This is a genomic window from Qipengyuania sp. RANM35 (assembly GCF_041021145.2).
Classification (GTDB): Bacteria; Pseudomonadota; Alphaproteobacteria; order Sphingomonadales; family Sphingomonadaceae; genus Qipengyuania; species Qipengyuania soli.
In genome coordinates, this window is record NZ_CM196433.1 from 1753063 (window position 1) to 1810733 (window position 57671).

General features: G+C 63.9%; 49 protein-coding genes and 1 tRNA gene (2 of these 50 only partly in view). 26 read left to right on the plus strand and 24 right to left on the minus strand.

The features are described from left to right. On the plus strand, positions 1-341 hold the 3' portion of the coding sequence (locus tag RAM60_RS08815; protein WP_369027080.1) for an extensin family protein. Its footprint begins 223 nt before the window's first position; only the last 341 of its 564 coding nucleotides appear in the window; its start codon lies beyond the left edge, outside the window; it ends in the stop codon at positions 339-341. A gap of 24 nt (positions 342-365) precedes the next feature. On the opposite strand, the gene RAM60_RS08820 is transcribed toward RAM60_RS08815, so the two are convergent. From RAM60_RS08820 to RAM60_RS08850, 7 genes are all read right to left on the minus strand, one after another. Then, the gene (locus RAM60_RS08820; protein WP_369027079.1) at positions 366-995 is read right to left on the minus strand and encodes a response regulator transcription factor; all 630 of its coding nucleotides are present in this window, start codon (positions 993-995) and stop codon (positions 366-368) included. 126 nt (positions 996-1121) lie between these two features. Continuing rightward, complete coding sequence (locus tag RAM60_RS08825) at positions 1122-1874, minus strand: proteasome-type protease (protein WP_369027078.1); 753 nt, start codon at positions 1872-1874, stop codon at positions 1122-1124. Positions 1875-1893: 19 nt separating this feature from the next. Beyond that, positions 1894-2709 carry a transglutaminase family protein gene (locus RAM60_RS08830; protein WP_369027077.1) on the minus strand — a complete coding sequence of 272 codons (816 nt, stop codon included), beginning with the start codon at positions 2707-2709 and terminating at the stop codon, positions 1894-1896. After that, positions 2709-3653 carry an alpha-E domain-containing protein gene (locus tag RAM60_RS08835; protein WP_369027076.1) on the minus strand — a complete coding sequence of 315 codons (945 nt, stop codon included), beginning with the start codon at positions 3651-3653 and terminating at the stop codon, positions 2709-2711. The genes RAM60_RS08830 and RAM60_RS08835 overlap by 1 nt, the downstream gene beginning before the upstream one ends. A gap of 1 nt (position 3654) precedes the next feature. After that, the gene (locus tag RAM60_RS08840) at positions 3655-5082 is read right to left on the minus strand and encodes a circularly permuted type 2 ATP-grasp protein (RefSeq protein WP_369027075.1); all 1428 of its coding nucleotides are present in this window, start codon (positions 5080-5082) and stop codon (positions 3655-3657) included. 59 nt (positions 5083-5141) lie between these two features. Then, complete coding sequence (locus tag RAM60_RS08845; protein ID WP_369027074.1) at positions 5142-5909, minus strand: esterase/lipase family protein; 768 nt, start codon at positions 5907-5909, stop codon at positions 5142-5144. Positions 5910-5964: 55 nt separating this feature from the next. After that, positions 5965-6501 (minus strand): DUF3617 domain-containing protein, encoded by a 537-nt coding sequence (locus tag RAM60_RS08850; protein WP_369027073.1) that lies wholly within the window; start codon positions 6499-6501, stop codon positions 5965-5967. Positions 6502-6597: 96 nt separating this feature from the next. Here RAM60_RS08850 and uvrB point away from each other — a divergent pair, with 96 nt between their 5' ends. The 4 genes from uvrB to RAM60_RS08870 all read left to right on the plus strand — a co-directional run bounded on the left by uvrB (position 6598) and on the right by RAM60_RS08870 (position 11818). Continuing rightward, entirely contained in the window at positions 6598-8793 is a 2196-nt protein-coding gene (uvrB, locus tag RAM60_RS08855) for an excinuclease ABC subunit UvrB (protein WP_369027072.1), read from the plus strand. A gap of 90 nt (positions 8794-8883) precedes the next feature. Continuing rightward, complete coding sequence (locus tag RAM60_RS08860) at positions 8884-9666, plus strand: class I SAM-dependent methyltransferase (protein WP_369027071.1); 783 nt, start codon at positions 8884-8886, stop codon at positions 9664-9666. Positions 9667-9712: 46 nt separating this feature from the next. Further along, complete coding sequence (locus RAM60_RS08865; protein WP_369027070.1) at positions 9713-11209, plus strand: S10 family peptidase; 1497 nt, start codon at positions 9713-9715, stop codon at positions 11207-11209. Positions 11210-11263: 54 nt separating this feature from the next. After that, positions 11264-11818 (plus strand): hypothetical protein, encoded by a 555-nt coding sequence (locus tag RAM60_RS08870; protein WP_369027069.1) that lies wholly within the window; start codon positions 11264-11266, stop codon positions 11816-11818. Here RAM60_RS08870 and RAM60_RS08875 read toward each other — a convergent pair. Continuing rightward, complete coding sequence (locus RAM60_RS08875) at positions 11775-13811, minus strand: protein-disulfide reductase DsbD family protein (protein WP_510640404.1); 2037 nt, start codon at positions 13809-13811, stop codon at positions 11775-11777. The genes RAM60_RS08870 and RAM60_RS08875 overlap by 44 nt on opposite strands. Positions 13812-13878: 67 nt before the next feature. On the opposite strand from RAM60_RS08875, the gene RAM60_RS08880 reads away from it, so the two are divergent. After that, positions 13879-15093 (plus strand): FAD-dependent monooxygenase, encoded by a 1215-nt coding sequence (locus RAM60_RS08880; protein ID WP_369027067.1) that lies wholly within the window; start codon positions 13879-13881, stop codon positions 15091-15093. Here the strand turns inward: RAM60_RS08880 and RAM60_RS08885 are convergent. From RAM60_RS08885 to hemC, 3 genes are read right to left on the minus strand one after another with little or no spacing between them, the layout of a single operon-like run. Next, positions 15090-15977, minus strand: coding sequence for a hypothetical protein (locus tag RAM60_RS08885; RefSeq protein WP_510639616.1), 888 nt, complete (start codon positions 15975-15977; stop codon positions 15090-15092). The two genes, RAM60_RS08880 and RAM60_RS08885, sit on opposite strands and share 4 nt — an antisense overlap. Before the next feature lie 55 nt (positions 15978-16032). Continuing rightward, positions 16033-16713: a uroporphyrinogen-III synthase gene (locus RAM60_RS08890; RefSeq protein WP_369027064.1), complete on the minus strand. Its 681-nt coding sequence runs from the start codon at positions 16711-16713 to the stop codon at positions 16033-16035. Beyond that, a complete protein-coding gene (gene hemC, locus RAM60_RS08895) occupies positions 16710-17639 on the minus strand; it encodes a hydroxymethylbilane synthase (RefSeq protein ID WP_369027063.1) in 930 nt (309 codons plus the stop codon). The genes RAM60_RS08890 and hemC overlap by 4 nt, the downstream gene beginning before the upstream one ends. Positions 17640-17686: 47 nt before the next feature. Between hemC and tsaD the strand changes: the two genes are divergently transcribed. The 12 genes from tsaD to RAM60_RS08955 all read left to right on the plus strand — a co-directional run bounded on the left by tsaD (position 17687) and on the right by RAM60_RS08955 (position 28163). Then, a complete protein-coding gene (gene tsaD, locus RAM60_RS08900) occupies positions 17687-18727 on the plus strand; it encodes a tRNA (adenosine(37)-N6)-threonylcarbamoyltransferase complex transferase subunit TsaD (RefSeq protein ID WP_369027062.1) in 1041 nt (346 codons plus the stop codon). Then, positions 18724-19713, plus strand: coding sequence for an NAD(P)H-dependent glycerol-3-phosphate dehydrogenase (locus RAM60_RS08905; protein ID WP_369027061.1), 990 nt, complete (start codon positions 18724-18726; stop codon positions 19711-19713). Before tsaD ends, RAM60_RS08905 begins: the two co-directional genes overlap by 4 nt. After that, the gene (locus RAM60_RS08910) at positions 19710-21212 is read left to right on the plus strand and encodes a lipopolysaccharide biosynthesis protein (RefSeq protein WP_369027060.1); all 1503 of its coding nucleotides are present in this window, start codon (positions 19710-19712) and stop codon (positions 21210-21212) included. The genes RAM60_RS08905 and RAM60_RS08910 overlap by 4 nt, the downstream gene beginning before the upstream one ends. A gap of 48 nt (positions 21213-21260) precedes the next feature. Continuing rightward, a complete protein-coding gene (locus RAM60_RS08915) occupies positions 21261-22001 on the plus strand; it encodes an OmpA family protein (RefSeq protein WP_369027059.1) in 741 nt (246 codons plus the stop codon). A 108-nt stretch (positions 22002-22109) separates the two neighbouring features. Further along, a complete protein-coding gene (locus RAM60_RS08920) occupies positions 22110-22583 on the plus strand; it encodes a helix-hairpin-helix domain-containing protein (protein ID WP_200981030.1) in 474 nt (157 codons plus the stop codon). A gap of 77 nt (positions 22584-22660) precedes the next feature. Then, positions 22661-23011, plus strand: a complete 351-nt coding sequence (locus tag RAM60_RS08925) for a response regulator (RefSeq protein WP_510639620.1) — start codon at positions 22661-22663, stop codon at positions 23009-23011. Positions 23012-23083: 72 nt separating this feature from the next. Continuing rightward, on the plus strand, positions 23084-23470 hold the full coding sequence (locus RAM60_RS08930; RefSeq protein ID WP_200981032.1) for a four-helix bundle copper-binding protein: 387 nt from the start codon (positions 23084-23086) through the stop codon (positions 23468-23470). A 34-nt stretch (positions 23471-23504) separates the two neighbouring features. Beyond that, positions 23505-23954, plus strand: a complete 450-nt coding sequence (locus RAM60_RS08935) for a lasso peptide biosynthesis B2 protein (RefSeq protein ID WP_369027058.1) — start codon at positions 23505-23507, stop codon at positions 23952-23954. A gap of 69 nt (positions 23955-24023) precedes the next feature. Further along, positions 24024-25199, plus strand: coding sequence for an acyl-CoA dehydrogenase (locus RAM60_RS08940; protein WP_369027356.1), 1176 nt, complete (start codon positions 24024-24026; stop codon positions 25197-25199). A 153-nt stretch (positions 25200-25352) separates the two neighbouring features. Continuing rightward, positions 25353-26009 (plus strand): maleylacetoacetate isomerase, encoded by a 657-nt coding sequence (gene maiA / locus RAM60_RS08945; protein WP_369027355.1) that lies wholly within the window; start codon positions 25353-25355, stop codon positions 26007-26009. A gap of 4 nt (positions 26010-26013) precedes the next feature. Then, the gene (locus RAM60_RS08950) at positions 26014-27024 is read left to right on the plus strand and encodes a fumarylacetoacetate hydrolase family protein (protein ID WP_369027057.1); all 1011 of its coding nucleotides are present in this window, start codon (positions 26014-26016) and stop codon (positions 27022-27024) included. Between the two features lie 26 nt (positions 27025-27050). Next, complete coding sequence (locus RAM60_RS08955; RefSeq protein ID WP_369027056.1) at positions 27051-28163, plus strand: glycosyltransferase; 1113 nt, start codon at positions 27051-27053, stop codon at positions 28161-28163. On the opposite strand, the gene RAM60_RS08960 is transcribed toward RAM60_RS08955, so the two are convergent. The 6 genes from RAM60_RS08960 to RAM60_RS08985 form a co-directional block, all read right to left on the minus strand. After that, positions 28153-29292: a hypothetical protein gene (locus RAM60_RS08960; protein WP_369027055.1), complete on the minus strand. Its 1140-nt coding sequence runs from the start codon at positions 29290-29292 to the stop codon at positions 28153-28155. The genes RAM60_RS08955 and RAM60_RS08960 overlap by 11 nt on opposite strands. Before the next feature lie 2 nt (positions 29293-29294). After that, a complete protein-coding gene (locus tag RAM60_RS08965; protein ID WP_369027054.1) occupies positions 29295-31493 on the minus strand; it encodes a GumC family protein in 2199 nt (732 codons plus the stop codon). Then, entirely contained in the window at positions 31490-32176 is a 687-nt protein-coding gene (locus tag RAM60_RS08970; protein ID WP_369027053.1) for a polysaccharide biosynthesis/export family protein, read from the minus strand. The genes RAM60_RS08965 and RAM60_RS08970 overlap by 4 nt, the downstream gene beginning before the upstream one ends. Then, the gene (locus tag RAM60_RS08975) at positions 32169-33566 is read right to left on the minus strand and encodes an O-antigen ligase family protein (RefSeq protein WP_369027052.1); all 1398 of its coding nucleotides are present in this window, start codon (positions 33564-33566) and stop codon (positions 32169-32171) included. Before RAM60_RS08975 ends, RAM60_RS08970 begins: the two co-directional genes overlap by 8 nt. 86 nt (positions 33567-33652) lie before the next feature. Then, positions 33653-34816, minus strand: a complete 1164-nt coding sequence (locus RAM60_RS08980) for an acyl-CoA dehydrogenase family protein (protein WP_200981040.1) — start codon at positions 34814-34816, stop codon at positions 33653-33655. A gap of 31 nt (positions 34817-34847) precedes the next feature. Next, positions 34848-35609, minus strand: a complete 762-nt coding sequence (locus RAM60_RS08985) for a crotonase/enoyl-CoA hydratase family protein (RefSeq protein ID WP_425504489.1) — start codon at positions 35607-35609, stop codon at positions 34848-34850. Positions 35610-35706: 97 nt separating this feature from the next. On the opposite strand from RAM60_RS08985, the gene RAM60_RS08990 reads away from it, so the two are divergent. Then, entirely contained in the window at positions 35707-36969 is a 1263-nt protein-coding gene (locus RAM60_RS08990; RefSeq protein WP_369027051.1) for an acetyl-CoA C-acetyltransferase, read from the plus strand. Positions 36970-36972: 3 nt separating this feature from the next. Here RAM60_RS08990 and RAM60_RS08995 read toward each other — a convergent pair whose 3' ends face one another. The 4 genes from RAM60_RS08995 to RAM60_RS09010 form a co-directional block, all read right to left on the minus strand. After that, positions 36973-38382: an alpha-amylase family glycosyl hydrolase gene (locus RAM60_RS08995; protein WP_369027050.1), complete on the minus strand. Its 1410-nt coding sequence runs from the start codon at positions 38380-38382 to the stop codon at positions 36973-36975. Continuing rightward, positions 38379-39716 (minus strand): sugar porter family MFS transporter, encoded by a 1338-nt coding sequence (locus RAM60_RS09000; RefSeq protein WP_369027049.1) that lies wholly within the window; start codon positions 39714-39716, stop codon positions 38379-38381. Before RAM60_RS09000 ends, RAM60_RS08995 begins: the two co-directional genes overlap by 4 nt. After that, on the minus strand, positions 39716-41230 hold the full coding sequence (locus RAM60_RS09005) for an MFS transporter (protein WP_369027048.1): 1515 nt from the start codon (positions 41228-41230) through the stop codon (positions 39716-39718). Before RAM60_RS09005 ends, RAM60_RS09000 begins: the two co-directional genes overlap by 1 nt. A 105-nt stretch (positions 41231-41335) precedes the next feature. Beyond that, positions 41336-42373, minus strand: a complete 1038-nt coding sequence (locus tag RAM60_RS09010) for a LacI family DNA-binding transcriptional regulator (protein ID WP_369027047.1) — start codon at positions 42371-42373, stop codon at positions 41336-41338. A 285-nt stretch (positions 42374-42658) separates the two neighbouring features. On the opposite strand from RAM60_RS09010, the gene RAM60_RS09015 reads away from it, so the two are divergent. The 5 genes from RAM60_RS09015 (at position 42659) to RAM60_RS09035 (ending at position 52458) form a co-directional block, all read left to right on the plus strand. Further along, complete coding sequence (locus RAM60_RS09015) at positions 42659-45385, plus strand: TonB-dependent receptor (RefSeq protein ID WP_369027046.1); 2727 nt, start codon at positions 42659-42661, stop codon at positions 45383-45385. An 87-nt stretch (positions 45386-45472) separates the two neighbouring features. Continuing rightward, positions 45473-46990 (plus strand): tryptophan halogenase family protein, encoded by a 1518-nt coding sequence (locus RAM60_RS09020; protein WP_369027045.1) that lies wholly within the window; start codon positions 45473-45475, stop codon positions 46988-46990. Then, on the plus strand, positions 46987-48816 hold the full coding sequence (locus RAM60_RS09025; protein ID WP_369027044.1) for an alpha-amylase family glycosyl hydrolase: 1830 nt from the start codon (positions 46987-46989) through the stop codon (positions 48814-48816). The genes RAM60_RS09020 and RAM60_RS09025 overlap by 4 nt, the downstream gene beginning before the upstream one ends. Before the next feature lie 20 nt (positions 48817-48836). Further along, positions 48837-50426 carry an alpha-amylase family glycosyl hydrolase gene (locus RAM60_RS09030; RefSeq protein ID WP_369027354.1) on the plus strand — a complete coding sequence of 530 codons (1590 nt, stop codon included), beginning with the start codon at positions 48837-48839 and terminating at the stop codon, positions 50424-50426. A 1-nt stretch (position 50427) separates the two neighbouring features. Further along, positions 50428-52458, plus strand: a complete 2031-nt coding sequence (locus RAM60_RS09035) for a glycoside hydrolase family 97 protein (protein ID WP_369027043.1) — start codon at positions 50428-50430, stop codon at positions 52456-52458. A gap of 36 nt (positions 52459-52494) precedes the next feature. On the opposite strand, the gene RAM60_RS09040 is transcribed toward RAM60_RS09035, so the two are convergent. Beyond that, positions 52495-54144 (minus strand): acyl-CoA dehydrogenase family protein, encoded by a 1650-nt coding sequence (locus RAM60_RS09040; RefSeq protein WP_369027042.1) that lies wholly within the window; start codon positions 54142-54144, stop codon positions 52495-52497. A gap of 268 nt (positions 54145-54412) precedes the next feature. On the opposite strand from RAM60_RS09040, the gene RAM60_RS09045 reads away from it, so the two are divergent. Together RAM60_RS09045 and RAM60_RS09050 are read left to right on the plus strand one after the other, a co-directional pair. Beyond that, entirely contained in the window at positions 54413-56419 is a 2007-nt protein-coding gene (locus RAM60_RS09045; RefSeq protein WP_369027041.1) for a TonB-dependent receptor, read from the plus strand. A 105-nt stretch (positions 56420-56524) separates the two neighbouring features. After that, complete coding sequence (locus tag RAM60_RS09050) at positions 56525-56818, plus strand: EthD family reductase (protein WP_200981064.1); 294 nt, start codon at positions 56525-56527, stop codon at positions 56816-56818. Positions 56819-56872: 54 nt separating this feature from the next. Here the strand turns inward: RAM60_RS09050 and RAM60_RS09055 are convergent, their stop codons facing one another. Beyond that, on the minus strand, positions 56873-57457 hold the full coding sequence (locus tag RAM60_RS09055) for a c-type cytochrome (protein WP_369027040.1): 585 nt from the start codon (positions 57455-57457) through the stop codon (positions 56873-56875). A gap of 204 nt (positions 57458-57661) precedes the next feature. Next, positions 57662-57671, minus strand: a tRNA-Ser gene (locus RAM60_RS09060) (it continues 80 nt past the right edge of the window).

Consider the following 57671-nt stretch of genomic DNA (forward strand, 5'->3'; position numbering starts at 1 on the left):
CGCGCTTCGGGGTCGATCGCGCCGCTCGCCAGATCATGGGCAGCCCCCTCAGGCGCCTTGAGACCATGGGCAGCTATTCCTGCCGCAATGTTGCCGGCACCGGGCGCCTGTCGGCCCACGCGCGTGCAGAGGCTGTCGATGTCTCGGCTTTCGTGCTGGCCGACGGTCGGCGCATTTCAGTCAAGGACGGCTGGTCGGCCTCGCCAAAGGAACGCGAATTCCTGCGTACCGTCCACCAGAGCGCCTGCAAGCGCTTCGGCACCGTGCTCGGCCCCGATTACAACGCGGCGCACCACGATCACCTGCACCTCGAATTCGGTGGCAGCTCTTACTGCCGTTGAGCGAACCGAAGGGCTGTTGCCGCCCTATCCCGCGACGATCCTGGCGCCGCCTTCCAGATGGGCTTCCATCCGCAGGCGGACAGCCTGGCTGGGATGTTCGGCCCCCAATTTCGTCATCATGTTGGCGCGGTGGATTTCCACCGTGCGCGGGCTGATCGAAAGCTCGCGCGCAATCATCTTGTTGCTGCACCCTTCGGCCAGCCAGTCGAGGACTTCGCGTTCGCGCGGGGAGAGGGCGGCAATGCGGTTGCGCGCCTCGACCATCTTCCGCCGCGCCTCGGCATAAGCGTCGGCCTCGCAGCCGATGCGGGCAATGGCATCGCCCAGTCGTTCTTCACGCAAGGGCAGGCTGAGATAGTCGAGTGCACCTGCCTTTATGGCCTCAACCACCCGGCCAGGCCGGGGTTCGAACGAGGTTCCGACCACCGGCAGCCATTTTCCATCGACCGCCAGTGCCCGCAGCACACGCGCAACGCCCCCACGATCCGGATCGTCGTAGGCAAGCACGACTCCGCGAACCGGATTGTAGGAGAGAAGCTCCGAAGTGTCGGCGTAGACTTCGCAATGGTAACCAAGGTCGAAACCGAGATAGGCCTGTTCGGCCCGGGAACGACTTGATCCACCGACGATATGAAGGTTTTGTCGTGTTTCCATGGACATAGGCATGACGCAATACGCAAATTTGCGAAATCCGGATCACTACCTATTCGGATGTATACGTCGTTCTACTGCCCGTAGACTTGGGCATTCGCGCCGGTTTTCAAGTCATCCAATTTGGACCTATTTATCGTCCCCGCGATAGAAACTGTAATCCGGCAGGGAATGGAAGGCGTTCTTGAGTGCATCGCCCCAGCTTGAAGAGATGGCCTGGAAATAGGGATCGTCATGATTCACGCGATGCTGGTGTGATGGTTCGTAGCTGTCGCGCTCGATCACCTGCAGGTCCAGCGGCAGTCCGACCGAAAGGTTCGCCTTGAGCGTCGAATCGAAACTCACCATCAGCAGCTTCACCCCATCTTCGAGGCTCATCTGCCGGTCGTAGCCACGTATGATGATCGGGCGCCCGTATTTGGTTTCGCCAATCTGGAAAAACGGCGTGTCGTGGCTGGCCTCGATGAAGTTGCCCTCGGGGTAGACCATGAACAGGCGCGGCTCCATGCCAGCGATCTGGCCGGCGACGATGATGGAAGCGGTGAACTTGCCCTGTCCGCGCGCGCCGTTGGCATCCTGCCGGTCGCCGATGACCCTGCGCAGGAGCCGCCCGATCTCGGTCGCGACCTGGAACATGGTCGGACTGCCGAGAATGACGTTGTCGCGCTCCCCGGGCTCCTTGCTGCGTTCTTCCAGCAGGCTGATCACCGCCTGGGTCGAAGCGAGGTTTCCGGCGGTCATCACGGTAATGATCCGCTCGCCCGGAACGGTCCAGGTGAACATCTTGCGGAACACTGAAATGTTGTCGACGCCCGAATTGGTGCGCGTGTCGCTCATCAGGACGAGGCCCTTGTCGAGCACCATTCCAACACAATAGGTCATTGATCCGAATCTCCGGCAGCTATTGCTGCACTTGCTGCTGTTCGACCGCGACGTCCACCTCCAGCACGGCAGAAGCCCCGCCGAAGCTGATGCCGGTCACCGGCGCGGCATCGCGATAATCGCGTCCGGTCGCGACGCGCACGTATCGGGCATCAGGACTGATGCCATTCGAAATGTCGAAGCCGACCCAGCCGAGACCTCCGACATAGGCTTCCGCCCAGGCGTGGCCGGCCTCCTGCTCGATGCGGTCGTTCATCATCAAATATCCGCTGACGTAGCGCGCCGGCACATCGAGCGCGCGGGCGATGCCGATGAAGATATGCGCATGGTCCTGGCAGACCCCGCTGCCCTGCGCGAAAGCCTCTTCAGCCGTCGTGCGTGAATGGGTTGTCCCGGTCTTGTATTCTACCTGTTCGAGGATGCGCGAGGACAGGCGATGGAGCATGTCCAGCCGGTCGGTCCCCCCGTCGGTAAGCTGTTTCATGAGCTTGCGCATCCCGCCACCCGGCTTCGTGCGCGCGGTCTGCGACTGGAAGCTCCACAGGGGGAGGTGGCCCGCATGGCGACCGATAACCCCGGCCTGGTCGCTGGTTTCAACCACGCCGCGGCACGTCACGGTTACTTCCTGCGCGCCGCTCTCCACCCCGATCAGGGTGACGGTGTTGTGATGCTGGTCCTCGAATGTCAGTTCGGGATGGGCATTCAGATACTCCATGTCCCATTCGATGATCCTCTGCCCCTGCGTCTCCTTCGGCGTCAGCCGCAGCCGCTGCAGGGCATGTACGACAGGAGCGTGGAAGCGGTAGCGGGTGGTATGGCGGATCGAGAGGCGCATCAGGAGAGGAACCGGTAATCGTCGGCGATCGCATTCGCGATGGCGGAGTTGGTCGATACGAATTCGACGAGGAATTCGTGGAGCCCCTGGTCGAACACCTCTTCGATGGTCAGACCGGTCAGGTGCGTGTCGGAATCGCGCATCAGGGCGTTGCTCTGCCCTTCATGCCCGTGCAGCCGTGCGAGCGCCGTCAAGGTCTCGCGCAGGGCCGAGTGACAGAAGGCAAGGCTGCGCGGAAAACGGTCGTCAAGGATCAGGAACTCGCAGATCCCGCGCGCATCGATCTGGCCGGCATTGAGCCAGCGAAACGCGCGGTCGCCCGAAACCGAGCGCAGCACCTGGTCCCACTGGCCGGTGTCGAGGCTCGACCCGACATAGGATAGCGACGGCAGCAGCAGGTAGTACTTGATGTCGAGGATGCGGGCGATGCTGTCCGCCCTTTCGAGGAAGGTCCCGGCGCGGGCAAAGTGATAGCCTTCGTCGCGCAGCATCGAACCGGCCATGGCGCCATGGGCCAGGGTACCCGCGCGGCGGATCGTCGCGACGATGTCGAGCACGCGATTCTCGCCAACCGGGCGGGCAAGCTGGTCCTTCATCACCAGCCAGTTCTCGTTGATCGCCTCCCACAATTCGCCGCTGATCGCATTGCGAGCAAGCCGCGCATTCTGGCGGACCAGCCCGAACATGGCGAGGATCGAGGACGGATTGTCCTTGTCGCGCAGGATGTGGTTCCAGGCCTGCATGCCCGTATAGGTACCGTGCTTCGCCTCGTAGCCAGCGCGCTGGCCGGATGTGGCGATGACCGACCGCCACTCCTCCTCCGCCGTCACGAGATCGCGGGTCAATGCCATGCGCAGGCCCGCATCGAGCAGGCGCGCAGTGTTCTCCGCCCGCTCGAGGTAGCGGAACATCCAGAACAGTCCGTTTGCTGTCCTCCCGAGCATATCAGTCCTTCAGCACCCAGGTGTCCTTGGTGCCGCCTCCCTGGCTCGAGTTGACGACGAGCGAACCCTCTCTCAGCGCTACCCGGGTCAGGCCGCCGGGCGTGATGTCGATCTTGTCGGGCGAAACAAGGACGAACGGCCGCAAGTCAACATGCCGCGGGGCGAGCCCCTTCTTGGTGAAGATCGGGCAGGTGGAAAGTGAAAGCGTCGGCTGCGCGATGTAGTTCTCCGGATGCGCCACGATCTTGCGGCGAAACTCCTCGATCTCCTTCTTGCTCGAGGTAGGGCCGATCAGCATGCCGTATCCGCCCGATCCGTGGACTTCCTTCACCACCAGTTCGGCGAGGTTGTCCAGGACGTACTTGAGTTCGTCCGGGTCGGCGCAACGGTGTGTCTCGACATTGGGCAGGAGGGGCTTCTCGCCGGTATAGAACTCGACGATTTCAGGCATGAAGGAATAGATCGCCTTGTCGTCGGCGACACCCGTACCGGGGGCATTGGCAATGGTGATCCCGCTAGCGCGATAGACGTCCATGATGCCCGGTACGCCCAGCACGCTGTCCTCGTTGAAAGTCAGCGGGTCGAGGAAGTCGTCGTCGACACGGCGATAGAGCACATCGACCGGCTGGTATCCCGCGGTTGTCCGCATTGCGACGCGGCCATCGACCACGCGCAGGTCGCTCCCCTCGACCAGCTCTGCGCCCATCTGGTCGGCAAGGAAGGCATGCTCGAAATAGGCGGAATTGTAGATGCCCGGCGTCAGCACGGCGACAACTGGCTTGTCCTGCGCACATTTGGGAGCGCAGGCGGCGAGGCTCTTCGCAAGGCGCCGCGGATAATCCGAAACCGCCTCCACCGGCATGCGCATGAACAGCTCGGGGAACATCGCCATCATCGTTTCGCGGTTCTCGAGCATGTAGCTGACGCCCGATGGCGTGCGGGCATTGTCCTCCAGCACGAAAAATTCGTCCGGACCGGTACGGACAAGGTCGATGCCGACGATATGGGTATAGACCCCTCCGGGAGGGGTGAAGCCGACCATGTTTGGCAGCCATGCGGCATTGTCGCGGAACAGCCGTTCCGGAATGCGACCCGCGCGGATGATCTCCTGCCGGTGGTAGAGATCGTGCATAAAGGCGTTGAGAGCAGAAACACGCTGCTCGATCCCGCGGGTGAGCTTGCGCCATTCGGCGGCCGTGATCACCCGGGGCACCATGTCGAAGGGGATCAGCCGTTCCTCGGCCTCGTCCTCGCCATAGACATTGAAAGTGATGCCGGTCTTGCGGAAATTGGTCTCTGCCTCGCCGTGCTTGCGCTTCAGCAGGGCGGTCTTCTGCTCATCGAACCAGCTGCAATAGGAGGCATAGGCTTCGCGCACGGTGCCGTCGGCATTGTGCATCTCGTCGAAATTTCCCGCGCTTGCGCTCATTGTCCCCCGGGGATTCGACCGGAGGAGAACCCGCCGGTGACTTACAGGAACACAAGCATTCAGGCGCGGTCAAGTTCCGAAAGCACCACCGCTATGGCTTCATTCGTCATGACGAGGCCCATATGCGAGCAGCGAACCGCTATCGCGCGGTCGCGTTCGCCGGGTTTGCCGCAAGCGCAACGCGGGTGCACCACCCCGTCGCGCGGGCTCCAGATGGCCACCGTCTCGACAGGCGGCTTCTCCGACAGGACGGTATCGATCTCCGGTTCGTCCACGCGGTGGCCGGCAATGGCCTGGTAGGCACGCCAGCCGTTGTTGGCGCGCGGGCTACCCGAGAAGGGCGAGCCCATGGTGATGACCTTGGCAACTTTCTCCGGGTGCTTCTTGGCCAGCTCGCGGGCCATGATGCCTCCGAGCGACCAGCCGACGAGGATGATGGGTTCACGGTCCCGGCCGAACAGGTCCAGAAGCCGTTCTTCCACGCGCGCAAAACGGTCTGCTGTGGCGCCCAGATTGTAACCCAGACCCCATTTCTTGGCGACATGCCCGGCCTGCTCCAGCTTCCGCGCCATCCAGCGCATCCGGATCGGGTGGGCCCCGAAGCCCGGCAGGAGCATGACAGTCTTCGGCGTTCTGGCGGGTGTGATTTCAAGCGGCTTGCCCAGCTTGCGACGCAGTGGCTCCAGCGGCCACAGGAATTCGCGCAGCAGCAATTGCCAACGGGGGCCGCGCGCATCGTCGGGGCAAGGCTCGGCTGCCAGCGACAAGCGCCGGGCCAGTTCCTCGCGGTCGATGAAAGTCGTGTCTCGGAACGGTAATGTTGCCATCACCGCGTAATAATGCACGGAGCCGGTCAAAGGCTCCCGAAAATCATCTGGTCATTCAACCGTCGCAGTTACCGATCCGCTCCTGGTTCGATTTCATGGTCATCTTCATGGTTTTGCCGTCGGGAGTCTTGGCATCCATCGTCATTGTCATGTTCGACGAGGTCGAGGTGCCCGTACCCTGCATCGTCATGCGCGCCATTCCATGTTCGGGTCGCGAGCAAGTCATGACCGCGTCGATCGTACCGCCATCCGCATCGAACTTCTCGAAGCTGCAGTCCTCGTTTTTCTGCGCCTGGCGGGCCATCTCCTCGAAGCCCTTCTCCGCCTCCTCCTTGGTGAGGCAGTATTCGTGCGTTTGCGGACCGACCGAGATCATCTGCTTCATCATGTCCTGAAACTGCTTCGGCGCTCCCGGCACCTCGACATTCACCATCTCGACCGTGGCGCGGTACTTGCCCGGTTCCGGCTTCACCATGTCCTTGGACTTGGCCGCCGCCTCTTCCATCGTGATAGTGCCATCGCCGTCGGCATCGGGACTCCCGCAGGCAGCAACCGTGGCAGTGGCAAAGGCAAGCAGGACAAAGCGACGCATCAGATATCTCCCCTAAGGTCAGTTCCAAGCTAACAGTGCGATGGCGCGGCGCAAGCGAAGTTGCAGCAGCGACTTTTGTTCCCCATATGTGCGCGCATGGCAGAACTCGTTATCCGGCGCGGACTAGAAGAACCCGATACCACGGGGGAATTCGTCCCGCACAAGCCGGTTCGCCCCGACAAGTCGATGGGCGGGCGCAAGTTCAAGCTCGTCTCCGATTACGAACCCGCCGGCGACCAGCCGACCGCCATCGCCGAACTCGTGGCGGCAGCGAAGGAAGGGGAGCAAACCCAGACCCTGCTCGGCGTCACCGGGTCGGGCAAGACCTTCACCATGGCCAAGGTCATTGAGGAATTGCAGCGACCGGCGCTGATCCTCGCGCCGAACAAGATTCTCGCCGCGCAGTTGTATGGCGAATTCAAGAGCTTCTTTCCCGAGAACGCGGTCGAGTATTTCGTCAGCTACTACGACTACTACCAACCCGAAGCCTATGTGCCCCGGTCCGACACCTACATCGAGAAGGAAAGCTCGGTGAACGAGGCGATCGACCGGATGCGGCACTCGGCCACTCGCGCGCTGCTCGAACGCGATGACGTGATCATCGTTGCCTCGGTATCTTGCCTGTATGGCATCGGCTCGGTCGAGACCTATTCGGCGATGATCTTCGACCTGAAGAAGGGCGACACGCAGGACCAGCGCGAGATCATCCGCAAGCTCGTCGCGCTGCAGTACAAGCGCAACGATGCCGCCTTCCAGCGCGGCAATTTCCGCGTCCGCGGCGACAGCCTGGAAATCTTCCCTTCGCACTACGAGGACATGGCCTGGCGTGTGTCTTTCTTCGGCGACGAGATAGAGGAAATAAGCGAGTTCGACCCGCTGACCGGCAAGAAGGGTGCAAGCCTCGACAAGGTGCGCATCTACGCCAATTCGCACTATGTCACGCCCGGCCCGACGATGAAGCAGGCCATGGCGGCGATCAAGTTCGAGCTCGAAGAGCGGCTCAAGGAACTGCACGAGGAAGGCCGCCTGCTCGAAGCGCAGCGGCTGGAACAGCGCACCAATTTCGACCTCGAGATGATCGCCGCCACCGGCTCATGCGCGGGGATCGAGAATTACAGCCGCTTTCTCACCGGCCGCCTGCCCGGCGAGCCGCCGCCGACGCTGTTCGAATACCTGCCCGAGAACGCGCTGCTGTTCGTCGACGAGAGCCACCAGACCGTGCCCCAGGTCGGCGCGATGGCGCGCGGCGACCACCGGCGCAAGATCACGCTCGCCGAATACGGGTTCCGCCTGCCGAGCTGCATCGACAACCGCCCCCTGCGCTTCAACGAATGGGACGCGATGCGCCCGCAGACGATCGCGGTATCCGCCACGCCCGGCCCATGGGAGCTCGACCAGTCGGGAGGCGTCTTCGCCGAGCAGGTCATCCGCCCCACCGGCCTCATCGACCCGCCGGTCGAGATCAAGCCGGTCGAGGACCAGGTCCAAGACTGCATCGAGGAATGCAAGAAGACCGCCAAGATGGGCTACCGCACGCTCGTCACCACGCTGACCAAGCGGATGGCCGAAGACCTCACCGAGTTCATGCACGAAGCGGGCGTGCGCGTGCGCTACATGCATTCCGACGTCGAGACGCTGGAGCGCATCGAACTGATCCGCGACCTGCGCCTCGGCGTCTATGACGTGCTGGTCGGCATCAACCTGTTGCGCGAAGGCCTGGACATTCCCGAATGCGGGCTGGTCTGCATCCTCGATGCCGACAAGGAAGGCTTCTTGCGTTCCGAAACCTCGCTCATCCAGACCATCGGCCGCGCCGCGCGCAATATCGACGGGCGGGTGATCCTCTACGCCGACCGCATCACCGGCAGCATGGAACGCGCGATGGCGGAGACCGAGCGCCGCCGCGAAAAGCAGCGCGAGTACAACGAGGAACACGGCATCACGCCGCAGACGATCAAGCGCCAGATCGCGGACATCGTCGCGCATACCGCGTCGCAGGACGGCGTCACCGTCGACACCGGGGATGACGAGCGCAACAACCTCGTGGGCCACAATCTGCGCGCCTATATCGAGGATCTCGAAAAGCGCATGCGCGCTGCCGCAGCCGATCTCGAATTCGAGGAAGCCGGACGCCTGCGCGACGAGATCCGCCGGCTCGAGAACGACGAACTGGGCCTCGGCGATGGCGAAAAGCGCGCGCCGATGGTCGGACGCTCCAACGAAGGCAAACCAGGGACGCACAAGACCCGTTACGGCAAGACAAGATACAAACGCATGGGCGGCAAGCCCTAGAGCAGTTTGTCGCCCCGCAACGGCGTTCGTCCGATAGTCCTTGCCTCATCGGGCACGTCACGCGATGCCCTGCGCCAGGGGAGAACTGTCATGACACCTAGGTTCCTGTTCGCGATGGCACCCGTCGCGCTCGTCCTGTCCGCCTGCGCCACGACCGCCGTCGATCCGACGCCTGCAGTCGATACTGCCGCCATAGCCAGCGCCGTCGCGGCTTCCGACCGGCCCGAAAACGCGCGCAAGATGGACGAAGGCCGCAAGCCCGCCGAAGTCCTCGCATTCCTCGGTCTCGAGCCCGGCATGGTCGCCGCAGACCTGTTCACCGCAACCGGCTATTGGGCAGAGATCATGGGCCATGTCGTTGGCGAGAACGGCAAGGTGATCGCCTACCAGCCCGACCAGTTCTACAACGACGACAAGAGCAAGGCGGCCTGGGCCGAACTAATCGCCCGCACTCCTGCAGTGGAGATGGCGCGTCACCCGTTCGATGCCTTTGCCCCGCCCGCCAGTTCGCTCGATTTCGCGATCGTCAACGACTCCTACCACGACCTTTACTGGACGAGCGAACAGTACAAGATCCCGTTCACCGACCCCAAGGCCTATGTCCGCGCGCTCTATGCCGGGATGAAGCCGGGCGGGATCGTCGGTGTGATCGACCATGTCGGCCTACCCGGCGATACCCGGGCGGTCGTCGATGCAGTCCACCGTATCGATCCGGCGGTGGTTCGCGCAGATTTCGAGGCCGCCGGCTTCGTGTTGGAGGCTCAAAGCGACGTTCTGGCCAACCCGGAAGACGACCATACCAAGCTGGTTTTCGATCCGTCCGTTCGCGGAAAGACCGACCGCTTCGTCTATCGCTTCCGCAAGCCGCGCTGATCCTCGCGATCTTGCCTGCATTGCCGACCCTGCCATAGGAGAGCGCATGACTGCCCGGATCCTCGCCCTGCTTGCCGCAAGCTCGGCCCTCGCCCTCAGCCCCGCCCATGCCGCCGACAAGGACGCGAGCGAGAAACCTGCCGCTGCCCCCTACGAAGCAAACAGTGCGTCCAAGCGCTTCAGCGGGACTTTCGGCGGGCGTTCCGTGAGTTACACCGCGACGGTTTCGGAGCAGGTGCTCAAGGACGACAAGGGCACAGCCAAGGCTGCGATCGTCACTACCGCATATGTCGCCGAGCCGCGCGACCCGAACCGCCCGGTCACCTTCCTGTTCAACGGGGGGCCGGGCTCAGGTTCGCTCTGGCTGCAGATGGGAGCTTTCGGGCCGAAACGCGTCGCCATCCCGTCAAATGCCAGGGACGACGGCGGGCCGCCCTATCCGATCCTCGACAATCCCGATTCACTGCTCGACGTGACCGACCTCGTGTTCATCGACCCGGTGGGCACCGGATGGAGCCACACGATCGGCGACACCGACCCCAAGGATTACTGGGGCGTAACGCAGGATGCGAAATCGGTCGCACAGGTCATCCGCCAATGGCTCAGCGAGAACGGACGCTGGAACAGTCCCAAATACCTTGGCGGCGAGAGTTATGGCACGACCCGCAGTGCGGCGGTCGTCAACGAGCTGGAGGGAGGATACAACGACGTCTCGCTCAATGGGGTGATCCTGATTTCGACCGTGCTCGATTTCGCCGCCGGGGCGGAAACCGAAGGGGCCGAGCTGGGCTATATCACCACCCTTCCCTCCTTCGCCGCGACCGCACTCTATCACGGCAAGGCGAGCGCCCCCTCGGTCGAGCAATTCGTTGAGGAAGCACGCCAGTTCGCCATCGGACCTTACGCCGCCTTCCTGCTCAAGGGGCAGAAGGCCAGCGCGAACGAACGCGCTGCAATTCGCGGCGAACTCGCCCGCTTCACGGGTCTCAGCGAAACCTATCTCGAAAGCGCAGACCTGCGAGTGACATCGGGCAGGTTCTACAAGGAATTGCTGCGTGACCGTGGCCAGACCGTGGGACGGCTCGATTCGCGCTACACCGGCAAGGACTACGACAATGCCGGAGAATACCCTGACAACGATCCGAGCTTCTACGGCATCGACGGCGGCTATACTGCCGCGGCCAACGCCTACATGCGGGACACCATCGGCTACAAGACCGAGCGACAGTATGTGACGATTGGTGGGGTAAGCGAATGGGACTGGCGCCTCAATGGCGGGCGCGACAGCGATGCCTATCTCAGCGTCGCCCCCTATCTCGGCCGCGCGCTGCGCGAGAATTCGGGCCTGCGCATCTATGTCGGGCAGGGCTGGTACGATTTCGCCACGCCGTTTTTCGCTGCCGAGTATGCACTCAGCCGCACGGGATTTCCGCAGGACCGGATCGAGTTCCATTACTACGACGCGGGACATATGATGTACGTCCGCGACGAGGATCGGGCCAAGCTTTCGCGCGATATCAGGGCATTCATCCGATCGCGCTGAGGACAGTCGTCGCAGGGCAGTTGAATGCGCGCGCGCCTGTGCCATAGCGCGGGAATGCGTCGCTCTCTCGCTCTTCTGCCGCTGCTTCTGGCCGCCGCCTGCAAACCGCCCGCGTCGGACGAGTATGTCGAACGCTCGCGCATTGCCGGCGATGCGAGCGGGCCTTCGGAACCTGCGCCCTCTCCCGATAGCGAAGGTGCCATCTGGGCACCCTCGGGCAAGCCGCAACGGTTATTGTATGGCAAGCCGGGCGGACGGCCGCTGATGGCGCTCGAATGCGAGACGACACAAGGCATCCCGCTGCTCGCCTACACGCGGTTCGCCGCGGCCGACGCCCATGCCAAGGCCATCCTCGCACTTATCGGCAATGGCCATGTTTCGCGCCTCAAGATCGACGCGGTGGAACATAAGGGCGCATGGTTGTGGAAGGGTGCCGTCGCAGCGGAAGACCCCCTGCTCGATGTCCTGACGGGTGCGCGCGAGGTCGAGGCGACGGTGCCCGGCGCCGGAAGCCTCATCCTCAATCCCAGCAACTTACCGGGCGAGCTGGTCGAAGCCTGCCGCGCTATCGCGAAGCCCGCGCCTTCTCTGCCAGCAGATCCGGCGTAAGCACCTGCGGCAGCTGCTCCGCATCCTGGCCGGGCGCATACCACAGGTAGAGCGGGACGCCTGCGACGCCCTGCTGGGTCAGCATGCGCGAAATCTCCTCGTCCGGCCGCGTCCAGTCGGCGCGGATCGCAATGACCCCGGCCTTGTCGAAAGACTCCTTCGTGTCCTCGCGTTCGATCGCGACGCTCTCGTTGACCTTGCAGGTCACGCACCAGTCGGCGGTGAACCACAGGAACACCGGCCGCCCCGTTGCGCGCGCCTGCGCGAGCGCCTCATCGCTGAAGGCGACCGGCTTGAGCAGGCCCTCGGCGGCTCGTACCTGAGCTTGCGGCTGCGGGAGGAATGCCAGGGCTGCGCCCATGAAGAGGGCCAGCACTGCAAAGACCGGGCCCGACCTGCCTTGTGCTTGCAATCGCCCGGCCAATGTGAGCCAGAGTAGCAGGACCATCCCCAGCAACAGGGTCATGAACAGGAAACCAGCCCCGCCGATGCGCCAGATGAGCCAACCCAGCGCCAGCACCGTCAACCCCATCGGCAGCGCCATCCAGCGCCGGAATTTCTCCATCCATGGTCCGGGCCTGGGCAAGCGCGCGCGGATGGCAGGCACGAAACCGACAAGGAGGAACGGCAGCGCAAGCCCGATGCCGAGCGCGACGAAGACGAGCAGGCCGTCGAGTGGCGGGATCACCAGCGCGGCACCCAGTGCGAGCGCCATGAAGGGTCCGGTGCACGGTGTCGCGACGAATGCCGCCAGGAGGCCCGTCGCAAACGAACTGCCGCGCGATGGTTTGCCGCCCGAAATGGCGAAACCCGGCACCTCGAAGACGCCAAGAAAATTCGCGGTCAGTGCCAGTGCCAGGAGGAAAAGGCCCACCACCACGACCGGGTTCTGCAACTGGAACGCCCAACCGACCTGCTCGCCCGCAGAGCGCAGTGCTAGGATCGCCAGCCCCAATCCCGCGCATGCCAGCACAACCCCTGCTGCATAAGCGAGCGCATCGTGCCGCGCCGCATGCTCATCGCCCCCGGCCTTTGCCAGGGTCAGCGCCTTCAGGCTGAGGATCGGGAAGACACACGGCATGACGTTGAGCAGCATCCCGCCGACGAGTGCTGCCAGTAGCAATTGCCACAGCACCGGCTGCGGCCCGCCGCGGACCGGCTTTACGCCTTCGAGTGGCACATCGGTAGGCATGGCCGAGAACCGGACGCCGGTACCGTTGCCGAGGTCGAGAATGCCTTCGATCCTTGGCGGGCGCGGTGTCGCTTCGAACTCGACGGTGTCAGGAATGGCGATTGACGCCAGCGGCACCTCGACGACCAGAAGGTCCCCCTCGCGGATGAAGGTCTGGGTCCCCGTGTAGATGACCTGCTGGCCCTGCCCGATATCACCGGTGGCGATGAAGAGGTGCGGTTCGCCCGCCAGATCGCTCACTGCGGGGAGCGGAATGCCGATCCTGAGGCGATCGCCCTTGAACTCGAAGCCTGCTTCCGATCCCAGCGGCGGAACGATCGCGGCCCGCCATTTGCCGAAGCGCGGGTCCCTCGCCAGTTTGGCGGGATCGAGGGTCAACTGCGCTTCCTGGGGTACGCAGATCTTGTCGGTGCAGGCGAGGTAGCTCGCGACGACCGATATCGGCGCGGTGTTGCCCAGCGCTGCCTGTCGCGGAACCGTGATGGGAACGAGGACCGTAAACGGCCCTTCGTAGATATGGTTCATCAGGTCACCGACCACCAGCCGCTGCGGCAGGGGATACTGCGGTTCCCCGGCCTTCCAGCCATCGGGCAGTTGCCACTTGAGATCCATGCCCAGCCCCGCATCGCCGGGGTTGGACCAGTATCCATGCCATTCGGGGGATGACGGCGTGAAATGCAGCGCCAGCGTCCATTCCTGCCCCGGTCGGGGCTGACCATCAGCCACGAGTTCGACCGATATCCTGTCGCTGCCGATACCCTGGGCATTGACGGGCGCGGCGAAGGCCAGCGCCAGCAGCATGAACAGTGCGGCGACGCGCTCCAATATCCTTGCTTCGATCACGCCGCTCGCTCTAGGGATGCCGCCGATGACAGACAAGCGTGACCTGCTGATCCTGGGCGGTGGCCTGGTGGGAATGACCCTGGCGCTCGCCGCCGCGAAGAAGGGATTGTCGAGCCACGTCGTCGACCGTGCCGACCCGTCCGAACTGACCGCGGAAGGCTTCGACGGACGGGCCTCGGCCATATCGACGGCAAGCTGGCGCCTGTTCCGCAATATCGGTCTCGAAGACGCGCTCGAACCGCACGGCTGCGATATCGCCGCCATCGCGGTCATGGACCAGATGAAGCCGGGCCGGATCGATTTCCGGCCCGAGCCGCACGAAGGCACGCTCGGACGCATGTTCGCCAACCGCCAGCTGCGACTCGCATTGCACGAGGCGGCGGCCAAGGAACCGCTCATCGCCTGGCACGCGCCGGTGACCGTGGTCGATCGCCAGCGCGGCGAATTCGGAGTCTCGGCAAGGCTGGCAGACGGCACGGTGCTCGACGCGACGCTGATGGTGGGTGCGGAAGGACGCGGCTCGCCTTCGCGTGAAGAGGCGGGCTTCAAGATGGCCACCTGGGACTACAGCCACCGCGCGCTTATCGTCGGCCTCGACCATTCCAAGTCGCACGAGAATGTCGCGTGGGAAATCTTCTATCCCGACGGTCCTTTCGCCCTGCTGCCCATGCTCGACGGACCGAACGGCCAGCATCGCAGTGCGTTGGTGTGGACGGTGGACGAGAAGGATGCAGCGGGCGTGCTCAAGCTGTCCGACCGTGCCTTCCTTGCCGAAGTGCGGAAGCGAATGGGCGATATCCTCGGTGATCTGACGCTCAACAGCCAGCGATCGTCCTGGCCGCTCAGCTTCCAGCACACAGCGCGCATCGTCGAACACCGCCTCGCCCTGATCGGCGACAGCGCGCACGGGATGCACCCGATTGCCGGTCAGGGGTTAAACCTTGGCCTGCGCGATGTGGGCGCGCTGGTGGAGGTGCTCGAGGAGGCGCTCCGGCTCGGCCTCGACCTCGGCGATGCGCAGGTGCTCAAGAAATACGAGGAATGGCGCGCGCTCGATTCCCTGATGGTCATGGGCGCAACCGACGGCCTGACGCGCCTGTTCGGCGTCCCCGGCAAGGCGGCCAGTGCCGTGCGCCGGTTCGGCATGGCCGGAGTGCAGCGTTCGGGCTGGCTCAAGCGCTTCTTCATGGACGAGGCGCGCGGTGTATCGGGGCGCCTGCCGGAAATGCTGAAAGCCTAGTTTTCGGCGAGGCTCGGCTGCGAGATACGGTTGCCTGCCCCATCGCGCAGGCGGCGCGGTTCGAGCACGGCGGCGGTCTCGATCAGGTCGAGCGCCTGCTGGGCCGCAGCGTAACGCTCGGCATCGCGAATCCAGCCATCGGCACTCTCGGCACCCGGCAGATTGCGCACTTCGGCAATCGCCGCTTCGGTCCGCCCGCTTTCGAGGAACATCCGCGCCCGTTCGAGCCGGCGTTGCGGCTGCGGCGACGGGGCGCTCTCACGACGCACCACGAAGAGGCTGCCGAGCTCCTCGCGAAATCGCGCGAAACCGCCCTTGTTCGTCGGTTCCGCGAGACGCGGCGCAAGGCCTTCGAGGCGTGCAGTGAGCTGGTCCAGCGTCACCGGATTGCGGCTCGATCGGATCAGCGTGTCGACCGCGTTGGGCATGGCATCGCCGAAGCGCAGGCGCAGCTGGTCGGCGAGGTAACCGAGTTCGGCGCCCTTCTCGATCGCGCGACGGGTGGCAAAGGCGATGAGCAGTCCCTCGGCGCGCGCGGCATTGCCGGCGGCGGCCTGAGCCTGCAGATCGAGCCTCGCGAGGCGCTGTTCGGCAGCGGCAAGGCGCTGGTCGATCCCGCCCTGCTGCTCGGCCACTCTCTCGACTGCCTTCTGGGCAGCGGCCTGACTGGCCGTCGCACTGGGCGTAGGTGACGGGTCGGTGGTTGGACTCGCCGCGACCTGCTCTGGAGCATCAGCCGTGATTTCCACGGACGAACCGCTGCCGTTGAGCTTGTAGACTGCGTAACCGACGAGTGTCCCGCCGAGCACGAATGAGGCAAGCACAGCCATCAGTACGGGCCGCCCCGAAGGCCCCGTGCGCCTGCTGCTGGAAAAATCGTTCATAGTATCCGTTCTGCGACCCCGACATCCGCCATCAGGATGCGACCCTCTCCAAGGCTCAGTTCTGGCATAAAGATTCCGCCAATGCCAGCATGTCGGCATCGGTCGGGGCGGCTGCGATGTGGATGGATCGCCAGCCTTCGCCACAGGCCGCGGCCACGCGCGGGCCGATGGCGATGAGGTCGACCTGCGAGCGGTCGAGCGAATTCCTATCGAACTCCTCGCACAGCCGCTGTGCAGCGCTGGCGGAATGGAGCATCGCCACACCGCCCCCGCGCAAGGCCGTCATTGCTTCTGGAGGAAGAGGTTCGGGCACGGTGCGGTAGACCACCTGCGTCTCCACCCTGATCCCTTCGGGTAGGTCCAGCGGTACGCGGTCTTCCCCGGCGAGCCTGAGTAGCCGGAGCTCGCGTCCGCCAAGCTGGTCGACCAGCTGCTGGAGTCCGCCCCACCCCGTGCTCGCGACAAGGAAGCCTGCGGCGCGCGCCGTCTCGGCTGTGGTCTCGCCGACGGCATGCACCGGAAGGCGATCGAGCCTTTCCAGTTCCGCACCCGCATGGCGCCACACGTTCGCGCTGCCCACGAGCAGTCCGTCGAATTCGTCCGGATCGGTGATGTGCCACTCGACAGGTTCGACGACCGAGAGCGGTGCGCCCTGTACGTCGAGGCCCATTGCCCGCGCCGTTTCGGCGGTAATCGACCAGCCCGGCTCCGGCCTGAAGACGAACAGCGGCTTCACGCCAATCCGTCGAACAGGCGGACAACCTCGGGAGGCGCAGACCCGAGCAGCTTCCGGGCGAGTTCGAGTGGCGCATTATTGTCGCCATCATCGAAGGTCGCGGCTTCCTCGACCCTGACGCTTCCGTCTGCGCTGTAGATCGCCGCACGCAGGTGCAGCCGGTTGCCATCGCGCTGCGTCAGGGCCGCGATCGGGCTGCTGCAGCCGCCACCCAAGCCTTCGAGCAAGCGCCGTTCGGCGCGGATTTCGGCATGGCTGTCGGCATGATCGATGGCGGCCAGGAGGTCGCGCACCTTCGCATCGTCGCTCCTGCACTCGATCCCGATGGCTGCCTGTGCCGGGGCCGGCAGCCAGTCTTCGGGGTCGAGCCTGACGCCGACTTCGTCCTCCCCCAGCCGGTCGAGCCCAGCTGCTGCCAGGAATGTGGCATGGGCCTCGCCCGCTTCGAGCTTCGCAATCCGCGTGGCGACATTGCCACGAATGGGCACGACCTCCAGATCGGGGCGCACATGAAGCAATTGCGCCGCCCGGCGCGGTGCGCTGGTGCCGACGCGCGCGCCCTGCGGAATCCCGGCAATCGAGGGCGCGCCGAGCAGGCGGTCCGCCTTGTCCGCGCGTGGCAGGATGGCAGCGATCGCGATCTCTGCTGGCCTGATGGTCTCGACGTCCTTCATCGAATGGACGGCGATGTCTATCCGGCCATCCACCAGCCACTGATCGAGTTCGCGGGTCCACAGGGCCTTGCCGCCGATTTCGGCGAGCGGGCGGTCTTGTATCCTATCGCCGCTTGCTACGACCGGGACCAGTTCGACGGCGGATTCGTCCCAGTCGTGGGCCGCGCACAGGCGCGCACGGGCCTCGTGCGCCTGCGCCAGGGCAAGCGGCGAACGCCTGGTTCCAAGACGAATGATCGGTGAGACTGGCATCGGGTTTGCTTGCCCTAGCGAGCAGGGGCGCTAAGGGGAAGCCACTGATGACACTGGTTCTCGGCATAGAAAGTTCCTGCGACGAAACCGCAGCCGCGCTGGTCGACGGTGATCGCCGCATCGTGGCACAGCGCATCGCTTCGCAGGACGCGGAACACGCGCCCTATGGCGGTGTCGTCCCGGAAATCGCCGCGCGCGCTCATGCAGAGCGCCTCGCTCCGATGATCGAAGGCGTTCTTGCAGATGCGGGTATTACCCTCGCCGATTGCGACGCGATTGCCGCGACCGCCGGCCCGGGTCTCATCGGCGGAGTCATGGTCGGTCTCGTCAGCGCCAAGGCGCTCGCCATGGCGAGCGACACGCCACTGATTGCGATCAACCATCTCGAAGGCCATGCCCTGAGCCCGCGCCTGGCCGACGCCAGCATCGGCTTCCCATATGTCCTGCTGCTGGCGTCGGGCGGCCACTGCCAGATCCTGCGGGTCGACGGCGTCGGACGCTACAAGCGCCTTGCCACCACGATCGACGATGCGCTGGGCGAAGCGTTCGACAAGACCGCCAAAATCCTCGGCCTCGGTTTTCCGGGCGGCCCCGCAGTCGAGCGCAAGGCAATGGAGGGCGATCCCTCGGCGGTTCCCCTGCCGCGCCCGATGGTCGGCAGCGGCGAGCCCCATTTTTCTTTCGCAGGATTGAAGAGCGCCGTCCTCCGCGCGCACGAAAGCGGCCAATTCGAAATCGCCGACATCGCTGCCAGCTTCCAGCAGGCAGCGGTCGATTGCGTCATCGACCGGTTGAGGGTCGCACTAGCGGAAACCGACGATATCGACACGCTGGTCGTCGCGGGCGGCGTGGCCGCGAATGCGACGGTTCGCGCAGCACTGGAGCAGGTGGCGGCAGACCACGGCATGCGTTTCGCCGCGCCGCCGCCCAAGCTGTGCACCGACAACGCCGCGATGATTGCCTGGGCCGGGGTCGAGCGCCTTGCGCTGCCGGAATTCTCCCCCGCCCCGCTCGATATCTCGGCCCGCCCGCGCTGGCCGCTCGATCCCGACGCCGCACCCGTTCGCGGTGCCGGAGTGAAGGCATGAGCGTCGGCGTCCTCGGTGCGGGCGCATGGGGGACGGCGCTCGCGCAGATGCTGGCGAGCGACGGGCGCGAGGTGCTGCTGTGGGCGCGCGAGGAAGAACTCGTCACCGAAATCAACGCGCAGCACACCAACTCGATCTTCCTGCCCTCCGCAGACCTGTCACCCGGGGTGAAGGCGACCAACGACCTCGCGGAAATGGCAGCGCTGGACACGCTCCTGGTGGTCACTCCGGCGCAGCACATGGGCAGCGTGCTGGGCGCAATGCCCCGACACCCGCGCGACCTCGTGCTGTGCTCCAAGGGGATCGAGGCGGGCACCGGACGACTGATGAACCACGTTGCAGCCGACGCTGCGCCCGGAAGCGCGATCGCAGTCCTGTCGGGCCCGACATTCGCGCATGAGGTCGCTGCCGGATTGCCAACCGCGGTTACGCTGGCCTGTGGCGGGGGCGAGGATCAATGGGAGCGTCTGTCGCCGGTCATCGCGCGCCCGACCTTCAGACCATACTTCTCCGACGACGTCACCGGGGCGGAAATTGGCGGGTCGGTCAAGAACGTCCTCGCCATCGCCTGCGGAGTGGTCGATGGCCTCGGCCTTGGCCAGAATGCCCGCGCTGCCCTGATCGCACGCGGATATGCCGAGATGCTGCGTTTTGGTGAGGCACTTGGGGCCCGGGTCGAGACCTTAGCGGGCCTCTGCGGCCTCGGCGATCTCGTCCTTACCTGTTCCTCGACCTCGAGCCGCAATTTCTCGCTCGGCAAGGCACTGGGAGAGGGTCACAGCGCAGAAGAGCTGATGGCCGATCGCAGGACGGTGGCCGAAGGCGCGCATACCGCACCCGTGCTCGTCGAACTCGCCGCACGCCATGGTGTCGCCATGCCGATCGTCACCGCCGTTTACGGCCTCATCAAGGGCAACGACCCGCGCGCTACGGTCTCGGCCCTGCTTTCGCGGCCCTTGCGCGCCGAGCAGGAAAACGCCGGATGAGCGCCGACCATTCCGACGAGGACCTGACCGCACTCGCAAAGGGCGGACGCCAGAACTTCATCGGTTTCCTCCTGCGCCTGCTTGCGCGCCTGCCGTTCCTGTTCATCGCCGGGCGCCTTTATGGCCCCGACGCGCTCGGTCGCTTTGCTTCTGCCCTGGTCGTGGTCGAACTCGCAGCGATGATCTGCGCGATGGGCGAGAAGCGCGGGCTGGCCCAACGACTGACCGAAGGAGAGGACGCCCACCCTGCCAACCTCGTCTATGACGGCATGCTGCTGGCGGTCATGTTCTCGGCGGTCGCGGCTGCCTTCTTCTGGCTGGTCCCTGCCCCCTTGTTTCCCTCGGGCCAGTTTACCGAACTCGACCGCCTGGTCGTGCTGGCCATCCCGGGATACGCGCTGACGGAAATCGTGCTCGCGGCGCAGGCCTATCGCTACGACATCGCGACAACCGTGCGCGCACGCGCGGTGGTCGAGCCGTGGACGATCTCTATCATGGCCGGGGTGTTCTATTTCATTCCGGCGACGAGCGAATCCGGTCTCGCGCTGGCATACCTCGTGTCGATTTACGCAGGCCTGCTGACAGGACTGTGGTCCTTCTTCCGCAGCTACGGCCCACCGCGCGCATGGCGACCTCATCCGTCGTACATGGCGCGGATGACAGCGAGGGCGCTTCCGCTGGCCACTGCCGATGCAATCGAGTGGGGGACGCGCAGGCTCGACATCTTCATCCTCGGCCTCTTCGCGGCGCCTGCCGCCGTCGGTGTCTACTACATCGCCCAGCAAGTCGCGAGCCTGCCGCAAAAGCTCAAGACCAGCTTCGAGCCGATCCTCGGGCCAGTCATCACCAAGAACCTCAAAACCAAGAACTACGAAGCCATCGCCAAGCAGGTCTGCCAGGTCGGTTTCTGGATCGTCGCGATGCAGGCCGGCATTGCCCTCGCGCTGGGCGTGCCGGGCGAGGCTGTCATGGGGCTCGTCGGTCCCGAATTCGTCGGCGGAACGGGTGCGCTGGCCTTCTTGCTCGCAGCCGAAGTCGTGGCCGCTACGGCCGTGGTTTCCGAAGCGGTCCTCATCTATGTCGCGCGGGTCAAGAACCTGTGGATCTCGATCGGCACCATCGTGCTGCAGGGCGTGCTCACCGTCGTTCTGATCGAGGCAATGGTGGCAGGCGGCTATGGCGAGCCTTTCAAGGCGGCCGCTGCCGCAATTGCGCTCGCCCTTGCGCTTGGCACGGCGAGCCTCGTCAAAGCGATCCTCCTGTCGAAAATCCTCGGCCAGTCGATCAACAATTTCCGCTGGGCACTGGTCTGGGCTGCGGCACCCGCCGTGGTCGTCGGCTTCATCGCCACCAAGCTGCCCGAATGGGCCGAGCTGGCCTTCGGCATTCCCGCGATCCTCGGCGTCTACGGCTGGGTCATCTGGCGGCGCGGCTTCGGACCTGAGGACCGCGTCCTGTTCAAGCGCAGCCGCAGCAAGGAAGCGGTCGAGGAAAGCTGAGCCGCGCCCGGTTGGCACGGCAGGTCAGGCTCGGCTAGGAACCCCGCCATGCGCATCCGCCCTCCCCTTGCGATCTTTTCCGGCGCCGTCCTGATCGCCGCCATAGGCTATGCCGTTGCATTGCCGACGGCAGACGATTTCGTCGCTCCGCTCCAGGCGAAAGCCAAGGCAGCCATCGACGAAGCCGGCGGCCGCGGCGTCGAGGCGGATTTCGTCGACCGGAATGGCTCGCCGACACGCCATCCGTGGCTCAAGGGCGGTCGCAGGCTCGATGACGACACCCGTGCCCGCGTCGCCCATGCCGTTGCCGCTGTCCCGGGAGTTGGCGGCGTGGCATGGGCCGATGGGACGGCGCGTGCCGAGAGCGCGAAGCTGAAATACGAACCGCTCCATTGCCAGGATGACGTCGCCGGTCTGTTGCGCACGCGATCCATCAGGTTCGAGGAAGCGTCGAGTTCGCTCGACCCTTCGAGCCGCAAGCTTCTGGACGAGGTCGCCGATGCCCTGCGTCCGTGCCTCGGTTCGATAATCTCCATCACGGGGCATACAGACAGGATCGGGAACGAGGCGGGCAATATCGCTCTCAGCATGGAGCGTGCCCGCGCCGTGCGCGAGGCGCTCGTCGGCCGGGGCATTCCCCGCGACGGGCTCAGGGCGCGCGGGGTCGGTTCCTCGGAACCGGTTGACGGCCTGACGCCCGAAGATCCTGCCAATCGGCGCATCGAATTTGCCGTGATACGGACCGAGCCGTTGACCCCCACGCCTGTCGATACCCCGGGAGCGCGTTGAGATGCCTGTCTGGTTCGAACTGGTCGCCCTGATGCTTGCAGGATATGGGGCCGGAATAGGAATTGGCTGGGTCCTGTGGGGCCGTAGCGACACCGAAAGGGATGGCGAATGACCGAACTGCTGCAAACCTACTGGCCCGCGATCGTGCTCGCGCTGGTCGTCGGGCTTGTCATCGCCTGGTACGTCTTCCGCGCCAATCGCAAGACACGCGTGACCGGCACTTTGCATGACGTGCTCGACGAGGGCGCAGCACCTGCCGAACGAAACCGTGCGCTGATCGACAGCGCCCCCGCGGCAACCGTCGACCCGGCACCGAAAGCCGCGACTCCGGCACCGTCGACGGGCGACGACCTCACCCGGATCAAGGGCCTGGGTCCCAAGCTGGCCACCACGCTGGGCGAGATGGGGATCACCGGATTTGCGCAAATCGCCGCCTGGGACGACGCCGAGATCGAGCGGGTCGATGCCCAGCTCGGTCGCTTCCAGGGGCGTATCCGCCGTGACGACTGGGTGGGCCAGGCGAAACTGCTCGCAGAGGGCGACGAAGCCGGTTTTGCAGGAAAGTACGGCAAGCTCGATTAAGGCGGGAACAATCCTTCGGAAGCGATGTTGTTCCCTCAGGGTCGTCGCCTGTTTGGAGAGCAAGGATGGGACAGCAATTGCGTGTTCTCGTCGCCGAAGACGAGCTCATTGTGGGTTACGATCTTTGCGACACGGTGGCCGAAGCCGGCTACGAAGTCGAAGGCCCCTACGACGACATTTCGTCCGCCATGCTCGCCTTTCAGAAGAACAAGCCCGACGTCGCGATCCTCGACGTCCAGCTCGGCGACGGCATCGTCTATCCGCTGGCAGAGCAGATGATGGCCGAGAACGTGCCCGTCATCTTCCACTCGGGCCAGCTGACCCCCGGCGAGGTTGCCCAGCGCTATCCCTCGGCCCAAGCACTTGCCAAGCCTTGCCCCCCGGCCGATGTCATCGCCAGCGTACAGCAGGCCCTCCACCAGCACTGACGGAGAATTTCGGAACCGGCGCCGTTCGGGATCGGTTGGGCAGGTAACCCACCAATCCCGAAAGGAATTTTCATGTCGCTCCCGAAAATGATCGCCGCCCATCCGCAGGTGCAGGATGAGACCGAGGAACTCGTCCTTGCTGCCCGCCACGCAATGCTGTGCTCGCTCTTCTGCACCTCCTGCGCCGACGCCTGCGTGGCCGAGGACATGGACATGGCGCAGTGCATCCGCAACTGCCTCGACTGCGCCGACGTCTGTGCTGCAACCGCCCGTCTCGCAGTACGCCGTACGGCCCAGAATATCGATGTCCTGCGCGCCCAGGTGGAAGCCTGCATCAAGGCTTGCGAGACCTGCGCCGCCGAGTGCGAAGGGCATGACAATCCGCATTGCCAGCTTTGTGCGCAGATGTGCCGCGAATGCGCAGAGGACTGCCGCAAGGCGCTGCCCCTCATCAACTGATTGGATTTGCGACGGCGCATGGTAATCTCGCCATGTGCCGAAGCTGCAGACCCTGATTGCGCTCGACGCGGCTGACCGCGTCGCCACGATTGAGGCGATGGGACGGATCGCCTGGGCCCAATGGCTCGTGCGCGCCGTCCCTCCGCGGCACTGGCGCTCGCATTTCGGCACCGGAGCGCCGTCCGATCCGGCAAAGCCTCCCAAGGGCACCGACATCGCCACAGTGCGCCGTATCCGGCTCGCCGTGTCGCGGGCTCTGCGAAATATGCCGGGGTCCCCGCAGTGCCTGCCCCAGGCGCTGGCTGCGCGGCGTATGCTGGAGCGGCGCGGGATTCCTTCGCAGCTTTATATCGGCACGATGCGCGACGACGCCGGCGTCCCGCGCTTCCATGCCTGGCTCAAGGTCGACGAAGAATGGGTCACGGGAATATGCGACGAGAGCCGGTACACGCTGTTCACCAACAAGGGTCCGCAACAGGCCTGACGCCCCCTTGCGGAAGGCGGGCAAGCCTGCCAGTGGCGGGACCGTAACAAAGGAGACCACATGGCCGGAATGGTGCCCTTCGCCTGGGAAGATCCCTTCAACCTCGACGAGCAGTTGACCGAGGAAGAGCGGATGATCCGCGACGCAGCCCACGCCTTCGCACAGGGCGAACTGCAACCCCGCGTGATCGAAGGATTTTCGAAGGAAATCGACGATCCCGAACTCTTCCCCATGATGGGTGAAGCCGGTCTCCTCGGCGCGACGATCGACCCGGAATACGGCGGCGCCGGCGCCAGCTATGTGGCTTATGGCCTGATTGCGCGTGAAATCGAGCGTGTCGACTCGGGGTACCGCTCGATGGCCTCGGTCCAGTCGAGCCTCGTCATGTTCCCGATCAGCGAATACGGGTCGGAAGAGCAGAAGAAGAAATACCTGCCCGGTCTCGCCAGCGGCAAGCTGATCGGTTGCTTCGGCCTGACCGAGCCCGATGCAGGATCGGACCCGGCAGGCATGAAGACCGTCGCGAAGAAGGTCGACGGCGGCTACGTCATTTCCGGTTCGAAGACGTGGATTTCGAATTCTCCCTTCGCCGATGTCTTCGTCGTCTGGGCGAAGAGCGAGGCGCATGGCGGCGGCATTCGCGGCTTCATCCTCGAAAAGGGCATGAAGGGCCTTTCCGCCCCCAAGATCAAGGGCAAGATCAGCCTGCGAGCATCGACCACCGGCATGATCGTCATGGACGAGGTCGAAGTGGGCGAGGACGCGCTACTGCCCGAGGTCCAGGGCCTCAAGGGTCCGTTCGGCTGCCTCAACCGTGCCCGCTATGGCATCAGTTGGGGCGCGCTCGGCGCGGCCGAATTCTGCATGCACGCTGCCCGGCAGTACGGCCTCGACCGTCACCAGTTCGGCGTGCCGCTGGCCTCCAAGCAGCTCTACCAATTGAAGCTGGCGGACATGATGACCGAAATCTCGCTCGGCCTGCAGTCGTCCTTGCGCGTCGGGCGCCTGATGGACGAAGGCAAGTTCGCCCCGGAGATGATCTCCATCGTCAAGCGGAACAATGTCGGCAAGGCGCTCGATATCGCGCGCAAGGCCCGCGACATGCACGGCGGCAACGGCATCTCGGAAGAGTATCAGGTCATCCGCCACATGGTGAACCTGGAGACGGTCAACACCTACGAAGGCACGCATGACGTCCATGCGCTAATCCTGGGTCGCGCGGTGACGGGGATTGCGGCGTTCTGAAGCCCTTTCCTACTTTTCGGCATGGTGCCAAGAAGGACACATGATCGGTTCGCAACCCGCTGAAAGCCTCGGTTTTGCGGCATTTCGGGTGCCCTGCGTCCTTATTCCCAGGACCGTGTTCCATGTGTTCCATCCTGTAGGAGCGGCATCATGATGCGCCTCTTCGCCTACTTCCGCAGTTCGACCAGCTATCGCCTGCGCATCGCCCTCAACCTCAAGGGGCTCGATTACGAGGTCATCCCGGTCGACCTGCGCACCGACGGACAGAAGGCGCCGGAATTCGTGGCGCGCAATCCGTTCGGCGGCGTGCCGATGCTCGAAGCCGACGGACGCGACCGGGCGCAGTCGATGGCCATCCTCGAATGGCTGGACGAAGCCTATCCGGAAAATCCGCTGCTGCCCGCCTCGGTCGAGGATCGCTACACCGTGCGCGAACTGGCCTATGCCATCGCGACCGAAATCCACGCGCTGAACAACCTCCAGGTATTGAAGCACCTGCGCGGCGCGATGGGCCATAGCGAGCAGGAAACCGACGAATGGTACCGCCATTGGCTCGCCAGAACGCTCGACCCGGTCGAGGTGAAGCTTGCCCAGATGGGAACAGGGGACTTCCTGATGGATCGTCCCGGCCTGTTCGAAGTCGTCCTGTTGCCGCAGGTGTTCAACGCGCGGAAGCTGTCCTTCGATCTCAGCGCCCACCCCCACATCACCCGGATCGAGGCGGCCTGCCTCGCGCGCGACGAATTCCGGCGCGCATATCCGGACAGCCAGATAGACAGTCCCGACTACAAGGGACCGCAAGGAGACTGACGCCATGAAACTCGCCACGCTCAACGACGGAACCCGTGACGGTAAGCTGGTGGTGGTCTCGAAAGACCTGACCCGATGCTGCGCCGCAGGCTATATCGCGCCCACGCTGCAATACGCGCTCGACAATTGGGAGCGCGTGTCGCCCAACCTCGAAGCGCTCTATCGCGATGTGGAGCACCAGGCGGTGCCGTGCGAGCGCTTCCACGAGCGTGAGGCAATGTCGCCGCTGCCGCGCGCCTATCAGTGGGCCGACGGCTCGGCCTACATCAATCACGTCGAACTGGTGCGTAAGGCGCGCGGTGCCGAAGTGCCGGAGAGCTTCTATCACGACCCGCTGATGTACCAGGGTGGCAGCGATGCCTTCCTTGGGCCGCGCGAGGACATCCCGCTGGGCGACATCGCCTGGGGCTGCGACATGGAAGGCGAGGTCGCGGTCATCACCGACGACGTCCCGATGGGCGTCTCGGCGGAGGCTGCCGCCGATCACATCAAGCTGGTCATGCTGGTCAACGACGTTTCGCTGCGCGGCCTGATCCCGGACGAACTCGCGAAGGGTTTCGGCTTCTTTCAGTCCAAGCCTGCCAGTGCGTTCAGCCCGGTCGCGGTAACACCCGACGAATTGGGCGACGACTGGCGCGACAGCCTCATCCACCTGCCGCTGATGGTCGACTACAATGGCGAGGCTTTCGGGCGTGCCGAAGCCGGCAAGGATGCGACCTTCAACCTGGCGCAACTCGTCGCTCACGCTGCCAAGACCCGGCGCCTGTCCGCAGGCACCATCATCGGGTCGGGCACTGTGTCGAACCAGGGTCCCGATGGCGACCCGGGCAAGCCGGTCAGCGAAGGCGGTCTCGGTTACAGCTGCATCGCCGAGATCCGCATGATCGAGACCATTGCTACGGGCAAGCCGAGCACGCCCTTCATGAAGCCGGGCGACGTCGTCCGCGTCGAGATGAAGGATGCCCACCATCACTCGATCTTCGGTGCGATCGAACAGAAGGTGGTGCAGGCCTGAGTACGCCCTCGCCCCCCGAACCGTCTTTGGCCGGCAAGCGCATCGGGCTGCTGTCGGCCTGGGCGAGCCGGGCGAATGGCGGGATATTCGAGGCTGTCATTGCGCAAGCGGATCTGCTCCGCTCGCTTGGCGCAATCCCTGTCGTGATTGCAGTCGAAGACGAGGCGCACGAGAAGGACCGTCACCGTCTCGATGAATTCGAGGTGCGTCTGGCGCGCAGGACCGGCCCCAAGGCCCTCGCCTACTCCCCCGAACTCGACGGCGTTCTGGCCGATGCGAAGCTCGACCTGCTGCACCTCCACGGCATCTGGCAATTCCCCAGCCACGCTGCGGGCAAGTGGGCGCGCAGGACCGGCAAGCCGATGTTGCTCAGCCCGCACGGAATGCTCGACCCGTGGATCACCCGGCGAAACCGCTGGAAGAAGCTGCCCGCGCGAATGCTGTGGGAGCATCGGGCGTGGCGCTCGGCCAACGCGTTCCACGCCCTCACCGAAGCCGAAGCGCATGATAGCCTGCGCGAGGTGCCGGGCATGCCGGTGTCGACCATTCCCAACATGGCTCCTCCACTAGGCCCCAACCGGACTTCGATGCCCTCGGCCAGCGCAATCTACCTTGGCCGTATCCACGAAAAGAAGAACATCGGTGCCTTGATCGAAGCCTGGCGCCTTGCCCGCCCTCACCTTCCGCAAGACGCCCATCTGACCATTGCGGGATGGGGCGACGATGCCAGCATCGATGCGCTCAACCGCGCATTTGTTGCCGGCGAGGACTCGATCGATTTCGTCGGCACGGTGTTCGAATCGCAAAAGGCCGCGTTGTTCGACATGGCCCGTTTCTTCGTCTTGCCGACGAAAAGTGAGGGCCTGCCCGTAACCGTGCTCGAGGCCTGGGCGGCAGGGACACCGACCATCATGACCGAGGCATGCCACCTGCCCGGGGGTTATGCGGAAGGTGCGGCAATTGCCTGTTCCACCGAACCAGAGGGAATTGCCGCGAAACTGGTCGAAGCATTCGCAATGACGGAGACCCAATGGCGGGCCATGTCGCGCGCTGCGCAAAAGCTTGCAGACGAGTCCTTCGGGAGGGACGCCGTGCTGGCGCAGTGGGAAGCGACCTATGCCGCCCTGATCAGGGGTTGAGCGGCGAAAGCTCGATCCGGTCGACCACCACCCGTCCCGACCCCGGTCGCAACCACAAGCCAAGAACTGCATCGGCGCAGGTCACGGCGGTCAACGTCTGACCATCGCGATCTATCCTCTGGCGCTGCGTCCGCGGACGCGAAGGGGTGGTACAGTTTAGCGAGGCCACGAGGTCCTGCCCTCCCGGACCGTCGACCTTGGCCCGGATCACATAGCTGCCAGGCGCCAGCGACACCGGCTGCGACAGCACCAGTCGCGTGACACTCGACCGGTTCTCAAGTTCGATACGCGCTTCATCTCCTGCAAGGCGTGTCACCCGAACATCGCCGCTGCGATAGCGCCGCCAGCCGAGGGGAGCCGTATCGTCGCCAAAAGCTTCGAACTCCGCATCGGCAATGTCACCTTCCGGCGCCCTGTCGGGGCAATGCCTTCGCGTAACACTGTCCGCCTCGGTACGGAAATTGAGCCGGCCCAGTTCGCGGATCATCGGAAGAACCGCGTCGCAACCGATAGCGTCGAGCGAAACATCGCTGCGCGCGAGGAATGTCGCACGCTTGCGCAACCTTTCGGGGTCAGCCCCTTCGGCCCTGAGATAGGCATCGGCCCATCGCGGACTATCGGCCAGCCGTTGGGTGAGGTAGGCCCCGTTGCCTGCCCTTTCCTCGAACATTGCGAGCATCACCTGTGCCACGTCCCGATTGGCGACGCTGCGCAAGAATGCATCGAGCCGGGCAGCTGCCCGCGCATAGGAGCCCACGGACAGCTCCTGTTCGAAGAAATAGAGTTGGGAAAGCGGCTCGCGCTTGCTCAGCTTCGCGGCCTGGAGGAAGGCGCGATGCGCGGGCAAGACCTGGCCCGACTGAAGCAGAGCAGTGCCGAGAAATCCCAGAGATCTCGCTTCGAGAGGATCCTTCGTTATTGCAGCGGCTGCCGCACCTCGCGCCGCCTGCACATCAGGTTCGAGGAGAAAATCAGCCGCAGCACGTCGGGATGAGGTCGCTGCGAATGCCTGAGGGACGAATCGCCCGAACGAGGGGCGCTGCTCGCTCATCCGGTCGAAACCGCTCACCAGCGCGAGGAAGGCGAATGCCAGGACGCCTACCCCTGTAGCCAGGTGCCGGCGCCCCACGATCAGGCCTCGTTACGCCGCTCGCCGGTGGCGTACTGGTAGTAATCGTAGCCATAATAGGCCGAGTAGCGATTACCCGACTTCGTCGGATCGAACTTTGCCAGCACTGCACCGAGCAGGACCGGTTTCATCGACCGCAAGCGCCGCAGCGCCGCCTTCAGCGAACCACTGCGTCCGCGTTCCGCCTCGACAACGAAGATGGTGCCGTCCGCAATCGCGGCCAGCATTGGCGCATCGGCGAGACCGAGGACCGGCGGGCTGTCGAGGATGACCACGTCGTAGGTATCGGCGAAGCTTTCCAGCAACTGCGCCATCCGCGGCGAGGAAAGCATTTCCGAAGGGCTCGGCGGAAGCGGGCCGGTCGGGAGAAGGTCGATCTTGCGATCCTTGATCTTCACGATCGCGGTCTTGGGATCGTCCTGCGTAACAAGCAGGTCTGTAAGCCCCCGTTCGAGCCGAAGCCCAAGCAGCTTGTCGAGGGCCGGACGGCGCAAATCGGCATCGATCAGCAGCGGCTTCAGACCGATGCGGGCAAAGCCCATGGCGATGGCGAGGCTCGAGGTGCTCTTGCCTTCGTGCGCCTGGGCACTGGTGACGACAAGCACCTTGGGCAGCCCTTGCGGGGTCGAATAGAGCAAGGCACCGCGCAGCGAATTGTACGCCTCGGCGATTGGCGACTTGGGATTGTCCAGCGCTTCGAGAGGTGACGTATCCTCGGTACGCGGGACCACGCCCAGGAGCGGCATTTCGAGCTTGTCCTCGACGTCTTCAGGCGTGTGGATCACGTCGTCGAGCTGATCGCGCAGGAATACCGCGACACCGGCAAGGCCGAGCCCCAGCAAAAGGCCTAACGCAAGGTTGCGCGGCACATTGGGCGAAGACGGGTCGGTCGGCGCCTCCGCGCGGTCGATGATCGCGATGTTGCTCGATGCAATACCGGCCGACGCATTCAATTCGCGATAGCGCTGGAGCAAGCCGTCGTAGATAGAGCGCGCCGTATCCGCCTGACGGGCGAGAACGTTGTAGCGAACCGACTGGTCCTGTTCGGCAAGACTGTCTCCACGAGCACGTTTCACCTGACCATCCAGCTGGTCCTGCGCGCTCTGCGCAGCGCGATATTCGGCGTGGATTGATTCCCGCACCTGCCGCGCCGTGCTCTCAAGCTGGCGACTGACCGCCTGCAGATCGCCTTCCAGCCTGCTGATCGCAGGATGGTTGTCGAGGTAACGATCCCTCGCGACCTGGAGTTCGCTCTGGATCTCGGCCCGCTTGGTCATCAGCGCCTGCACAGTCGGATTGGCAAGCACCGGTTGGGACGCAAGCAACGGGGAACCCTGGATCGCCTGCCAGCGCGCCTGCGCCTCGATCCGCGCCGCCTTGGCCTGGATCGCGGCATCATTGAGCTGCACGAGGCTGGACGTGGTCACTGTGCCGGTCAGCGCATCGCGTCCGTCGGGAGTGAGCGCATCACGCGTGCGGATGAGGCCCACGCTCTTGGCGTAATCGTTGAGCTCGCGCTCCGAATCCTCGAGATCGGCACGCGCCTCTTCGAGCTGATCGGCCACGAAGTCACGGGCATAGGAGGTGCTGTCGAAGCGGCGTTGCAGGTTCGCCTGGATGAACTCTTCGGCAAAGGCGTTGGCGACGGAAGCGCTCATTGTTGCATCGGTCGAAGTGAACGAGATGCTCGCGACGCGGGTGGCGCGGGGAAGCTCCACTTCAAGATTGTCGCGCAGGAGCTCCACGGCCAGCGCGCGGTCCTGCGCCTGATCGCCGGTGAGAGCCGATGGCGGGACTTCCATCGCGGAAAAGAACTGCTCGTTGCCCGCTACATCGAGCCGATCGGCTACCCGCTCGGCAAGACCGCGGCTACGCAGCACGTCGAGCTGGGTATTGAGGAAGCGGTCGATGTCCCAGTCGGACGTTACCGGCGAGACAGTGCCGGTCTCGAACTTGGAGCCAAGCACCTCGTCGCTCTGGTCGTTGATCTGCACGCTGGTTTCGGCGGTATAGCGAGGCGTGTCCAGCAACGTCGATATCAGCGCCAAGATGATCGCCGCGCCAATGATCGCAAGGGCCATCCACAAATGGCGCCGGAGCGCGGCAACGGCGTGGCGGATATTCGCGCTGATCGGGTTCTCGCCCGCAGCCAGGTAAGCCGCCTGATAGCGCGCCGCAGGGATAGCCGGCTCTGCGCTCATGGCCAGGGCCTGAAGATGCCGATCACGGGAATTGCCCTAATGGCATCGAGGAATGCCCCACGCGAGCTGGAGAACCCGACCACCACTGTGTCACCCGGTAGCAGAGGGACGTCGGGCATCCGGCCGCCGCGAATGGCACGTGCATCGAAGCGGCCTGCCATCCGCTCGCCATCTAACGTGCGGAAAATGAGGATTTCGTCGAGCCGGGCTTTTTCCGTAGGGCTGCGGGCAAGCGCCAGTGCGGTCAGCAAGGTCTGACCCTCCGCATAGGGATAGACCCCGGGAAGCGCGACCTCGCCTTCGACCGCGATTGTACGAACCTGGGTCTTCTTGACCAGCACCGATACGCGCGGGTCGCGTACATAATCGGCGGCATAGGCCGCTTCGACTGCGTGGGCGAGCTCGGTCGCAGTCAATCCGGCTGCATGTACGTCACCGATCAACGGCAGGCTGACGACACCCGCGTTGTCGAGCGCAATCTCTTCGACACTGAGATCCGCCTCGTCGAAGACCCGAACGGAAATGACGTCACCTGGCGAAAGTGCGTAGCGGCTAGGCAGCCGGTCGGAATCGTCGATGGCAATCGCGGCATATCCCGCATCCCCCTCAGGGATGATGGAGTCATTGCCGCGCTGGCAGGCAGTCATGACCAGGCATGCGGCGAGAAGACCGATGCTACGCATGCTGCGTAAACCCAAGCTGCGAACCGTCATTTTCCGCGTCCATCCTGCGGTGATCCCCGGACACGCGAGACAATGCGCCCAGCAGGCCGACCGCGACCCCAGCAAGGCTCGCCAATGCCATGTTTCTCAGCGGATAATCAACGAGGCTGTGGAGCCCTATCACCATCAAAATACCGAAAGAGAGTAGGACGATCGGACGGTCGGCGGCGCCACGCGACCACGCCTTGCGTGCGAGCGGCAGAATCAGCGCCAGTACCGCTGCGAGGAGAAGCGGAGCCAGCACCCCTGCCTCGAGCAAGAACTCGAGGAAATCGTTGTGCGCGCGATTGGGAAACAGGTCATCGAGGACCTGCGCGCGCTCGACCGGGAGAAACACGCGGGTGAAGGTCCCAAGCCCACTGCCCGCGGGCCAGTAGTGACCGATTGCGGTGACCGTGTCCTGCCACAGTTCGCTGCGGAAGTCGCGCGAGGCATCGAAACGAGCGAGTACGGCGTCGATGCGGGGATTGCCGGACAATGTTGTAGCTGTCACTGCGACCGCCGCAACGAGACCCCCCAGAGCAGCCATGCCGGCGGACAGCTGTCGCGCTAGCCCCACGCTGCGCAGCATGAGGAACTCCACCAAAAGGACCAGCGGCAACAGGCCGATATCTGCACGCGATCCTGTCAGGACGAGGGCGAGCAACAGGAAAGCCTGGAACAATAGCAACAGGCCAAGGTCGCCGCGGAAAAGCGGCCGCCTTCCAGTTGTCGTTGCCACCCATGCGGTAAGCGCGAGCGATCCGGTGAGAAGTGCATCGGCAGCCGAATTCCGGCTGGCATGGAAGGCCGTGAGCCAGAAATCGTGGCTAACCTCGTAGAGTCGGAACGCACCTGGCCCGCCTGCCATCTGCAATACCCCAAGTGCTGATCCGGCAAGGGCGAGCAGCCCGATGAGGAGGGTAACGGCACGCCGGTCGGCCGACCTAAGGGTCGAGACAGCGAGCATCGCCCCGGCGACAGGGATCAACGCGAGCAGGCTGGCCAATGTGTTGAAGGGCGCAACTGACAGCGGCTGCCAGCGCGACTCCGCGCCAACCAGTTCGAGCGATTCGGCGACCAATTCGCGACCGGGCAAGGCCTTCCACAAGGACGGCGGCAGAGGGACCAGCTGAAGGATCGGCAGTCCGACAATGAGCGCCGCAATCCAGACGACCTGTTTCGGTGGTCGCCGGGTCTCGCCGGCCCAGAATACCCATGCGATGACGCATGCCGCAAAGCCGATCTGGACGAGGATTTCGGCCGCTGCACTCGGCGATCCGCCTCCGCCCAGGACCATGGCGATGGCGACATAGGCGGCCACGACCCAGCCGTGGCGCGTTTGCGGCAGGCGCTTCTGCAGACCCGTCATGGCTCGTCCCGGCTCCTTCGGGAACCGGTTTAGATCGCGCCGCGCATACAGCGAACCTGCAGGCGCGGCCTATCCACCGCTTTCGCCTACATCGAGCGGGCGATCACCATCTTCATGACTTCGTTCGAGCCGCCGAAGATGCGGGTGATGCGGCTGTCACGATACATCCGTGCGATCGGATAATCGTTAATGTAGCCGGCGCCGCCGTGGAACTGCAGGCACTTGTCGACAACCTCGCCTTGCAGTTCTGTGACCCAGTACTTGGCCATGCAGGCGGTTGCGACGTCGAGTTCGCCCTTCAGGTGGCGGGCAATGCAGTCGTTGACGAAGACGCGCGCCGCAGTGCCGCGCGCCTTGAGGTCGGCGAGCACGAACTGGGTATTCTGGAAATCCCAGATGGTCTGGCCGAAGGCCTTGCGGCTCTTGACGTAGTCCAGCGTGACCTCGAGCGCCTTCTCGATCCCGTTCATCGCGCCCATGGCGATGATCAGGCGTTCCTGCGGCAGTTCCCCCATCAGCTGGTAGAAGCCCTTGCCCTCGACCCCGCCGAGAACGTTTTCCGCCGGCACGAAGACATCGTCGAAGAACAGTTCGGACGTGTCGGCAGCGTCGAGACCGATCTTGTCGAGCTTCTTGCCGCGCTGGAAGCCTTCCGCCCCTTCGGTTTCGAGCAGCATCAGCGAAATGCCCTTGGCCCGCTCGTTGGGATCGGTCTTGGCGACGACGACGATGAAGTCGGCGGTCTGGCCGTTCGAGATGTACGTCTTGGCTCCGTTGATGCGGTAGCCGTTGCCGTCCTTCAGCGCGGTTGTGGTGATGCTCTGGAGGTCGGAACCCACGCCCGGTTCGGTCATGGCGATGGCGCTGACCAGCTCGCCGGAGACGAGTTTGGGCAGGTATTTCTTCTTCTGCTCCTCGGTCCCGTGACGTACGAGGTAGGGCAGGATCACGGTGTTGTGCAGTGAGGCGGCGAAGCCTTCGACCCCGTGCTTGCCCTGCTGGTCGATGACCACCATGTCGTGGCGGAAATCGCCGCCGTGGCCGCCGTATTCGACCGGAACCGACACGCCGAGCAGTCCGGCCTGGCCCGCCTCACGCCAGAAATCGCGTTCAACCTGCCCGTTCTCGCGCCATTGGAGGACGCGCTTTTCAGGCGCATGCTGCTGGTAGAACTTGCCCACGGCGTCGGCGAAGATCGAAATCTCCTCGTCGTTCATGAACTCGGGCTGCGGCACGTCGATTGCTGGCATTTCTCGGGGGTCCTCTCTCGTATTCTTTCGCTTACTTGCCGGTCCAGTTCGGCTTGCGCTTCTCGGCAAACGCCGCCGCGCCTTCACGGGCATCATGGCTGACGAAGACCGGTGCGATCAGCTGGCCCTGACGTGTGTAGCGTTCCTCCATCGGCCAGCCGCGCGATTCCTTGACGATCTGCTTGGAGACACGGACTGCGAGCGGGCCGTTGGCCACGATGCTTGCGGCAAGTTCCTTCGCCCCGTCGAGCGCCGAGCCATCGGTCACGCGGTTGATCAGCCCCAGTTCGTAGGCCCGCGCAGCGGAGATGAAATCACCGGTAAGGGCTAGTTCCATGGCGACTCGCTCGGGAATCTGGTCCGGCAGCATCATCACGCCACCGGCTGCGGCGACGAGCCCGCGCTTTACTTCGGGAATGCCGAACTTGGCGCCGGAATGGGCCACCACCAAGTCGCATGCGATCATCAGTTCGAGCCCGCCCGCCAGGGCATAGCCTTCGACCGCGGCGATCAGTGGCTTCACTGGCGGCTTCTGCACGATGCCACCGAAACCGCGCCCTTCGATGCTGGGCGATTCGCCGCGCAGGAAGCCCTTGAGATCCATGCCCGAACAGAAAGTGCCACCAGCGCCGGTCAGAATGCCGACCCGCAGATTGTCGTCGCTGTCGAGGCGATCCATCGCTGCCGCGATGCCTTCCGCAGCCGCCTTGGTCATCGCATTCTTGGCTTCCGGGCGGTTGATGGTGACGACAAGGATGCCGTCTTCTTCGCTCGTCAGGACTTCTTCGCTCACGCGGCTCTCTCCCATTGCAAATTGAAACTTGCCTTGCGCCATTGCTGGGCTACGTTTACGCAAACGTCAACCGTTATCAGAGCTGAGAGGAACTGCCATGGCCGAAGCCTATATCATCGACGCCGTCCGTACCCCCAGGGGCATCGGCAAGCCCGGCAAAGGCGCGCTTTCGCACCTTCATCCCCAGCATCTGGCAGCCACCGTGCTGAAGGCACTCCGGGAGCGGAACCACCTCGATACGACGACCGTCGACGACATCATCTGGTCGACCAGCAGCCAGAACGGCAAGCAGGGCGGCGACCTCGGTCGCATGTCCGCGCTCGCTGCAGGCTATGACATCAGCGCCAGCGGTACGACGCTCGACCGCTTCTGCGGCGGCGGCATCACCTCGGTGAACCTTGCCGCAGCAACGGTCATGTCGGGCATGGAAGACTGCGTCATCGCGGGTGGTACCGAGATGATGAGCTACACCACGGCCTATGCCGCCGAACAGGCCAATGCCGGCTTGCCTCCGCGCATGATGGGTGCCGGAAACGAGGCTCTCGACGTGCTTCACCCGCAGAGCCACCAGGGCGTGTGTGGCGATGCGATCGCGAGCATGGAAGGCATCAGCCGCGAGGATCTCGATGCACTCGCACTCGTGAGCCAGCAGCGGGCCAAGCGCGCCATCGACGAAGGCCGCTTCGCCAAGTCGGTCGTGCCGGTCTACAACGAGGATGGTTCGGTTGCCCTGGATCATGAGGAATTCCCGCGTCCGGAAACGACGGCAGAGGGCCTGGCCGCACTCCAGCCCAGCTTTGGCAAGCTTGCCGATTTCGAAATCGGCGGCACGACCTTCCGCAAGCAAATCAACCGCAAGTATCCCGACCTGCAGATCGAGCACTTCCACCATGCCGGCAACAGCTCGGGGGTGGTCGATGGGGCTGCGGCGCTGCTGATCACCTCGGACGAATATGCCAGGGAACACGGCCTCAAGCCGCGTGGCCGCATCGTCGCCTATGCCAACCAGGGCGATTGCCCGACGCTGATGCTCAATGCGCCTGTCCCGGCAGCCAAGAAGGTGCTCGAGAAGGCTGGCCTGTCGAAAGACGACATCGATGTCTGGGAAATCAACGAGGCGTTCTCGGTCGTCGCTGAGAAGTTCATCCGCGACCTCGACCTCGATCGCGAGAAGGTCAACATCAACGGCGGCGCGATGGCGCTGGGCCACCCGATCGGCGCAACCGGTTCGATCCTGATTGGCACCGCCCTCGACGAACTCGAGCGTTCGGGTGGCCGTTACGGCCTCGTGACCATGTGTGCCGCGGGCGGCATGGCACCCGCGGTCATCATCGAACGCGTCGACGGCTTCGTCGAGTAAGCGTTACCTGGCCGAGGTGGCCGCGAGCAGGCGATAAGCCCAAGGCGCCAGCGTCACGCTGTCGCCAGCGGCCACCTTGACCCCATTCCCGCCACGGAACTCGCGATAGGTTCCGTCGGCAAGCTTGCTGGTGACTTCGAATGTCACCGGTTGGCTCGAGAAATTGAAGAAGGCGAGCACCTTCCCACATTCGTCGCGCCGTGCCCAGGCGAAGACCTGCTGCGGCTTGTCGGTATCGACCTTCTGCATCACGCCGCCCCATTGCCCGTTATCGAGCACCGCGTTGGCTTTGCGGAAGGCGATGAGGTCTTTCAGCAGGGCTCCGTATTCGCAGCCCTCACCCTGGCTCCAGTCGATCGAATCCTTCTCGAAGAACGCGAGCCGCTTGGCATTGCAGGCTTCCATCCCGTTGTGCACCAGGGGCAGGCCCTGGCCAGTAAAGGACAATACGGTCATCGCGTCGAGCGCGGGGCCGTAGTTCTCCTTCATCGTCCCTTCCCACGCATTGCTGTCGTGGTTCTCGATATAGGTCAGGCGCATCGCCTCGCGCGGCCACAGGCTCTCGTTCTCGGCGTAAAAGCCGTAGAAACTGGTTGCATCGCCTTCGCCATGCGCGACCTTCTTCGATGTGACATGCCAATCCCAGCCGTAGGTCGCGTCGAAGGCAGCGAAGTGGAACGCGGTTTGCTGGACCTCGCCGAGCATGAAGACCGGCCGGATAGCGTCGAGCCGCCCGCGCATCTTCTCCCAGAAATCAAGCGGGACGTAACCGGCGACGTCGGCGCGATAGCCGTCGATCCCGAAGTCGCGCACCCACATTTCCATTGCCCCGCCGACATGCTCGCGCACGCCCGGCTTGGACCAGTCGAGGTCGATGATGTCTGACCAGTCCCACCACGGGGTGGGACGGAAATCGCCCTTCCAGTCCTTCTCGTACCAGTCGGGGTGGTCCTTCGCCATCTGGTTGTCCCACGCAGTATGGTTGGCCACGAGGTCGAGGATGACATGGAAGCCCTGCCGGTGTGCCTCGTCGACGAAGGCCTTGAGGTCCGCCTTGGTCCCGAATTCGGGGTTCACCTCGTAATAGTCCTGCACCGAGTAGGGGCTGCCGAGGCCGCCCTTGCGGTTCTCCTTGCCGATCGGGTGGATCGGCATAAGCCACAGGATATCGACACCCAGTTCCTTCAGCCGAGGCAATTGTTCCTGTGCGGCCTTGAAGGTGCCTTCCGGCGTGAACTGCCGGGTGTTGATCTGGTAGAGTACCGCCTTGCGCGACCAGTCGGGGTGGGTGAGCGTGACCTTGCTGTGCGGCTCCCAATCGTTCGCAGCGGGCTCCGCCGGGCTTTCCTTCATCGCATAGGCGGTGCCGCCAAGGAGCGCGACGGCAGCGGCGGCTGTCAGAAGACGTTTCATGAAGAAGAACTCCGGTTCCAATTGACGAGTTGCGCTGCAACATCCTCGAGCGCGCGGCCCCGGGTCTCGACCATTGCGAAACGTACCCAGAGCAGTTGGAGGACCATCATTCCGGCAAAGGTGAGGAAGATCGTCACGGGTGAAACGCTCGCCAGCACCGCAGGCATGACCAGAGTGAGGCCGGCAGCGAATACCCAATGCGTACCCGCTCCCAGGCTTTGCCCCTTGGCGCGCGCGGCGCTCGGGAAGATCTCGGAGATATAGACCCAGATGACTGCGCCCTGCCCCACCGCATGAGCCGCGATGAAGGCGAAGATGAAAGGCAGAACCAGGGCAAACTGTCCGCTCGCAAAGCCGTAGGCGGTCATCGACAGCGACAGGATGTAGCCGACACTGCCGAGATACATCAGCGCCTTGCGTCCGGCCCGGTCGATGAGCGCGAGCCCGACGAAGGTGAAGGCAAGATTGATCACCCCGATGCCGACGGTCGCGAGCAGCGCAGTCGAAGCCGCGGCGCCGCTCATCTCGAAGATGCGTGGTGCGTAATAGATGATCGCATTGATGCCGGAGAGCTGGTTGAAGAAGGCGATCAGGAAGGCGAGCATGATCGGGCGTCGCAAATGCCCGTCGAAAAACCGGCCCCAGCTGATCGAGCGTGCATCCTCGCTTGCCTCGGCCCGTATCGCAGCCAGCGTCTCGTCAACCGTTGCCGGATTGATGGCGGCGAGGATGGTGCGTGCCTTGTCCACTTCGTCGCGATTTACGCAGAGCCATCGCGGACTTTCGGGAATGAACAGCGTGGCCAGCAGGTAAGCAATGGCCGGCAAAGTTTCCGCACCAAGCATCCAGCGCCAATCGCTGTCCCCCATCCCCCCGAGCATCCAGTTGGAAGCGAATGCGACAAGGATGCCGAGGACGATCATGAACTGGAACAGTGCGACTAGGCGGCCGCGCTGTTCGCGCGGGGCGATCTCGGCAATATATGCGGGTGCGGCGACCGAACTGGCGCCAACCCCGACGCCACCAATCAAGCGGAAGATCATGAAGCTGACCGGGTCCCAGGCCAGTGCCGAACCGATCGCCGAGACCGCATAGAGCACGCCGATCCATATGAGCGTCTGCTTGCGGCCAAAACGGTCGGCGGGCCAGCCGCCCATCAAGGCACCGATGACTGTGCCCCAGAGCGCCGCCGAAATGGCAAGTCCATGGACCGCATCGCTCATCGACCAGACACGCTGGACGGCCTGCTCGGCCCCGGAAATGACTGCAGTGTCGAAGCCGAAGAGGAAGCCGGCGAGCGCGGCGACCAGCGCCCAACTCGACGCGCGCCCCATCAGAGCACGGCCTTGACGCGCTGCATGGCGACTGCAGCAACCAGCCACGACGCCGCAGCGAAGAGCATCGTCCACACCGGCTCGCCCGGGAAGAAGGCATTCATGATGCTGCCCATCACCGTGGCCACGAGCAACTGCGGGACCACGATGAAGATATTGAACAGGCCCATGTAAATGCCGAGTTTGGCCTGCGGCAGGTTACTGGCGAGGATCGCATAGGGCATGGCGAGGATGCTCGCCCAGGCAATGCCGATCCCGACTTCGGCCAGCAGCAGGACCTGCGCATCACGGACCAGGAAGAACATCAGGAAGCCGATGGCGCCCAGCGTGAGGCAGATCGAATGCGTCATCACCTGACCGAACTTGCGGCTCAGCCACGGCAGCAAGGCAAGTGCGGCGATGGCGGCCACGCCGTTGTAGACGGTGAAGAGGACATTCACCCAGTTCGCGCCTTCATTATAGACGGCGCTGGCCGTGTCGCTGCTGCCGAAGACATACTGGGTCACCACCGGGGTGGTGTTGATCCACATGATGAACAGCGCCGACCAGCTGAAGAACTGCACGAGCGCGAGGCGTTTCATCACGTCGGGCATGCCGGAAAAGTCGCCGACGATGCTCGACAGCATGTTCGCTGCGCGGCCCTGCTTCGCCATGGAAATGGCGAGCGCGCTGAGGACCCCGTAAAGGGCCAGCAATCCGCCCAGGAGAAAGACCTCCTTCTCGAGCGCCAGGGCCTCGACCGCCAAGGCGACGAGGACGCCTGCCACGATCCAGACCATTGCCGATACGTAGCTCTTTGCTGCGAGCGCTCGCAGCGTCACGCCTTCGTCGACAGCCTCCTCGGCTCCGCCGAAGGCCGCCTGCTCTTCCGGACTGTATTCGCGCGTCGTCAGGATGGTCCACATGACTGCCGCGAAGAGGGCGATGCCGCCGCCCCAGAAGCTCCATTTCACGGTGTCCGGCAGCGCGCCGTCAGCTGCGAGGTTGCTCACCCCGAGCTGTTCGAGGAACCAGGGAAAGATCGAGCCGACGACCGCGCCGGCGCCGATGAAGGCCGTCTGCACGGCATAACCCGCCGCGTGCTGGTCGGCGCGAAGCATATCGCCCACGAAGGCGCGGAACGGCTCCATCGAAATGTTGAGGCTGGCATCGAGCATCCACAGCATCGCTGCGGCGAACAGTAGCGGCGCGCCCATCGTCGGAGCGAAGGGCATCAGCAGCAGGGCAAGCGCCGAGAGCACCGCACCGGTCAGGAAGTAGGGCCGGCGCCGCCCTAGCCGGTTCCAGGTGCGGTCCGAAAGGTGGCCGATGATCGGCTGGACCAGCAGGCCGGTCAGCGGTGCGGCGACCCATAGTGCGGGGAGGTCGTCGATCGAGGAACCCAGCGTCTGGAAGACGCGGCTCATGTTCGCATTCTGCAGCGCAAAGCCGATCTGGATGCCGAAAAAGCCGAAGCTGATGTTCCATAGCCCGGCAAAGCCCTGGCGCGGCTTTTCGCGCAGCGTTTGTTCCATTTCAGTCCCTCATCCCCGACGGGTCTTCGGCCCGTCCTCAATCAATCGGACATGGCTCGCACGAAGAGCCAGTGGCAACAAGGACGTATACGAATGTGAAGCGCGCTAGACCGCGGCGCTGGATCCCCGGACGATGAGCCGTCCGGGCAGCTTGCGAAGCGGCAATTCGCCGCCTTCCAGTTGGGCGAGCAGGGTTTCGACCAGCGCTTCGCCGGCCCCGCGAATATCCTGCATCACGGTGGTCAGCGGTGGGGTGGTCAGGCTGGCCGATGGAATGTCGTCGAAGCCGACCACGGCAACGTCCTGCGGAACCCGCCTCCCGGCTTCCGCCAGCGCGCGCATCGCGCCGATCGCGATTAGATCGCTGGCGGCGAAGATCGCATCGAATGCGGCGCCACTGGCGATCAGCTTCTTCGCTGCCGCATGTCCCGCCTCTTCGGTGGTCAGGGCATCGAACTGGAGCGCCGGGTCGTGCTCGATACCGGCGGACTTCAGGGCATCGCACAAGCCCGCATAGCGTCCGGCGAACTCCGGATAGTGCTCGTCGGCGTCGCCAAGGAAGGCGATCCGGGTGCGCCCGTTTTCGATGAGATGGCGCCCGGCAAGCCGGCCCGCCTCGACATTGTCGGTGCCGACCGTGACCCCGCTGGTGTCGCTCGATACCGAACCCCAACGCGCATAGTGCGTGCCCTGCGCCTTCAGCTGGTCCAGCCGTTCGCGATAGACGGTGTAGTCGCCGTACCCGAGAAGGATCAGCCCGTCGGCGCGGTGGCTGTCCTGGTAGCGGACGTGCCAGTCGTCCTCCATCCGCTGGAAGGAAATCAGCAGGTCCAACCCGCGATCGGCACACGCCCGCGTGATCGAGCCAAGCATGGCCAGGAAGAACGGGTTGATCATGCTGGCGTCGGGCGTCGGGTCCTCGAAAAACAGCAGGGCGATCGTGTTCGACCGCTGCGATCGCAGCGAGGAAGCGTTCTTGTCGACAGTGTATTTGAGGTCACGCGCGATCTTCTGGATCTTCTCGCGGGTCGACTTGCTGACCGAGCGGTCGCCGCGCAGGGCACGGCTGACGGTGGGCTGCGAAACACCCGCCGCATAGGCAATATCGAAGCTGGTCGGCCGACCCGTCGGCTTTCGACCCATCACTCTCCTCCCGGCCTTTCCTACCAGGCCTTGGAAGGGGACATTAGGGAGGCTGCAAGTCACTGGCAATCGTGCGAAACGTGGTCGTCCCGGCCTGTTCCGGCGTGTGACATTTCGGCGACTCCACCGCCCGGCACATCAAATGCGTATACGTATGCCATCTATCGGGAAGGCGGCACTCCAACATATCCAGACGATGAACAGGGGGGCGGAAAGCCTCCTGTGGGATTTGGATTCGGCCCGGGGACTGCCCTTGAGGATCGGGCCAATTGGGAGAGCAAAGTAATGGCATTTCGCAAGCATCTTGCCGGCGGCATCAGCATGGGCGCCGTCACCATCGCACTGGCGTCGCTGGCCACACCTGCCTTCGCGCAGGACGCCGACGCGAACCCGTCGACAAGCGAAGACGACAACGTCATCCTCGTCACCGGTTTCCGCGCCTCGATCGACACATCGGTCGAGAAGAAGAAGGACAACACCTCGATCGTCGAAGTGGTCAGCGCTGAAGATCTCGGCAAGCTGCCCGACCTCTCGATCGCCGAATCGCTCTCTCGCCTGCCCGGCCTTGCCACGCAGCGCCTCGACGGTCGCGCAAACGTCGTCTCGATCCGCGGTCTCGCTCCCGACTTCACGACCACGCTGCTGAATGGCCGCGAACAGGTCAGCGCCAACAACAACCGCGGCGTCGAACTCGACCAGTACCCTTCGGAATTGCTGAACGGCGCCGTCGTCTACAAGACGCCGGATGCAATGCTGATCGGCCAAGCGCTGGGCGGCACCATCGACATGCAGACGGTCCGTCCACTGAGCTACGCAAAGCGCCAGCTGGTCATCGGCGTGCGCGGCGAGCTCAACGACCTCGGCAAACTCAATCCCGATATTTCGGACAAGGGCTATCGCGCCAACTTCTCCTACGTGGACCAGAACGCTGACGGCACGCTCGGCTGGGCCATCGGCTATGCCCGCATGCAGTCGCCGACGCAGGAAGAGCGCTGGAACGCCTGGGGCTACCCCAACCTCGATGCCGACACCCAGGTCATCGGCGGTGCAAAGCCCTACGTTAAGTCGAACAAGCTCAAGCGCGACGGCCTGATGGGCGTGCTCGAGTACGAACCCAACGACAAGTTCCACGCGACGCTCGACGGTTACTGGTCGAAGTTCAACGACGACCAGCGCCTGCGCGGCATCGAGCTTCCGCTGCAGTGGTCGGCGGCTTCGCTTCAGCCGGGTTATACCGAAAGCGGCGGCCTCGTTACCTCGGGCCAGTTCAACGGTGTCGAAGCGGTCATGCGCAACGACGTCGTGCACCGTAAGTCGGAAATCTTCGCCGGCGGCCTCAACACCGAATTCGCCGCCAGCGACACGCTGAAGTTCGAACTCGACGTCAGCTATTCGAAGCTGAAGAAGACCGAAGAGAACCTCGAAATCTACCTCGGCACCGGGCGTGGCGGCGGTGTCGGCGCAACCGACAATCTCGGCTTCACCATGCCGGCGGACGGTGGCGTCATCACCTTCGATCCGACCATCGACTACTCGGATCCGGACCTCTTCGTCATTACCGACCCGCAGGGCTGGAACAGCTGCGGCGGCACGGTCCCGAACTGCCAGGACGGCTTCGTCAACCGTCCGCGCATCAAGGACCGTCTGCAGTCGATCCGTCTCCAGGCGATCCAGTCGCTCGACAGCTTCGTCGAAACCGTCACCGTCGGTGCGAACTATTCGGACCGCCGCAAGCAGCTGATCGACGAAGGCTTCGTGCTCACGCACAGCGACTATCCGGCCGACACGCCGGTTCCGTCGGAATACCTGTTTGATCCCGTATCGCTCGGTTTCATCGGTATCCCGGGCATGGTCGCCTTCGACAGCTGGCGCTTCTACAACGACGGCAACTACGATCTCACCAGCGAAGCACTGTGGACGCCGGGCCGCCTGACCAACAGCTATGTGGTCAATGAAAAGGTCCTGACCGGCTTCGTGCAGGCGAACTTCAACAGTGGCCCGGTTCGCGGCAATGCCGGCGTGCAGGTCGTCCACACCGATCAGAGCGCAGATGGTTATGCTGCGTTCAATCCCGGCGGCGGCACCATTGCCACGCCGATCACGGATGGCGACAAGTATACGCACGTCCTGCCGAGCATGAACATCTCGTTCGAGTTCGCTCCCGAAGCCTACCTCCGCTTCGGCGCGGCCCGCATGCTGGCACGTGCCCGCATGGATCAGCTCAATCCGGGCGTCGGCTACGGCTTCAACGCCGCCAACAACATTCCAGGTGCCGGCATCAACAACTCGCCCTGGTCGGGTACCGTCGGCAATTCGAAGCTGCGTCCGCTGCTTGCCAATACCGTCGACGTCGCCGTCGAAAAGTACTTCGGTCGCGGCGGTTACGTCTCGCTCGGCGGGTTCTACAAGTATCTCGACAACTGGATCTATCGCCAGAACGACATCTTCGACTTCACCGGCTATCCGACGCCGGGCAACGTCACGCCGACCTTCAACTACGGCATCGTTTCCCAGTGGAAGAACGGCCGTGGCGGCAGGCTGCAAGGTCTCGAAGGCTCGTTCTCCCTTCCCTTCGGAACCTTCTCGTCCTCGCTTGACGGTTTCGGCGTCCTCGGCAGCGGTTCCTACACCCACAGCCGGGTACGTGAGGGCGGAGCGGCTCCGATCTCGATGCCGGGCCTGTCGAAGTGGGTGCTCAACGGCACGGTCTACTTCGAAAAGAACGGTTTCCAGGCACGTGCCTCGGCCCGTTATCGCTCGAAGTTCCTGGCAGAAGTCTCTGGCCTCAGCCTGGCGCGTGATCGCGTGATGGCCCGCTCCGAGACTGTGATCGACGCCCAGATCGGTTACACCTTCCAGGATGGCATGCTTGAAGGACTCGGTGTTGTGCTTCAGGGCAGCAACCTGACCAATGAGCCCTTCATCACCTACTACAACAACGACATCCGCCAGGTGCGCGATTACCAGAACTACGGCCGTAACTTCATGGCCGGCATCACCTACAAGTTCTGATGCAACGCGGCGGGTCCGGACCACTCCGGGCCCGCCATTTTTTCCGACGCGGTGCCAACATGTGCCGCCACGGCCGGGAGCAGGAAAGTGAACGATAGTCGCATCCGCGACGTCGTCATCGTGGGCGGAGGGACCGCGGGGTGGATGGCCGCCGCGGCACTGTCGGCAACGATGGGCGAACAGTTGCGCATTCGCCTTGTCGAAAGCGAGCAAATCGGCACCGTCGGCGTCGGCGAAGCCACCATTCCGGCAATCCGCCTGTTCAACGGCCTCGTCGGGATCGACGAGAACGAATTCATCCGCGCCACCCAGGGCAGCTTCAAGCTGGGCATCGAGTTCATCGACTGGGGCCGCGTGGGCGAAAGCTACATGCACGTCTTCGGCCAGCTCGGACAAAGCCTCGACCTGATCGAATTCTGGCAATACTGGCTGCGCGGTCGCGAAGAGGGCGTGAGCGAGCCCATCGGCCACTATTCCTTTAACGAGGAAGCGGCCCGCAACCTGCGCTTCGCCCGTGTTCCGCGTATCCCCAACACCCATCTGGATGGCATTTCCTACGCCTTCCATTTCGATGCCGGCCTTTACGCCAAGTTCCTGCGCGGCCTCGCCGAGAAGAACGGCGCGACCCGGACCGAAGGCATGATCACGGGCGTTTCACGCAATCCCGAGAACGGCCACATCCGTTCGATCACGCTCGATTCCGGCGAAGAGATCGAGGGCGAGCTTTTCATCGACTGTTCGGGTTTCCGCGGATTGCTGATCGAGCAGGAGCTGGAGACGGGCTACGTGGACTGGACGCACTGGCTGCTTTGCGATCGTGCCATTGCGGTTCCGACCGAGAACGTCGGCCCTCCCCGCCCCTACACCCAGTCGATCGCGCACCCTGCAGGATGGCAATGGCGGATCCCGCTGCAGCATCGCACGGGCAACGGCCATGTCTTCTCAACCGAGTACATGAGCGAGGACGAGGCGACTGCCCTGCTGCTCAAGACCGTCGAAGGCAAGCCGCTGGCAGACCCGCGCACAATCCCGTTCAAGACCGGGATGCGTCGCAAGGCGTGGAATGCGAACGTCATCGCACTCGGCCTGTCCTCGGGTTTCATCGAACCGCTGGAATCGACCAGCATCCACCTGATCCAGAACGGTATCGCCAAGCTGATCTCGCATTTCCCGGACCGGGAATTCCGGCAGGCCAATGTCGATGCCTACAACCGCCGTATCGAATACGATTACGAGCGCATCCGCGACTTCATCATCCTCCACTACCACGCCAACCAGCGCGACGAGGCCTTCTGGACCCGCTGCCGCGAAATGGATGTGCCGGATACGCTGCGCGACAAGATCGACCTCTTCCGTGCGACCGGTCGCATCTTCCGCGAGCAGGAAGAGCTGTTTGTCGAAGTGGGCTGGTTCCAGGTCCTGAATGGCCAGAACATCGTGCCGGAAACCTATCACCCCCTGGCCGATGCTCTTACGAAGGAGGAGCTTGCCGGGTTCCTCCGCGACATTCGCACGATCGTGGCCAACAATGCCGCCCGTTTGCCCACCCACGCCGAGTTCATCGCCGCAACATGCGCAGCGCAGGCGCCTGGAGTTCCCGCATGATCCGTTTCGTCCTCCCCCTTCTGGCCCTTGGCCTGGCAGGATGTGCTCATGCACAGGCTGCCCCGACCATCGCGGCGCCGAGCCTGCGGGACCGCACGCCATCGGAAGAGATCGTCTACTTCGTCCTTCCCGACCGCTTCGAGAACGGCGACAGGACCAACGACAAGGGCGACTTCAAGGGTGACCGTCTGGCAACCGGGTACGATCCGACCGCGAAGGGCTTTTACCACGGCGGCGACCTCAAGGGACTGACCTCGCGCCTCGACTATCTCGAGAAGCTGGGCGTCACTGCAATCTGGTTCGCGCCGATCTTCCAGAACAAGCCGGTGCAGGGTCCCAAGGGAGACGAGAGCGCCGGATACCATGGCTATTGGGTCACCGATTTTACCCGGCCCGACGGTCACTTCGGCACGCGCGCGGAATTCAAGGCTTTCGTCGATGCGGCGCATGCGAAGGGGATGAAGGTCTACATGGACATCATCACCAACCACACGGCGGACGTCATCACCTATGCGGACGGTGACGAGACCAATTTCGAATACCGCAGCAAGGGCGACTACCCCTATTCGACCGCTGGCAAGGCGGAGGGTACGCCGATCAATCCCGGCTTCATGGGCGACGAGGACAGCAGCGATGCGAACTTCGCCAAGCTGACCAACCCCAATTACGCCTATCGCCCGGTCGTCCCGGCAGCAGAAAAGAACGTGAAGGTCCCCGCCTGGCTCAACGACCCGATCTACTACCACAACCGCGGCAACAGCTCCTTCACCGGAGAGGACAGCCGCTTCGGCGACTTCTCGGGCCTCGACGACCTGTTCACCGAACACCCGCGAGTACGGTCCGGGATGATCGAGATTTTCTCCGGCTGGGTGCGCGATTTCGGCATCGACGGCTTCCGCATCGATACTGCGCGCCACGTCGATCCCGGCTTCTGGCAGACCTTCGTCCCCGCGATCGAGAAGGTAGCGCACGAGAACGGCATTCCGAACTTCACCATGTTCGGCGAGGTCTACAAGGACGTGCCCGATAACGGATACATTGCCGAGTACACTCGCCGCGACAAACTTCCGGCCGTACTCGACTTCGCCTTCCAGGCTGCGATGCGCGAACTGCTGGGCCGCGACAGGGGCACGGTGGTCCTGGCGCACATGTTCGATGGCGACGTGCTCTATGAAGGCGGTGAAGATGCTGCGCGCAATCTCCCGACCTTCCTTGGCAACCACGACATGGGTCGCTTCTCGACACTGCTCAAAGCTGACAAGCCCGGGATTTCGCAGGACGAATTGCTCCGGCGGGTCATGCTCGGTCATGCCATGATGCTGAGCCTGCGCGGCGCGCCGGTGATCTACTACGGCGACGAGCAGGGTTTCGTCGGCGACGGGGGCGACCAGCTCGCGCGCGAAGACATGATGCCGAGCAAGACTGCGGTCTATAACGACAACGACCTGATCGGCACCAACGCGACGACGGCCGAGAGCAATTTCGACGAGAGTCACCCGCTGTTTCGCCTAATCCGCGAATTCTCGCTGATCCGTCGTGCCCATCCCGCCCTCACCCGCGGGAAACAGGTGGTTCGCCACTACGAGCAGACCCCGGGGATTTTTGCAGTCAGTCGCTTCGATCCGGTGAACGGCGACGAATACCTTGCAGTGTTCAACACCGGCAATGCGCCCCGCAGCGCGAACGTTACGCTCGGATATGATGCTCGAGCCTTCGAAAGCTTGTCTGGCAGCTGCCCGGCGGCAGTGACTGCTCCGGGAAGTGCGGCCTTCAACCTGCCTGCCTTCGGTTGGGCACTTTGCCGGGTATCGGAGACGGCCGAGTGAACCGCTTTTCCGCCCTTTCGATGGAAAACGCCGAGGTCGGCACGCGCCCGTGGTGGAAGGGAGCGGCGATCTACCAGATCTATCCGCGCAGCTACATGGACTCGAACGGCGACGGTATTGGCGACCTGCCCGGCATCACCCAGCGACTACCGCACATCGCCACGCTCGGCATCGACGCGATCTGGATTTCGCCTTTCTTCGTCTCGCCGATGAAGGACTTCGGGTATGACGTCGCCGACTATTGCGATGTCGATCCGATTTTCGGCACCCTTGAAGATTTCGATGCGCTGGTCGCGCGCGCCCATGAGCTCGGGCTCAGGGTGCTGATCGATCAGGTCTATTCGCACACTTCCGACGAACATCCATGGTTCGCCGAAAGCCGCTCCGACAGAACCAATCCGAAGAATGACTGGTATGTCTGGGCAGACGCCAAGCCCGACGGGTCGCCTCCGTCTAACTGGCAATCCGTGTTCGGGGGTCCCGCGTGGACGTGGGACGCCCGACGCGGCCAGTACTACATGCACAATTTCCTGAATTCGCAGCCGCAACTCAACCTGCACAATCGCGAGGCTCAGGACGCGGTGCTGGATGTCATGCGCTTCTGGCTGGATCGGGGAGTGGACGGCTTCCGCATCGATGCGCTCAACTTCGCGATGCACGATCCCGAATTGCGCGACAATCCGCCCGCACCTGCCAGCGACAAGCCGCGCACCCGTCCGTTCGATTTCCAGCTGAAGAAATTCAACCAGAGCCATCCGGCAATTCCCGGCTTCATCGAACGCATTCGTGCGCTAACCGACAAATACGAGGCGGTTTTCACGGTCGCTGAAGTCGGCGGGGACGAGGCCGAAGCCGAAATGAAGGCCTTCACCGAAGGCGAGACCCATCTGAACTCCGCTTACGGATTCAACTTCCTCTATGCCGACAGGTTGACGCCCGGACTCGTCTGCGGCGCCCTTGCGCAGTGGCCGGACGAAGATGGCGTCGGCTGGCCGAGCTGGGCCTTCGAAAACCACGATGCCCCCCGCGCTATCAGCCGTTGGTGGAACGAGGACGAACGTGACGCGGCGGCACGGATGAAGATCCTGTTGCTGGCCTCCTTGCGCGGCAACATCATCCTCTACCAGGGCGAGGAACTGGGGCTGACGCAGGTCGACATCCCCTTCGAGCAACTCCACGATCCCGAAGCCATTGCGAACTGGCCGCTGACACTCAGCCGCGACGGAGCGCGCACCCCGATGCCGTGGACTGGTGCCGTCGATGCCAGCTTCGGATCGCAAGAGCCCTGGCTTCCGGTGGGTGAAGAGAACCGCGTGCGCTCGGTCGAGGCGCAGGAAGCCGACGACGGTTCACTCCTGAAAGCCACGCGCGCAGCGATTGCCCTGCGCAATGCGAACCCGGCCCTCCATCACGGCGCAGTCGAAAGCTGCCGTGCCGAGGGCGACCTCCTCGAACTGGTTCGGGCGGTCGGCAGCCAGCGTATCCGCTGCCTGTTCAACCTCGGCCGCGAGACCCTGACGTTTGCTGCAACCGGCAGGGTTCTTGCTGCCGAAAACGGGGCGTCGGTCGATGCCCTGCCCCCATTCGCCGCCCTTATCCTGGAGCTTTAACGTGATCCGTCTTTGCCTGCTTTTCATCGCGGCCACCTTCCTCCCGGCCGCGGCTGCGCAGGCGGAGACGGTGTCCTCGCCCGACGGTCGTACCGTGGTTACACTCGACACCGACGGCGAGGGCATCCCTTTCTACGAGGTCGTCCGTGACGGCACCCCCGTGATCGCCAAGTCGACCCTCGGCTTCACGTTTACCGATGCCGACCCGATGCGCCGCAACTTCGAAGTCGTTGCTGCGACCGCCGACGCCATCGATACGCGTTGGGAGCAGCCTTGGGGCGAACGCCAGTGGGTGGCCGACCGCCATAACGAGATCGCCCTCACCTTCCGCCAGAAGGACGCGACTGCTCGCGAGGTAACCGTGCGGTTGCGCGTTTTCGACGACGGAATGGGCTTTCGCTACGAATTTCCCCAGAGCGATGCGCAACCGGTCCGCCGCATCGCCGAGGAGCTGACCGAGTTCAACATCGCCAGCGACGGCACCGCATGGTCGATCCCGGCCGGCGACTGGAACCGGTACGAATACCTCTATTCGCGAACTCCGATCTCGGCGCTTTCGACGGTGCATACGCCCGTGACGATGGTGCTGGCGAACGGCACACACCTGTCCTTCCACGAGGCCGCACTGATCGACTATTCGGGCATGTGGCTGAAGCGCATGGAGGGCACGCGGCTGCGCGCCCTGCTCGCCCCTTCGCCGCAAGGCGCCAAGGTCGTTCGCGAAGGTGCCTTCACCACCCCCTGGCGGACGATCCAGATCGCCGACGGTCCGGCAGGGCTCTTCGAAAGCAGCCTGATCCTCAATCTCAATGAACCCAACAAGCTCGGTGATGTGAGCTGGTTCAAGCCGCACAAGTACATCGGTATCTGGTGGGAGATGCATCTCGACAAGACCAGCTGGGCCAGCGGTCCAAAGCATGGTGCAACCACGGAAAATGCCAAGAAGTACATCGACTTCGCGGCAGCGAATGGCTTTCGCGGCGTGCTGATCGAAGGCTGGAACAAGGGCTGGGACGGCACCTGGTTCGGCAATGGTCGCGAATTCAGCTTTACCGAAGCCTATCCCGACTTCGACCTCAAGGCAGTGACCGATTACGCCCGCAAGAAGGGCGTGCACATGATCGGGCATCACGAGACCGGTGGGAACATCGCGGTCTACGAAGACCAGCTGGAAGACGCGATGGCGCTCTACGAGAAGCTGGGCGTCGATGCCGTCAAGACCGGCTATGTCGCCGACGCGGGCGGCATCATCACGCGCGATGCCGAGGGCAAGGACCTGTTGGTCTGGCACGACGGTCAGGAAAATGTCCGCCACCACATCAAGGTCGTCGAGACAGCGGCCAAGCACCACATCGCGGTCAATCCGCACGAGCCGGTGAAGGATACGGGCCTGCGTCGCACCTATCCCAACTGGGTCGCCCGCGAGGGCGCGCGCGGCGCGGAATACGACGCCTGGGGCGTGCCGAAAAACACCCCGGATCATGTCCCCGAGCTGATCTTCACGCGCCTGCTCGCCGGTCCCATGGACTATACCCCCGGCGTCTTCTCGCTCGAAGGCCGGGGCGCGACAGCGCCCGATATCCCGAGCACTCTCGCCCGCCAGCTGGCCTATTACGTGGCGATCTACTCGCCGATCCAGATGGCCGCCGACCTACCGGAAAATCTCGCGAAATGGCCCAAGGCGCTCGACTTCGTGAAACGGGTCCCCGCCGACTGGAGCGAGAGCAAGCTGATCGACGGTGCAGTGGGAGGGTACGCAGTCATTGCCCGGCAGGATCGCAACTCGCACGCCTGGTATGTGGGCGGCGTCACCGACGACAAGGAACGCGCGGTCAAATTGCCTCTCGCCTTCCTCGACAAGGGCAAGCGCTACGCGGCGACGATCTGGCGCGATGGCGCCACGGCCGACGGTCTCGGCAGCGATCGCCATGCGATGGACGTGATCACGCAGAAGGTCACATCCGACAGCGTGATCGACCTGCGGATGGCTCGCGCCGGCGGGTTCGCGATCGAAATTAAGCCGACGAAGTAGATTGATATGGCAGGACTTGCGCCGGCGGCCCGCAGCCTAGCCCTGCCCTGCCAGTAGCCCCCGTCCGATCACCTGCGCCTGGATTTCGCCGGCACCTTCGAAAATATTGAGAATGCGGGCGTCGCACAGCACCCGGCTGATCTCGTATTCCAGCGCGTAGCCGTTGCCGCCATGGATCTGCAGCGCGTTGTCGGCATTGCTCCAGGCGACCCGCGCCGCCAGCAACTTGGCCATCCCCGCCTCGATGTCACACCGCTCGCCCTTGTCCTTGTGGCGCGCGGCGGAATAGGTCAGCTCCCGCGCCATCACCAGTTCTGCGGCCATCAGTGCCAGCTTGTCGGAGACTCGCGGGAAGCCGATCAGCGGCTTGCCGAACTGCTTGCGATCGAGCGCATAGGCCATGCCGAGGTCGAAGGCATTCCACGCCACCCCGATGGCGCGCGCCGCAGTCTGGATGCGGGCACCCTCGAAGGTGCGCATGAGCTGCTTGAAGCCCTGCCCTTCCGCCCCGCCCAGCAGGCCGTCATGGCCCACGGCGAAGCCGTCGAAGCCGATCGCGTATTCCTTCATCCCGCGATAACCGAGCACCTCGATCTCGCTGCCGTCGATGCCGGGATCGGGGAACGGATTCCCATCGGTGCCACGCGTCTTTTCGGCCAAAAGCATGGACAGGCCGCCATACCCGGGCGTGTCCGCGTCGGTGCGGCACAGGACCGTCATCAGGTCGGCACGGGCCGCGTGGGTTATCCAGTTCTTCGCCCCGTCGATGCGCCAGCTTCCGTCATCGGACCTTCGCGCTCGTGTGCGCACCGATGCAAGGTCGGAGCCGGTGTCGGGTTCGGTGAATACGGCAGTGGGCAGGATCGAACCGTCGGCAATCCTCGGCAGGTATTTCGCCTTCTGTTCGGTCGTGCCGTTCTCCCCGATCAGTTCACCGGCGATCTCCGAGCGGGTGCCCAGCGATCCCGCGCATATCCAGCCGCGCGACAGTTCTTCCGAGACGAGGCACATGGCGGTCTTGCCAAGGCCGAGGCCTCCGAACTCTTCGGCAATGCAGACGCCGAACACCCCGAGCGCAGCCATTTCCTCGACCACCTCGATCGGGATCAAGGCGTCGGCGAGATGCCATTTGTGCGCGTTGGGAGCGATCCTGTCGGCGGTGAAGCTGCGAAACTGCTCGCGGATCATGTCCAGCGTCTCGTCGTCGAAGGTCTCGTCCGGACGACCGCCGTCGGCCAGCAGTGCGGCCAGATCCGCGCGGTTTTCCGCCGTGTTTCCTGCCGCCATGAACTGTGCGACAGCAGGTGACGCCCTCAGGGTATCGGCAGCCTCGGCGACGCCGAGTTCGGCCGGCCGGACGAATTCGTTCTGGCTCATCGGGACCGAAGCGGCGAGCTGGTTGAGGTATTCGCCAAAGCCGATCCGCAGTACCAGTTCCTCGATCGCGCCGAACCGTCCCGCCTTGCGCGAACGTGAGGCCCAGTCCGCAGTGGCCTCGAGTGCTGCCACGGTCGTTCCGATCCAGGCAAAGCCATGCACGCGGCGTTGGTGGCGCTCGACAAGTGCCGCCTCGATCCGGCCCTCATCCGCACCTTGCACCACCGCAAGGGTCGCAACACGCGCCGCCGCGGCAAAATTCTTTGCCGCTCCGCAAGCGTCGTGCGCCAGGCTTATCCAGTCCGTCATCGATCAGTGCCCCAGAGACAATCTTCGTCGCCACATTGGCGGTGCCTTCCTGAAAAGGTCAATGGCGGTAGCGACCGATACGCTCACCATGTTGCCTCGCTTCCGACTTAAGAGTGGAGGACAGTCGTCCTCCACTCTTGGCCGGAGCCAAGGGCTCTGTATGATCTCTCCCTGGAGCCGGCGGGCGTCTCTCGACATCCGCCGGCTCTCTTTGTCCGAGAATAGCACTATGTTGGGGTCGATGCGGGAACACGGAAAAACATACTGGATGGCGGGCGCAGCAGCGGTTTTCACTGCATTCCTCCCGACAATTGCCCAAGCCGACGAGGCCGATGACGACCAGCAACGCGTCATCGTGGTGACCGGCGAGGGGCTCGAGGACACTCCGGCGACCCCCGCTTACGACACGCAGATTATCGAGCGAGAGGATCTCGTTTCGACAGCGTCCGGACGGATCGAGGATGCACTTTCATCGGTCGCCGGTTTCCAGCAGTTCCGGCGTTCGGACAGCCGTTCGGCCAATCCTTCCGCCCAGGGCGCGACCTTGCGCGCCCTCGGCGGCAACGCATCGAGCCGCGCTCAGGTGCTGCTCGACGGGGTGCCGATGACCGATCCGTTCTTCGGCTACATTCCCTTTAGTGCCATCGCGCCCGAACGCCTTGCCCGGGTGCGGGTGACCCGGGGCGGCGGTTCGGGCCCGTTCGGGGCCGGAGCGCTCGCGGGAACGATCGAACTCACCAGCGCCGATGCCGATGCGTTGGGAAGTTTCGCTGGCCAATTGCTCGCCAATGACAGGGGTGAAACCGAAGCGAGCGCAACCGCCGCATCGCGGCTTGGCGCCGGGTTCGGTTCGATTTCGGCCCGCTGGGACCGCGGCAAGGGGTTCTGGACCACGCCGGAAGACCAGCGCGTACCGGCAAGCGCGCGCGCCGCCTATGACGGGTACTCGATCCAGGTCCGCGGCGTTGCCCCGTTCAATGACACGGTCGAGCTGCAGGCACGTGGCCTCGTCTATCGTGACGAGCGGACCTTGCGCTTCGACGGCGGCGACAGCAGCATGGAGGGGCAGGACGCCAGCCTGCGACTGGTCGGTCGCGGCGACTGGCAGTTCGACGTGCTCGGCTATGTGCAGGCGCGCAATTTCACCAATGTGGTCATCTCTTCGACGCGGTTCGTCCCCGTCCTCGACCAGAGCAATACGCCGGCCACGGGGCTTGGCGGCAAGATCGAACTTCGGCCGCCAACGGGGGACAACAATGTCCTTCGCCTCGGGGTCGACTATCGCAAGTCCGATGGCGAGCTCTTCGAGACTGCGCTGAGCGCACTCAGTGGCGCGGTGACGGCAAGGCGGAACGCGGGCGGGACCAATACCGACCTCGGTTTCTTTGCCGAGAACGACTTCTCGCTCGGCGCTCTCACCTTGACCGCGGGTGCACGGCTTGATCGATTTACCATCCGCGACGGCTTCTTTGTCGAACGCAACGGATCGGGCGTGGTCACGAGCGATCTCGTCTACCCCGACAGGTCGGGCTGGGATGCGTCCTTCCGTGGCGGTGTTCTGTACCGGCTCGGCGACATCGCCAGCCTGCGCGCCGCAGCCTACAGCGGGCTGCGCCTGCCGACGCTCAACGAGCTTTACCGCCCCTTCGTCGTCTTTCCCGTCACCACGCGCGCCAATGCCGATCTGGCGAACGAGCGGCTGGAAGGCTTCGAGGCCGGTGTCGACATCGCTCCGGCGGACGGCGTCCGCATCGCCTTCACTGCGTTCGACAACAAGGTGAAGCACGCCATCGCCAATGTGACGATCGCCAACAACTTGCGCGAGCGCCAGAACATCGACGCCATCCATTCACGCGGCGTCGAGGCGAGCGCAGCGCTGGAGCTGGGCAAGTTCAGCCTCGACGGCGCGGTCGCCTATACCGATGCCGAAGCGCAGGGTTCCGGCTTTGCCGCGGCGCTGGACGGAAATCGTCCGGCACAAACCCCGAAGTGGGTGGCCGGTGCGACCATTGCCTATCGCCCTGCGGGCAACTGGCTGCTCTCGGCCACCCTGCGATATGTCGGCGCGCAGTTCGAGGACGATCTCGAAACCGACGTGCTGCCTTCTGCGACGACGCTCGATGCCTTTGCGCAGGTGCCGCTCTTCCGGCAGGTCGCGCTGGTGCTTCGGGGCGAGAACCTGACCGACGAGACCATTGTCACCCGCAACCAAGGCGGTTCGATCGACCTCGGCACACCGCGAACTGTCTGGGCGGGTGTGAAGGTGATCCTGTGATGGCCGCAGGAAGCGACTCCATCTATCCTCTCAGCGAGCAGAAGAATTGCCGCCGCATTGCCGTCATCGCATCATGACAAGACCAGCAATTGAAGGAGAGAGTATATGGCAAGCCTGGTTGTGAGTTACCCCGCCAAGGAAGGGGCCAAGTTCGACGCGGACTATTACCGCGACACGCATATCCCGCTGGTCGAAAAGCATTGGGGCAGCCACGGCATGACGGGCGCGGACGTCTACTGGCCAGCCGATGGCGAGCAGCCCAATGTCGCGATGGTTGTGCTCAATTTCTCCAGCAGCGACGCGATCGACGCGGCACTCGGGTCGGCTGGCACGGCAGAAGTCATGGGTGACGTGCCCAAGTTCACCGACATCCAGCCGACGATCTATCGCACGGCGTAGGACACATGACAGGGCCGGTCCGCGCCGCGGAGCCGGCCCTTTCTCATGCCGTCCTCAACGTTGCTTCTTCAGGTAGTCGATGATTTCCTGGCGTTTCGCGGCGTCCTTGATACCCGGAAAGCTCATGCGATTGCCCGGCACCAGCGCACGCGGGTTTTCCAGCCACGAATGAAGCGTCGCCTCGTCGAAGGTAAGGCCCGAATTCTTGAGCGCATCGGAGTAGGAAAAGCTCCCCTGCCCCGCCTTCGCCCCGTACGCACCCCAAAGGTTCGGGCCAAGCTTGTCCTCGCCCCCCTTGTTGGCAGTGTGGCAAACGGCGCACCGGCCGAATGCTGGGGGCGGAACGGCGGCGACGACTGCCGCAGCCTGTGCAACAGCGGCCTTGGTCGGTCCGGCAGCAGGCTTGGCCGTTTCGACCGCCTTTGGCGTGTCCTCCTTTGCGACCTCGGCTTCAGCAGCAGCTTCAGGAGCCGCACCTTCTTCTACAGGAGCTGCTGTTTCCTCTACAGCAGGCGCATCGACCGGCGATGCCATCGTCGTGTCGTCGGCTGGCACTTCGGCAACATCGTCACTGCCACCCGAACACGCGGCGAGAGTAAGCGCCAGTGCGGAACCGGCCAGAAGTGCGCGAAATGCCATCGTAATCCTTCCCTCGAGAAAATCCCTCACCTGCAGCAATGTGTCGCATGCTGCGCATCGCCACGACATTGGACCTTGGAATAACGCAATACAAACCCTGCAACAGGGTGTTGCACGCGTTACATCGAAGCAGGAGGCCGGAGAATGGCTGGCATCCGAGTGATGGCGGGCCAGGCGTTGCTGGCGACGAAGATTTGGGATGAATGGCGGAGAG

Coding starts and splice junctions, on each gene's coding strand:
- RAM60_RS08965 (WP_369027054.1), bottom strand. CDS start 31,493: ATGAGCGCAGAGCCGGCTATCCCTGCGGCGCGCTATCAGGCGGCTTAC.
- RAM60_RS08885 (WP_510639616.1), bottom strand. CDS start 15,977: ATGAACGATTTTTCCAGCAGCAGGCGCACGGGGCCTTCGGGGCGGCCC.
- uvrB (WP_369027072.1), top strand. CDS start 6,598: ATGGCAGAACTCGTTATCCGGCGCGGACTAGAAGAACCCGATACCACG.
- RAM60_RS08940 (WP_369027356.1), top strand. CDS start 24,024: ATGGTGCCCTTCGCCTGGGAAGATCCCTTCAACCTCGACGAGCAGTTG.
- RAM60_RS08870 (WP_369027069.1), top strand. CDS start 11,264: ATGCGTCGCTCTCTCGCTCTTCTGCCGCTGCTTCTGGCCGCCGCCTGC.
- RAM60_RS08845 (WP_369027074.1), bottom strand. CDS start 5,909: ATGGCAACATTACCGTTCCGAGACACGACTTTCATCGACCGCGAGGAA.
- RAM60_RS09025 (WP_369027044.1), top strand. CDS start 46,987: ATGATCCGTTTCGTCCTCCCCCTTCTGGCCCTTGGCCTGGCAGGATGT.
- RAM60_RS08980 (WP_200981040.1), bottom strand. CDS start 34,816: ATGCCAGCAATCGACGTGCCGCAGCCCGAGTTCATGAACGACGAGGAG.
- RAM60_RS08990 (WP_369027051.1), top strand. CDS start 35,707: ATGGCCGAAGCCTATATCATCGACGCCGTCCGTACCCCCAGGGGCATC.
- hemC (WP_369027063.1), bottom strand. CDS start 17,639: ATGCCAGTCTCACCGATCATTCGTCTTGGAACCAGGCGTTCGCCGCTT.
- RAM60_RS08950 (WP_369027057.1), top strand. CDS start 26,014: ATGAAACTCGCCACGCTCAACGACGGAACCCGTGACGGTAAGCTGGTG.
- RAM60_RS08840 (WP_369027075.1), bottom strand. CDS start 5,082: ATGAGCGCAAGCGCGGGAAATTTCGACGAGATGCACAATGCCGACGGC.
- RAM60_RS08920 (WP_200981030.1), top strand. CDS start 22,110: ATGACCGAACTGCTGCAAACCTACTGGCCCGCGATCGTGCTCGCGCTG.
- RAM60_RS08830 (WP_369027077.1), bottom strand. CDS start 2,709: ATGCGCCTCTCGATCCGCCATACCACCCGCTACCGCTTCCACGCTCCT.
- RAM60_RS08995 (WP_369027050.1), bottom strand. CDS start 38,382: ATGAAACGTCTTCTGACAGCCGCCGCTGCCGTCGCGCTCCTTGGCGGC.
- RAM60_RS09010 (WP_369027047.1), bottom strand. CDS start 42,373: ATGGGTCGAAAGCCGACGGGTCGGCCGACCAGCTTCGATATTGCCTAT.
- RAM60_RS08820 (WP_369027079.1), bottom strand. CDS start 995: ATGGAAACACGACAAAACCTTCATATCGTCGGTGGATCAAGTCGTTCC.
- RAM60_RS08930 (WP_200981032.1), top strand. CDS start 23,084: ATGTCGCTCCCGAAAATGATCGCCGCCCATCCGCAGGTGCAGGATGAG.
- RAM60_RS09000 (WP_369027049.1), bottom strand. CDS start 39,716: ATGGGGCGCGCGTCGAGTTGGGCGCTGGTCGCCGCGCTCGCCGGCTTC.
- tsaD (WP_369027062.1), top strand. CDS start 17,687: ATGACACTGGTTCTCGGCATAGAAAGTTCCTGCGACGAAACCGCAGCC.
- maiA (WP_369027355.1), top strand. CDS start 25,353: ATGCGCCTCTTCGCCTACTTCCGCAGTTCGACCAGCTATCGCCTGCGC.
- RAM60_RS08825 (WP_369027078.1), bottom strand. CDS start 1,874: ATGACCTATTGTGTTGGAATGGTGCTCGACAAGGGCCTCGTCCTGATG.
- RAM60_RS09050 (WP_200981064.1), top strand. CDS start 56,525: ATGGCAAGCCTGGTTGTGAGTTACCCCGCCAAGGAAGGGGCCAAGTTC.
- RAM60_RS09030 (WP_369027354.1), top strand. CDS start 48,837: ATGGAAAACGCCGAGGTCGGCACGCGCCCGTGGTGGAAGGGAGCGGCG.
- RAM60_RS09055 (WP_369027040.1), bottom strand. CDS start 57,457: ATGGCATTTCGCGCACTTCTGGCCGGTTCCGCACTGGCGCTTACTCTC.
- RAM60_RS08865 (WP_369027070.1), top strand. CDS start 9,713: ATGACTGCCCGGATCCTCGCCCTGCTTGCCGCAAGCTCGGCCCTCGCC.
- RAM60_RS09045 (WP_369027041.1), top strand. CDS start 54,413: ATGGCGGGCGCAGCAGCGGTTTTCACTGCATTCCTCCCGACAATTGCC.
- RAM60_RS09040 (WP_369027042.1), bottom strand. CDS start 54,144: ATGACGGACTGGATAAGCCTGGCGCACGACGCTTGCGGAGCGGCAAAG.
- RAM60_RS08905 (WP_369027061.1), top strand. CDS start 18,724: ATGAGCGTCGGCGTCCTCGGTGCGGGCGCATGGGGGACGGCGCTCGCG.
- RAM60_RS08850 (WP_369027073.1), bottom strand. CDS start 6,501: ATGCGTCGCTTTGTCCTGCTTGCCTTTGCCACTGCCACGGTTGCTGCC.
- RAM60_RS08875 (WP_510640404.1), bottom strand. CDS start 13,811: ATGCTGCTGGCGCTGGCCTTCGCCGCGCCCGTCAATGCCCAGGGTATC.
- RAM60_RS08910 (WP_369027060.1), top strand. CDS start 19,710: ATGAGCGCCGACCATTCCGACGAGGACCTGACCGCACTCGCAAAGGGC.
- RAM60_RS08915 (WP_369027059.1), top strand. CDS start 21,261: ATGCGCATCCGCCCTCCCCTTGCGATCTTTTCCGGCGCCGTCCTGATC.
- RAM60_RS08860 (WP_369027071.1), top strand. CDS start 8,884: ATGACACCTAGGTTCCTGTTCGCGATGGCACCCGTCGCGCTCGTCCTG.
- RAM60_RS08975 (WP_369027052.1), bottom strand. CDS start 33,566: ATGACGGGTCTGCAGAAGCGCCTGCCGCAAACGCGCCACGGCTGGGTC.
- RAM60_RS09005 (WP_369027048.1), bottom strand. CDS start 41,230: ATGGAACAAACGCTGCGCGAAAAGCCGCGCCAGGGCTTTGCCGGGCTA.
- RAM60_RS09015 (WP_369027046.1), top strand. CDS start 42,659: ATGGCATTTCGCAAGCATCTTGCCGGCGGCATCAGCATGGGCGCCGTC.
- RAM60_RS08970 (WP_369027053.1), bottom strand. CDS start 32,176: ATGCGTAGCATCGGTCTTCTCGCCGCATGCCTGGTCATGACTGCCTGC.
- RAM60_RS08880 (WP_369027067.1), top strand. CDS start 13,879: ATGACAGACAAGCGTGACCTGCTGATCCTGGGCGGTGGCCTGGTGGGA.
- RAM60_RS08835 (WP_369027076.1), bottom strand. CDS start 3,653: ATGCTCGGGAGGACAGCAAACGGACTGTTCTGGATGTTCCGCTACCTC.